This window comes from Rouxiella silvae, from assembly GCF_002093625.1.
GTDB classification, from domain to species: domain Bacteria; phylum Pseudomonadota; class Gammaproteobacteria; order Enterobacterales; family Enterobacteriaceae; genus Rouxiella; species Rouxiella silvae.
In genome coordinates this window covers 1-49581 of record NZ_MRWD01000043.1, presented here as the reverse complement: position 1 = coordinate 49581, position 49581 = coordinate 1, and the positions used below count along the sequence as shown (strand labels likewise).

Below are 49581 nucleotides of genomic sequence, written 5' to 3'. Positions count from 1 at the left end.
ACATCCTATATAATCACTCTCGCTATCATCATTATTTGTTATTTATTACCTTCATTATCCCCTGTATTTGGAAACAACAGCCGGCCTTTTGGCCGGTTTTTTTTTGCCATTTGTGCGGTAATTTCGCGACGTCACAATCCCACTATTTACGTATCTTTTCGCTTATGCACAAAATTTCTTCATTAATTATTTATTTTACCCCGCGAATTAAAATCATTATTTTGTTTATTTAGCCGATTCCTTACAGAATAAAAGCACGATATGCTCAACATTTTGTTAATAGTCGATATTTAAATCATTAAATAAAAACAAGGTTTTGGTACGCTAATGATTAATTAACACACAGGCAGGGGCGCTTATTCTGGAGACATTGAGCAGTATAGTCAGTCCGCCTTCTCCCGATGTTTTTTGTCGACAGTTAGGCAAGAAGACCTTCAGGGATTCCGTTACTATAAGAGCAATCCCGCTGTGGCGAGCCAACAGGGTCGTTACACTGGCACATTTCGACTATCGAACCGCTCAAAAGGAATCGCATGCAACAACCGGACAAGCAAGACAACATCGCCAAAGCACAGATGCTGCTGGCAACCCGCCGTTTTCTCAAACTCGACGAGTGGCTGTTGTCACAAATGCGCGGTTGGCAAAATCAGAGCGAGGCCGACAACGCCTATGGTCTGATGATGCATCCTGATACTCTGTTTTCCAAGGAAGAAACGGCAGTCCAGCGTCTCGAAATTCTTGGGGACTGGCAGCAGCAGTACCCAACCAGCTACCACGCTCACTGTATGCTGGGCATGTTCTGGCATGAACAGGCTTGGGTTATCCGCAATGAACACGGGCCAGAGCACGAAGTCGAAGATTCACAGTGGCTCGGCGCTCAGTTGTGCTGTGACTACGCCGTTATCTCCTTTTTAAATGCCATTGCCTGTCACCCGCGTCCCACACACGCTTTTCGCCACATGATGAATCTAAGCGGCGGATTTGGAGAGCCTTATTGGCTGCGTGCTCTGTTCGCGGGTAAACAGCCAAAACCACTGCATGAGCAGTTCAACATCCAGGGCAGCCAAGTATGGCAACAGGGCGTTGCCTATCTCTATCAGATTGGCGTTGCACCCGTGACCCACTGGCCGCAGCAGCTTCCTGCCGCGCTGCAAAATACCCGTCGCCATGAAGAAGATGCGCTGGATTACTGGCTGCGCATGGCAATGTCTGTACGCCACAGCGACGTAGGCAGCATGGAATCTTATCTGCTGTTTCACTCGAGCTATTGGGGGGGAAACGATGAACGGCAAAACCAGATAATCGACGGCCCGCTTTGCGCCGAATTCAGCGACGAAGAGCGCAATCAGTTTAGGGCCAATGCACTGCTTGAGGCCCTAGGCGGTGATATCGCCGACCGTGACTCTCCTCGCGCCGCGCAGCTTCAGCAGCAGTTGGCCACTCTGCTGGCACAGCCTCTTGAGCCAGCCACACGCATAGCGTTACTCAATCTCGCCGGAACCTGTATTGCCTATTGGCAGGACGACGACCACGCGGGTCTGCAGGTGTATGCCGACCTTTTTGCCGTCTCACCGCAGGCGATGCCGGGTAAATTTGCCGCCTTATTTATTTCTCGCGCCGTGCTGGCCAATGAGCAGTCCATTGATCAACAACCCGAAGCCCTGTCAGTGCTGACGTCTCTGCTGATACGCGCCATCAACCGCGCTGATGATCCCTTACTCACCGCTTTTGCCGCCGCCGCCGTGCAGTATGGTCTTTACGGCCTGCCTCATGACCCGGATTTGAGCGAAGCGCTGATGGACCGCGCAGCGTCACTCATGCAGCAGCAGCACGTCATCGAAAGCGTCGGCAAAGACTTGTTAGTTCTGGCCCACGACATGGCCATTAATGACGACATTGAGGCCACACATTACCTGATGACTGAAATGGCACGCCGAGGCAGTGCTCTGCACAGCTATGAGCTGTTCTTTTTCTATCGTAATGCTTGGCATCAGGACGTTCCCGAGGCGTTGCACAATGACAGTAACGCGCTGGACTGCGTACTCAGCGCCGCTCGTTCAGGATTAGTTCCCGCCATGTTCAGCTGCGCCAACGCGCTGCGCGAAGGATTGGGCGGCGACGTCGACTACCAGCAGGCGATGCAGTGGTATCAGCGCGCCAGTGATGCGGGTCACGCCTCTGCCGACTACTGGCGCGCAAGCTGTGCGCTGGATTTAGGCTCAGAGGCAGAGAAACGCCAAGCGGTAGACATTTCTCTGCCAGCAATATTGGCTAATGTTGAACATCCCGAACGTTTTGAGGCCGCCTATACCCTCGGCATGGCGTGGATGCAAGGCATCGGCACCAAAAAGAACAAATACATCGCCTGGCAGTTGATGAACTTTGTGCTTGAGCTTAACCCTGAATCAGAACCAGCCCGACAGGCGGTGAATGAGCTTGAAGGGTCACTGCGCGCCCGCATGGGGCTGTGGCAGGACAAACGCAAGGTTGAAGGCGCCGACTTTACCGCGGCCTACCGTCAAAGTAGTGCACCTGCGTTACCGGACGAACAACCGGTGGCAGAAATCCGAGATTAAGACGACCGGTAATAACGCTACCTTGACGTTTCTGATACAATTCGCGGCCAGTTTTCGCTAAAACTGGCTTTTTTTACGTTAGAACGGGCTTTTTATGATTGAAAGACCGCCGTTTTTCGACAAGTATTCGTTATATCCTGTAAATGGATTTCATAAAACAATAAGAAGGGATTGACGAACGCATGCCTGCAGAATCTATGCTAAACCTCTCAGTGGCTCAAACTCGGCCGGGCACCGCGCAGCAGGTTGCCACCCGCATTATCTTCCTGCTTTCCGGCTTTGCCATCTCGGCATGGGCACCGTTGGTTCCGTTTGTAAAAATTCGCCTCGATATTAGTGACGGAACGTTGGGGTTACTGCTGCTATGCATTGGCGCAGGATCGACCTTTTCCATGCCTCTAACCGGCTATCTGACCGGAAAAATGGGCTGCAAGGCGGTTATCATACTTTCCACTGTCGTGCTCTGTCTGGACCTGCCACTGCTGACCCTGATGGATTCGACGGCTGGAATGGCATGGGCACTGCTGATTTTTGGCATGGCGATTGGTATGGTTGACGTGGCGATGAACGTGCACGCCGTGGTGGTTGAAAAAGCCAGCGGGCGCGCAATGATGTCAGGTTTTCACGGATTCTTTAGCATCGGCTGTATTTTGGGTGCGCTGGCGGTCAGTGGCATGCTTTCACTGGAACTGACGCCTTTTATTGCCACTCTGGTCGTCATTGCCTTGGTGCTGGTTTTGCTCGCCGGTATCAGCAAACATTTTTGGCATGACACCAAAAGTAAAAAAGGCGAACCGATGCTGGTTATGCCAAGAGGCTGGGTGATTTTTCTCGGGCTACTGTGCTTTGTCATGTTTTTAACCGAAGGCGCCATGCTCGACTGGAGCGCGCTGTTCCTGATCACTGAGCGCGGAATGAATCCGCATAATGCCGGTTTGGGCTATATTATTTTCGCGATTGCCATGACGATTGGACGTCTGTCGGGCGATAAAATCGTCAACTATTTTGGTCGTTTTAAAGTATTACTGATTGGTAGCCTGACTGCCTGCGCAGGACTGCTTCTGTCGGTGGGCGCAGATAGTCTGTATGCTGTGGCAGTCGGATTTATCATGGTCGGTTTGGGTGCCTCAAATTTGGTTCCAATTATGTTCAGCGCAGCAGGAAACCAAAGCACGATGCCTGCCAATCTGGCTATCGCTTCAGTAACCACGCTGGGTTACGCCGGAATACTGGCCGGTCCAGCACTGGTAGGATTTATTGCACAAGTGAGTAATCTGTCGATTGCATTGAGCTGCGTTGCGGCTCTGCTGCTGCTGGTTGCTGCCAGCGCGCGTGCTGTTACCCGCTAACTTAGGAAAAGCGTCACCATCATGCCAAGTAAATACTTATCGCTGACTTCGACCAACATCACGCGATTTTTTTGGATCTTCATTCTGCTGCTCGCAGTGGGACTGGGGCTCTACGGCTACAACTACACCAATGCCTACCTCAATGACAAGCTGCGCACGCTGCAATATACTGGCGATCGTCTGCAAAAACGTATCGATCACTACCGCTTTTTGACCTATAAAATTTACGATAACTATACGGGTCAACCGCTGGCGCAAATTCCGCAGAACGTGCAGGAAGTTAAACTTCGCCAGGACATGTTCTTCATTAACAAGCCGCATAAAAAAACCGATGCACTGATTTATGGCACCCACGATGCTGCGACCTTGGATTTAACGCTAAAAATTTCGAGTTTTCTTGACGAACAGTGGGGGTCTAAAAACCTGCCCTATTCGATGTATTATCTTAACGGCCAAGACAACAGCCTGATGCTGGTGACCACCCAACCGATGCAACAGCAGGACTCTCGCCTTAAAGAGAATTATTTTTACGCCGCACTGCAGGCGCGTCGCGCAGAGATGCTGCAGCAGGCAAACACGCTGGACGAGCGAGAGAGCTACTCCAATCTGCGCAAATCACGCAGCTCCAGCGACTACTTCTTCTCGCTGCGCACCACCTTTAACAATCCTGGCAATCTGGCGACGGTAATCGCCTTTGACCTGCCGATGAGCGATTTGATCCCGTCGAGCATGGCGCGCGACAATTTCCAAATCACCAGCAACAACGATACAGTTAACGAAGGCGATGCTCCGCAGGAGCCAAACGCAGGCAGCAGCATCTCTCTTGAGGGCTGGTCGGTGTTTATTAGCGTGCCGCTAAGCAACTCGCCTCTGAATCTTATCTACCGCGTGCCGGTCGTGCCGCTGATTGTCGATTTGGCGCATAACAACTTCTGGCTGATTCTGATCAACGTTGTCCTGCTGGCGATGGCCATGGCGGGCATCTATCTGATCCGTCATAAATACATTCGACCTAGCGAAAATCTGGCGCATCAGTTGCACACTCAACAGGCACTGAACCAGGAGATCATTTCCAACCTCTCCGTTGGCCTACTGATTTACAACTTCAGCAGCCACAGCGTAGTGGTAAGCAATAAAATTGCCGAGCAGCTATTGCCTCATCTCAGCCTCGACAAAATTGCCAATATGGCCGGAGAGCACCACGGCGTTATTCAGGCTACGGTCAATAACGAAGTGTATGAAATTCGCATGGTGCGCAGCCAGATAGCACCCGAGACGTTTCTTTTCTTGATGCACGATCAGGATAAAGAGGCGATGGTTAACAAAACACTGCAACAGGCTCGCCGCGAGCACGAGAAAAATCTGCAAGCGCGTAAGCTCATGCTGCACAATTTGGGAATTGAGCTCAATCAGCCGCTGATTGAACTGCACGCGTTGGTCGAAAAACTGACCTCGATGGAGGCCGATGACGAGCGTGAAAAAACCCATAAGTCGCTGCTCACAGAGTCTACAAGCGTACTGACGCTGATTGATAACATCACCATGCTCACGCGTCTTGAAACACAGGATTGGCAACCAACCCAGCAGCACTATTCGTTGGCAGCGCTGACCGACGAGTTGTTGCTTGAAGCATTACCGAAAATCAATCAGAAAGGACTGGTGCTGCTCAACCACTTCCAACCCAACCCACTGGATAATTACATCGGCGACCCGGTGGCGGTGAAGAAGATCCTCTCACTGCTGCTTGACTACGCCATAGTCTCGACCTCCCTGGGGAAAGTGACGCTAACCAGCGAGCAGGACCCTGAACATCCCGATCAGCTGCTTTTCCACATTACCGATACCGGCAGCGGCCTGTCGAAAGAGGAAATCAGCAATCTTAATTACCCGTTCCTCAGCCAAACGCTGGTAGACCGTTTTAATCACGGCTCGGGACTGACTTTTTACCTGTGCAACCAGTTATGTAAAAAGCTGGGCGGGCAGCTGGAAATACGCAGCAAAATTGACATCGGTACGCGCTATACAGTGCGGGTCAAGCAGACGTTTGAAGCTATTGATACTGAAGCAACCGATGAAAAATTGCTGGACGATGTCACGGTGCTGCTCGACATCACGGCGGATGAAGTACGCGGTATCGTGACGCGTATCATGAGTGCCTATGGCGCAATTTGTATTGTTGCCGACGAAAGGCAGCCAACCCGTGAATACGATGTATTATTAACCGATAACGCTCAGCACAGTGACAACTACACGCTGCTGCTGACCAGCGACGAGATGGGATTCCACAAACTTGAAAAAAGCTATATTCGCGTCAATTACAATATCGGCAGTGCGCTGATAGACGCGACCCTACTGTTAATTGAGCAGCAATTGCTGGAAGAAGAGGAATTTGAAGTCGCGTCTTCGTCCCTGGAATTCAGTCATGCTGGCACAACTAACGGTAATTTAGATTCCGGTACCGGCGACGATGAAATCGAAGCCTACGTGAAGCAGCTGCTGGCGAGTGACTATTACCCGCTATTTGTCGATACAGTACCGGAAGATATCGAGAAACTGTATAATGAAAATCAACGTCGTGATTTTACATCGCTTTCCCAGACCGCACATCGGCTCAAGGGAGTGTTCGCCATGCTTAACCTGACGCCGGGTAAGCAACTGTGTGAAAAATTAGAACAACATCTCGCCGAAGGTGAAGTGTTGATGATCTCAGACAATATTAATCAGATCGATTCTTTTGTCTCCAGACTGCTGCAGCAAGGTAGCTAATCACATGAACAATATGAACGTAATTATTGCCGACGACCATCCTATCGTCTTATTTGGGATCCGTAAGTCCCTTGAACAAATTGAGTGGGTTAACGTGGTGGGTGAGTTTGAAGACTCGACTGCGCTTATCAATAGCCTCAGCAAGCTTGATGCACATGTGCTGATAACCGACCTGTCGATGCCGGGTGATAAATACGGTGACGGTATTACGCTTATCAAATACATCAAGCGCCACTACCCGCAGCTGTCGATTATTGTGCTAACCATGAACAACAACCCGGCTATCCTCAGCTCGGTGCTGGACTTGGATATCGAAGGGATTGTGCTGAAACAGGGCGCGCCAACTGACCTACCAAAAGCACTGGCCGCATTGCAAAAGGGTAAGAAGTTTACCCCTGACAGCGTAGCCAAACTGCTCGAAAAAATCAGCGCCAACGGCTACGGTGACAAGCGTTTATCACCCAAAGAGAGTGAAGTACTGCGTCTCTTCGCCGAAGGCTTCCTGGTAACCGAGATTGCCCGCAAGCTGAACCGCAGCATCAAAACCATCAGCAGCCAGAAGAAATCAGCGATGATGAAACTGGGCGTTGAAAATGATATTGCCCTGCTCAACTACCTCTCATCCATCAGCAATACGCCGATCGATAAAGACTAGTTTTAGCCGCGCTTAATTAGCGGTGAGTTAAACGCTCAGGCAATAGAAATAAAAAAGCCGATAACAATCAAATGTTATCGGCTTTTTACTGCGCGTTAGCGCTGAGTCAATAGATTAAACGGCCAGCAGCTGCTGCGCAGTTTCATCCACCAGCGTCAGCAAGACAATGATGTCTTGCAGCGTCACGGTCGGATTTAGCAGTGTCACTTTCAGACAGGTCACGCCGTTAGACTCGGTCACGCCAACGTTGGCACGTCCAGACTCCAGCAACGCATCACCAATCTTCTGGTTTAACAATGCGATAGCCGCATCATCTGCGCCAGCCAACTGCAGTGGGCGAGAACGGAACAATACGCTGGCCAACTGCGGCTGCATCACCAGTTCCATGGAAGGCTGTTCGGTCACATAATGGGCAACCTGCTGAGCCAGCGTTACGCCATGGTCGATAATCTCGGCATATTGCTTCTGTCCCAACGCTTCCAGACCCATCCACAGTTTCAATGCATCGAAACGACGCGTGGTCTGTAGAGATTTGGATACCAGGTTGGGTACGCCCTGAGCTTCGTCAAACTCGGAGTTCAGGTACGCCGCCTGATAGCGCATCAGCTCGTAGTGACGGGCCTCTTTCAACAGGAAAGCACCACAGCTGATGGTCTGGAAGAACTGCTTATGGAAGTCCAGAGTGATGGAGTCCACCAGTTCAATGCCGTCCAGATAATCGCGATACTTCTCTGAAAGCAGCAGCGCGCCGCCCCAGGCCGCATCGACGTGTACCCAGATGTTGTGCTCTGCCGCCAGCGTGGCGATAGCGCGCAGTGGATCGATAGCGCCCGCATCGGTGGTACCGGCCGTCGCGACAATCGCCAAAATCTGCTCGCCGTTGGCCTGCGACAGGGCGATTTTTTCGGCCAGGTCGTTCAGGTCCATGCGCGCAAAGCGGTCAGTTTTGACCAGCGTTACGGACTGGTAGCCGAGGCCCATCAAAGCCATGTTCTTCTGCACCGAGAAGTGGGCATTTTCAGAACAGAATACTTTGATTTTTTTCAGGTCGCCAACCAAGCCGTCCTGCTGCACTGAGTGTCCCTGACGCGCAAAGAAGGCGTCACGTGCCAGCATCAGGCCCATCAGGTTGCTCTGGGTGCCTCCACTGGTGAACACGCCAGCATCGCCAGGCTGGTAACCCACCTGAGTACGCAGCCATTCGACGAGCTTCATCTCAATGATGGTGGCTGACGGGCTTTGGTCCCAGGAGTCCATGCTCTGGTTAGTGGCGTTGATCAGCACTTCTGCAGCCTGGCTTATGACCAGACTTGGGCAGTGTAAGTGTGCGACGCACTGTGGGTGATGCACCGACAGGCTGTCTTTTAAAAAATACTCAATCGCACGTTCAATAGCGGCCTGGTTACCCAGGCCCTGAGGATTGAAGTCCAGCGTGATGCGTTCGCGCAGTTCAGCAACGGTTTTACCCTGATACATCTCGGGCTGCTGCAACCACTGCACAACGGCTTCACTACTCTGGGCGATCGCCTGCTGGTATGCCTCGGTGCTTTGCGAGGAGGCTGCCAGAATCGGGTTTAACTTGGACATCTCGGTCAATCGCTCCATTTAGACAGGTTTGACGCCGGCTGCTAACAGCGCCTGCTCAAATTTGTCCAGGAAAATACCCAACTCGTCGTTGGTAATCAGCAACGAAGGCAACAGGCGAAGAACGCAACCATTGCGTCCGCCGCGCTCAAGGATCAGCCCTGCTTCGAAACACTTCTTCTGCAGCAGTGCAGACAGTTGACCGTCGGCCGGGTAGCAACCCATGTGATCCTGCGCTTCTTCAGGTTTCACAATTTCGATGCCGATCATCAGACCCGGACCACGAATGTTACCCATCACCGGATAACGTTTCTGCAGCTCGGTCAGTTTGCCAGTCAACCACTCACCCTGAGCGGCAACTTTATCGGCAATCTTATTGTCTTTGAGGTGTTGCAGTGTCGTCAGGCCGGTTGCCATAGCCAGTTGGTTACCCCGGAAGGTACCGGTGTGATGACCTGGTTCCCAGGCGTCAAACTGCTTCTTGATACCCAGAACAGCAAGTGGCAAACCACCGCCCACGGCTTTAGACATTACGATAATGTCTGGCTCGATGCCCGCGTGTTCAAAGGCAAAGAATTTACCGGTACGGCAGAATCCAGCCTGAACTTCGTCGAGGATCAGCAGAATGCCGTGTTCCTGAGTCACTTTACGAATGCGTTGCAGCCACTCGACAGGCGCTTGGTTTACACCGCCCTCGCCCTGAACAGCTTCGAGGATCACGGCAGCAGGTTTGCGGACGCCGCTTTCAACGTCGTTGATCAGGTTTTCGAAATAGTAGGTCAATGCTTTAACGCCAGCGTCGCCGCCAATGCCCAGCGGGCAACGGTAAACGTGCGGATAAGGCATAAACTGCACTTCTGGCATCATGCCGTTCACTGCTTCTTTCGGTGACAGATTGCCTGTTACCGCCAGTGCGCCGTGCGTCATGCCATGATAGCCGCCGGAGAAGCTTATCACGCTAGAACGGCCAGTGTGTTTTTTAGCCAACTTCAGTGCAGCTTCAACTGCATCGGCGCCGGAAGGACCGGTGAACTGCAGGCAGTACTCTTTACCCTGACCTGGCAGCAAAGAAAGCAGGTAAGCTGAAAACTCATCTTTCAACGGCGTCGTCAGATCAAGCGTATGTAACGGCAAGCCGCTAGTAATGACATTTTGGATGCTTTGCAATACGTCAGGATGATTGTGCCCAAGAGCCAGCGTTCCCGCACCGGCCAGGCAATCAAGATATTGATTATTCTCAACGTCGGTGATCCAAACGCCGAGCGCTTTAGCAATGGCTAACGGCAGCTTGCGTGGATAACTCCTAACATTCGATTCAAATTCAGCTTGGCGCGCCAAATAGGTTTCATTGTTTCCATTAAATGAATTAGCACCTAAAGTATCAATACGGACTTTATCCGTCATCATATCTCTCCTACAACCGGGGTTATCGCTAACGTCCCGATTGAATCATTGAATTAAAAAAAAGGCTGTGAAAAAGCGCGGCCAATATATGGCTTTTTAGGTCCCAGCTCAATGATTAATTTTGTTTAGATATGTTTATGGTTTTCTCATACGAATCAATATGTTGTTGATTTAGTGACCGTTCATACCGCTGAGGGTTTACTGAGGGGGTATTTATAGGGCAAAAAAAATCCTCCCGCGACAGTAAGTTGCCGCAGGAAGCACCAAAATTCAGGAAATTTCACGTGCTACAGTTTCGGATTAAACTGATTTTAGTGGTGAATGATTTAGGCGTTTTCTGCGCACCTGCTGGCTGTAATAGTTCAGCGTTTTGCGCAGTTGTTCAAGCGTTACCGGCTTGGAGAGACAGTTGTCCATGCCCGCCTCAAGGCAGAGTTGCTTCTGCTCGGCCAGCGCATTGGCCGTTACACCGATAACCGGCAGCGTGTAATCGAGCTCGCGCAGTCGTTTGGTCAGGCCGTAGCCGTCGAGATTTGGCATGTTAACGTCGCTGAGAACGATATCAATCGGGTGTACTTTCATGGCTTCAAGCGCGTCGAGACCGTCATTGGCGGTGACAACCAGATAACCCATCGAACCTAATTGGTCCGCCAGCAGTCGGCGGTTGATGGGATGATCATCAACGACCAGCAGATTAATATCGCCGTTATCCTGCGACTCTCCGACTTCAGGCAGCATCGCCAAACTATTTTCGCTCACGTCGTTCAGACGATAAATGCGATTAAGTAGCAAGGTAATCTCCAGCGGCGTTGAAGTGCTGTGGATCCAGTAACCAGGGCTACTTTCCTGCGGCGGACCAATGTGGTCAATTGAGAATTCGATTTGCGCACAGAGTGCACCGCGATGAATAAGCGGCGAATCGGTAATCAATACGTCTTCAATACGGCTTTCATCTTCAGGCTTCCAGCGCTGTACGTCGGCACCGTGATGATGTAAAAGCTGCATCAAATAGTTCTCGAGATAACCGTTGCGGATATTGACCCACAGCCGTTTTCCGGCCCAAAACGCCAGTGGCGGCGGTGCCGGATGTTTTTGCCCGTATAGCGGCAGGCGCACAGTGAACGCGCTGCCCAACCCCGGTTCTGAATCAACTGAAATATCGCCATCCATCAGATTGATCAGCTTTTCGCAAATTGCCAGCCCCAAGCCTGTGCCTTGGAAATGCCGCTGCACCCCGCTCCCAACCTGGAAGAAGGGGTCAAACAGGCGAGTAATTTCCTTACCGGGAATGCCAACGCCGGTGTCACGGATCATAAATTGCAGATAATTTCCGCAGGTACGTGCGTGCAGTATGATGCAGCCGGTATCGGTAAATTTAATCGCATTATTGAGAATGTTGGACAGCACCTGCTGTAGGCGTACCGGATCGCCAACAAAAATCTCTGGCACGTTGTGTTCAATGAAGCAGTAAAGCCCAAGATGCTTTTTAACCACCAGCGGCAAATAGTTGCCGGCAACGTGGGTTATCACTTCACGACATGAGAACTCCTGCGGCTCGATTTTAAGCTGCTCGGACTCTATTTTCGAGAAGTCGAGAATATCGCTGATAATTTTGAGCAGCAACGCCGACGAGTTATTCATCGCCGTTACCAAACGATCGACACCCTGCGGCAGCCCCTGAGTCTGCAGTAAATCGAGGTTACCGATAATGCCGTACAGCGGCGTACGCAACTCGTGGCTGACCGTCGCCAGGAACATTGACTTAGATTGGCTCGCCTGCTCGGCCGCATTGGCCATTTCCTGCAAAGACTCTTCCATCTTGACGCGTGCACTGACGTCAATCAGCACGCAAATAGCTACGTCTTCGTTGCGATAGCGCGAGTGTACAAAGCTAAGCTGTATATTGTTGTTATCACGCGTAATAATATCCATAAACCGCGTTTGCTGGTCACAGATGATGCGGGTGATTCGCTGCCTGTCTTCGTGCGTCAGCATCGAAATATAATTATGCGCCAGCTCGTTACTGAGGATATTGACCCCGTCGCTGATGCGCAGAATAGAAATACCCACCGGCGCCGAGGCGACAATTTTATGGTTAAACTGCTCGTGTTCCTCGAGGCGGAAGGCATTCTCTTCAGCGGGAAGAAACATTTTTCGCTCAAACAGCCACGCCAGCACAAACAGCAGCAACGCAGAGAAAAGGTTCAGCAGTACTGCATTAAGGATTAGGATCTTAAAACGTTCAATGATGGTTTTGAACGGCAGGGAATAAACGATGCTCATCGAAGACGGCGGCAACGGCTTTTTATAAATTAAGTCATTATAACTGTTCATGTAGCCGAAATAGCTTTTACCGGCGGGATAGCGATCAAGTGTCGATATATCACGATCGCCATCGGAAAAACTCATTAACGGCATATCATCGGCATCAAGCAGCGTGACGCCTGTGTGCGAAGTGCCGGAGGCGGTTAAATCGTCGAGACGCAGGGTTTGCTGGACGCCCATCAGTGCTTCGAGCTTATTGCCAACATAAATTGGCGTAAGCACATAAAGATTGCCCTGATCTTTATTCGAGCCCGCTTCTACCCAGTACTGACTTTTGTCTTTGTCCTGACTTTTGCTGTTGCGATATTTGATAATTTTATCGTGCAGCGTCTTGAGCACGTTTTCACGCTCGATAGGCGTGGTGTTGGCAATGAGACCAAAATCGACCAGGCAAAGATTCTCACCACCGATGTAGAACACCCTCTTCAGGTCATAATCATCGGAGAAGTTATCTTTCCAATACTGGATCATATTGCCCAGCGAGGTCAAAGCATTGTGATTACTTTCAGTAATTTGTGAGCAGTCTGAGTCGCTAAAAGGTGAATGATAGGAAGGAGTGACATTTTTGGTACTCAGCACGCCGTTGATGATGTCCAGACCGTTCATCGAGTCGCCAAGGCGTTTCTCAGCCATCGCCTTTACGCTGCGCACAATATCTGCAGTATTTCTGACGTAACTTTGGGCCTGATTGTAGCTGAGGTTGTCCTCTTCGCGGATTTCAGACTCTTTATTATGGAATATATTCAGTACGTAGAAAGTCGTCAGCAAAGCGCCGAGCGACCAAAGCATGATAGCCAGTACCCTGAACAGGTAACGGGAGATTCTTAACGTTGTTCGAAACGAAGTTAAATACTTCAAGCGGCTACCATATCTATCACGTAAAAACGTATAAAAAAACAAGGGCACAATATGTCGCCATATTATGCCCTTTATTATTCAACCAATGAAATCGATTTTATTCGTCTTCGGCCGGTTGTTCGTCGTCTTCAGCGTCGACGTCTTCAGGTGCTTCACTTTCCTGCGCGGCTTCCAGTTCACCTTCAACCGTTGCTACACCGTCCAGCTCTTCATCTTCAACAGGTTCAGCGACGCGTTGCAGGCCGACAACGTGTTCGTCATCGGCAGTACGGATAAGTGTGACACCCTGGGTGTTACGGCCTACGGTACTGACTTCTGAAACACGTGTACGAACCAGCGTACCGGCATCGGTGATCATCATGATCTGGTCAGCGTCATCCACCTGGATTGCGCCGATAACCGGACCATTACGTTCACTTACCTTGATGGAGATTACGCCCTGAGTAGCGCGAGATTTCGTTGGGTATTCGCTCGACTCGGTACGTTTACCGAAACCGTTCTCGGTGACGGTAAGAATACAGCCGTCTCCGCGAGGAATAATCAACGACACTACGCTGTCGCTTTCGCCCAGGCGGATACCGCGAACACCGGTCGCCGTGCGGCCCATTGAGCGCACCGCTTCTTCAGAGAAGCGCACCACTTTACCGGCGGCGGAGAACAGCATGACTTCATCTTTACCGTCTGTCAGGTCGACACCAATCAGCTCATCACCCTCATTGAGGTTGATAGCGATGATACCGGCGCTGCGTGGGCGGCTGAAATCGGTCAGTGCGGTCTTCTTGACCGTACCGCTTGCGGTTGCCATAAATACGTGACGCCCTTCTTCGTATTCACGCACCGGAAGAATCGCGGTGATACGTTCGTTAGGCTCAAGCGGCAGCAGGTTGATAATCGGACGCCCACGGGCACCGCGACTCGCTTCCGGCAGCTGGTAGACCTTCATCCAATACAGACGTCCACGGCTGGAGAACATCAGAATGGTATCGTGCGTGTTGGCAACCAACAGACGATCGATAAAGTCTTCTTCTTTAATACGTGCCGCAGACTTGCCTTTACCACCGCGACGCTGCGCTTCGTAATCGGTCAGAGGCTGATACTTGACATAGCCCTGATGCGAAAGCGTAACAACCACGTCTTCCTGATTAATCAGGTCTTCGATGTTGATGTCGGAGGTGTTGGCCGTGATCTCGGTGCGACGTTTGTCGTTGTACTGATCGCGAATCGCTTCAAGCTCTTCACGAATAACTTCCATCAAACGGTCTGGGTTTTCGAGAATAAAGATAAGCTCGGCAATTTGCGTCAACAGCTCTTTATACTCGTCGAGCAGTTTCTCATGCTCAAGGCCGGTCAGTTTCTGCAAGCGCAGATCCAGAATCGCCTGTGCCTGCTGTTCGGTCAGGAAGTATTTGCTGTCGTGAATACCGAACTGCTTCTCGAGCCATTCAGGACGCGCGGCGTCATCACCGGCAGCGGCCAGCATGGCGGAAACGTTGCCCAGATCCCAAGAACGGGCGATCAGGCCAGCTTTCGCTTCGGCAGGCGTGGGTGCAGCACGAATAAGCTCGATGATAGGGTCGATGTTTGCCAGAGCAATCGCCAACGCTTCGAGAATGTGTGCACGGTCGCGCGCTTTACGCAGTTCGAAAATAGTACGACGCGTCACCACTTCACGGCGATGGCGCACAAACGCGGACAGGATCTCTTTCAGGCCCAGAATCTTTGGCTGACCCTGATGCAGAGCAACCATGTTGATGCCGAAAGAAGTTTGCAGCTGAGTGAGTGAATAAAGGTTATTCAACACCACTTCGCCAACAGCGTCGCGTTTAATCTCGATAACGATACGCATGCCGTCTTTATCAGACTCGTCGCGCAGCGCACTGATACCTTCTAGACGCTTCTCTTTAACCAGCTCGGCAATCTTTTCGATCAAACGTGCCTTGTTCACCTGATAAGGAATTTCGTGAACAATAATGGTTTCGCGGCCGGTTTTAGCGTCAGCCTCTACTTCGGCACGTGCGCGAATGTAGATTTTGCCGCGACCAGTACGATAGGCCTCTTCAATACCGCGACGACCATTGATAATGGCGGCCGTTGGGAAGTCAGGACCCGGAATGTGTTCCATCAGCCCTTCAATGCTGATGTTTTCGTCTTCGATATAGGCCAGACAACCGTTGATAACCTCAGTCAGGTTATGCGGCGGAATGTTAGTGGCCATACCCACCGCGATACCGGAAGAACCGTTAACCAACAAGTTGGGAATACGGGTCGGCATAACCGCAGGGATCTGCTCTGTGCCATCGTAGTTCGGCACAAAGTCGACGGTTTCTTTTTCAAGATCTGCCAACAGTTCGTGGGCAATTTTTGACATGCGTATTTCGGTATAACGCATGGCAGCAGCGGAGTCGCCGTCTACCGAACCGAAGTTACCCTGCCCGTCCACCAGCATATAGCGGAGGGAGAAGGGTTGAGCCATACGAACGATGGTGTCATATACCGCAGTGTCGCCATGCGGGTGATATTTACCGATAACGTCACCGACCACACGGGCCGATTTCTTATAGGCTTTGTTCCAGTCATTACCCAGAACGTTCATTGCGTAAAGTACGCGGCGGTGCACCGGTTTTAAACCATCGCGCACATCTGGCAGCGCACGTCCGACGATAACGGACATCGCATAATCCAAATAAGAGTTTTTAAGCTCTTCTTCGATGTTTATCGGTGTGATTTCTCTGGCAAGGTCGCTCATGGAGCTGCTATCCCTCTACTGATTATTCATGGCCGCTGCCTAGATAGGCAAAGGTGTAAAACTATACCACAAAGCTGGGATTCGTGGGAAACAACCGCACCCTTATGCACACTATTATTCCGCGTCTTTCAATCTATTGCACAAGTTGAACGATCGGCAGACGTCTTTTGTACAAATAACAACCGAAAGACAAAGCGCTGACTCTCGGTCACTGGAATATGTATAATCCGCTGTACCAGGCATAAGGAGTTTATCAGCCCAATGACAACCACATCGAACGGTCATCAACAAAATTTCATCCCGAAAAGTGGGGCAACCCAGAACGTGGATCAGTCTGAAATCGCCAAGTTTGAGGCCGTCGCCTCACGCTGGTGGGATTTGGAAGGCGAGTTTAAACCGCTGCACCGCATCAATCCGCTGCGTCTGAACTATATTCTCGAGCGTTCGAACGGGCTGTTCGAGAAAAACGTGCTCGACGTCGGCTGCGGCGGCGGTATTCTGAGCGAAAGCATGGCTGTAGCCGGTGCTACTGTGACCGGTTTGGACATGGGGGCAGAGCCGCTTGAGGTCGCCCGTCTTCACGCGCTGGAAAGCGGTGTGAAGGTAAAATACGTGCAGGAAACCGTGGAAGCGCACGCCGAGGCTCATCCACAGCGCTATGACGTCGTCACCTGCATGGAAATGCTCGAACACGTTCCTGATCCAGCTTCCGTCGTTGCCGCCTGTGCGCGACTGGTTAAGCCCGGTGGTCACGTATTTTTCTCAACCATCAACCGCAACAATAAAGCTTGGTTGATGGCAGTATTCGGCGCCGAGTACGTGCTCAAGATGGTGCCTAAAGGCACGCACGACATTAAAAAGTTTATCAAGCCTTCCGAGTTGCTTTCTTGGGTAGACCGCACGCCGCTGTTTGAACGTCACATTATAGGTCTGCACTATAACCCGCTGAGCGACAGCTTCAAGCTCGGTCCGAACGTTGATGTTAACTACATGCTGCACACTCAATCGCAGGAAGCTGCTGAAAGTTAAGTATTAGTCAACCCCTCCGCCCCCTCCTGGCCGCAACAAATGCGACCTTAACCGTATTTAGCCGGCCAGGATTTAAGATAAAAGCTTAGTTTTTAGCGCGTTGAGTGCTATCTCTGTTTAACATGATTTTTTAGAATAGTTTTCTTCTGCAATATAGCGTTTTTTTCTAACGTTTAATAAACCGGCAGTCGATCAAGTTTTCGAAAAATATAAGAAAATCGTATTACAGATATTGACAGTTCTTTAAGGCCTTCTGCGCTGGGCACTGCGGACGCGACCACAGATTTTCTCCCCAACTTATCCACAAAACAGGCCCGTTTCATCCCTTGCAAAACTGTGGGTTGAACACTATCTTGTCGTCATTAAATATCAAATCCACAATATGTAGTGTTTATATCCTGAGCAGCACACTAGGTTTGGTCTGGGCGTCTTAGCTCGGCGAAGCCTTTTTGCGCATTGTCATCAGTAACTTTATAAACCTTAAAGGTATAATCCCGAATGAATCAGAGTCTACTTGTTACTAAACGTGACGGTCGTAAAGAACGCATTGATCTTGATAAAATCCACCGAGTCATCGACTGGGCGGCGGAAGGTCTCCAAAACGTATCAGTTTCCCAAGTAGAATTGCGTTCCCACATTCAGTTTTACGACGGGATTAAAACGGCCGATATCCACGAGACTATCATCAAGGCTGCCGCAGATCTTATCTCCAAAGACGCACCGGACTACCAATACCTGGCCGCGCGCCTGGCTATTTTCCACCTGCGTAAAAAAGCTTACGACCAGTTCGAGCCGCCGCACCTGTTCAATCAGGTCAGCAAAATGGTCGAGATGGGCAAATACGACAAACATCTGCTGGAAGACTACACGCGTGAAGAGTTCGAGCAGATGAACAGTTATATCGATCACTGGCGTGACATGAATTTCTCCTACGCCGCGGTCAAGCAGCTCGAAGGTAAGTATTTGGTGCAGAACCGCGTGAGCGGCCAAATTTATGAAAGTGCGCAGTTCCTGTACATTCTGGTTGCTGCCTGCCTCTTCTCCGGCTATCCGCGTGAGACGCGCCTCAACTACATCAAGCGATTCTACGACGCCGTTTCAACCTTTAAAATCTCGCTGCCTACGCCAATCATGTCCGGCGTGCGCACCCCAACCCGTCAGTTTAGCTCCTGCGTGCTGATCGAGTGCGGCGACAGTCTGGATTCCATTAACGCCACTTCAAGCGCCATTGTGAAGTATGTTTCACAACGTGCGGGTATTGGCATCAACGCCGGCCGTATTCGTGCATTGGGTAGCCCAATTCGCGGCGGTGAAGCGTTCCATACCGGCTGCATTCCTTTCTACAAACACTTCCAGACGGCGGTTAAATCCTGCTCTCAGGGCGGCGTGCGCGGCGGTGCTGCAACCCTGTTCTACCCAATGTGGCATTTGGAAGTTGAAAGCCTGCTGGTACTGAAAAACAACCGCGGCGTTGAAGGCAACCGCGTGCGTCATATGGATTATGGCGTGCAGATCAACAAACTGATGTACCAGCGCTTGGTCAAAGGCGGCGACATCACGCTGTTTAGCCCGTCTGACGTGCCTGGACTCTACGATGCCTTCTTTGCCGATCAGGATGAGTTTGAGCGTCTCTACGTTCAGTACGAGCAGGACGACAGCATCCGCAAGCAGAAAGTGAAAGCCGTCGAACTGTTCTCCCTGATGATGCAGGAACGCGCCTCTACCGGCCGTATCTACATTCAGCACGTTGACCACTGCAACACGCACAGCCCGTTTGATCCGGCGATTGCACCGGTTCGCCAGTCCAACCTGTGTCTGGAAATTGCGTTACCAACCAAGCCGTTAAACGACGTTAACGACGAAGAGGGTGAAATCGCGCTGTGTACGCTGTCAGCCTTCAACCTTGGCGCTATCGACAGCCTCGACGATTTGGAAGAACTGGCCACGCTTGCCGTACGTGCACTTGACGCCCTGCTCGACTATCAGGATTACCCAATTCTGGCGGCTAAACGCGGTGCAATGGGTCGTCGTACTCTGGGTATCGGCGTAATAAACTATGCTTATTATCTGGCGAAACATGGCGTTCGCTACAGCGACGGCAGCGCCAATGGCCTGACTCACCGCGCGTTTGAAGCTATTCAATACTACCTGTTGAAAGCCTCCAACGAGCTGGCGCGCGAACAAGGTGCCTGCCCGTGGTTCAACGAGACGACCTATTCGCAGGGCATTCTGCCTATCGACACCTATAAAAAGGATCTCGATGCGTTATGCGACGAGCCACTGCACTACGATTGGGAAGCGCTGCGTGCCAGCATTGTAGAGCATGGTCTGCGTAACTCGACACTGTCTGCGCTGATGCCGTCTGAGACGTCTTCACAGATTTCAAACGCCACCAACGGTATCGAACCTCCGCGCGGCCACGTCAGCATCAAAGCGTCTAAAGACGGCATTTTGCGTCAAGTGGTGCCTGAGTACGAGCGTCTTAAAGACCAGTACGAGCTGCTGTGGGACATGCCGAACAACGACGGTTATCTACACCTCGTTGGCCTAATGCAGAAATTTATCGACCAGGCGATTTCGTCGAACACCAACTACGATCCCTCCCGCTTTGCCAACAGCAAAGTGCCGATGAAGCAGTTGCTCAAAGACCTGCTGACCGCCTACAAATATGGCGTGAAAACGCTGTACTACCAGAACACGCGTGACGGTGCGGATGATGTTCAGGAAGATATGAAGGCTGACGTTGACGACTGCGAAAGCGGTGCCTGCAAGATTTAATTGCTCAAATTCAAAAACCGCCCCTGATTAGGGGCGATTTTTTCAGAGGATGTTATGGCTTACACCACTTTTTCCCAAAATAAAAACAATCAGCTGCTGGAACCGATGTTCTTCGGCCAGTCGGTGAACGTTGCGCGCTTCGACCAGCAGAAATACGAAATTTTCGAAAAGCTGATTGAAAAACAATTGTCTTTCTTCTGGCGTCCGGAAGAGATTGACGTTGCACGCGATCGTATCGATTTTCAGGGTCTGCCTGAGCATGAAAAACATATCTTTCTCAGCAACCTGAAATACCAGACGCTGCTGGACTCCATTCAGGGTCGTAGCCCGAATGTTGCCCTGCTGCCGCTGATCTCTATTCCAGAATTGGAAACTTGGGTTGAAACCTGGGCGTTTTCAGAGACCATTCACTCACGTTCTTACACGCACATTATCCGTAATATCGTGAACGATCCGGGCCTGGTATTTGACGACATCGTCACTAACGAAGAGATCCTCAAGCGCGCGAAAGACATCTCTGGCTATTATGATTCGCTGATTGAGATGACCAGCTACTATCACCTTCTGGGTGTTGGCACGCATCAGGTTAACGGCAAAACCGTCGTGGTAGACCTGCACGAGCTGAAGAAAAAACTCTACATCTGCCTGATGAGTGTGAATGCGCTTGAAGCAGTGCGTTTCTACGTCAGCTTTGCCTGTTCCTTTGCCTTCGCCGAGCGCGAACTGATGGAAGGTAATGCAAAAATCATCAAGATGATCGCCCGTGACGAGGCGCTGCACCTGACCGGCACTCAGCACGCGCTGAACCTGCTGCGCAGCGGCGTTGATGATCCGGAAATGGCCGAAATCGCCAAAGAGTGCGAGAAAGAGTGCTACGACCTGTTTGTGCTGGCCGCCGAGCAAGAGAAAGACTGGGCAGAATACCTGTTCCGTGACGGCTCGATGATTGGTCTTAACAAAGATATTCTTTGCCAGTACATTGAATATATTACTAATATTCGCATGCAGGCGGTGGGATTAACGGCACCGTTCAAGACCCGTACTAATCCGATCCCTTGGATCAACGCTTGGTTAGTGTCTGACAATGTGCAGGTTGCGCCTCAGGAAGTAGAAGTCAGCTCTTATCTGGTAGGTCAGATCGATTCAGAAATGAATGCCGACGACCTGAGCGATTTCGAGTTCTAATTAATGAGTCAGCCGATTATTACGCTGCGGGATTGTGGCACAACGCTCGTCTGTGAAGGCGAGCACGCCAACCTGCTGGAAGTCTTCGAACACCATAAAGTCTTGGTTGAATACCAGTGCCGCGAAGGCTACTGCGGCTCGTGCAGAATGCGTTTGTTGAAAGGCGAAGTGACATACAGTGCCAAGCCGCTGGCATTTATTCAGGATGGTGATATTTTGCCGTGCTGCTGCCTGCCGGTCGGGGACATTGAGCTAGCGCTTTAGACATCACATCTCTACTTTTTGCTGTTTTCTCTCCCATCGAGACGCCATTTCCCCCACCCTAACCCTCCCCCAAATGAGTGAGGGGATCGATTTGTTACACCCTTACCCTCCAGAATAAATATGAGTGAGGGGACCGATTTGTTACACCCTTACCCTCCAGAATAAATATGAGTGAGGGGACCGATTTGTTACACCCTTACCCTCCAGAATAAATATGAGTGAGGGGATCGATTTAGGGGGTACTTAACACCCCTTCCCCCGCTATTTTCAGCGGGGGAAGGTTGGGATGGGGGCACACCATACTGATTGCTAGACTTTTTCCACCACTGTAAGCCACGGATAATCTGCGACAACCGGCCACTTATTCAGATAACGGCGCAGCATGTCCATAGCCACCATCGCGATTGTCTCTTGACGCAGCTCGTGACCATGACGCCCTGCGGTGTACTGAATGGTCATGCCGTGGGTCCCTGCTGGAGTATGCAATGCCAGACTTAGCCGGTTTTCCAATACCCCGCCTACTGCTAACGCCAGCTGCGTGCCGCTGCGTTCGGCCAAGGTTTGTGCGCGAGCCAATACGGCAGAAAGCGATTCTTCGGCCGTACCGGTCGGCAATAGCTCTCCACCCGCCAGCGGCACATCGGCATTCTGCATCCGCCAGTTAAGCAGCCCGCCGGTAAAGCTTTCACTGATCGCCAAGCGTAGATTCTGCTCAAGCAGCCTTTCAGCAAGACGCGCTGGCAGCCCGCCCCAGCCTTCAAAAATAGTGCTTTCGCCCGCAACTTCACGCACACGCTCCCAAATCTGCCGCATCGCCGCTTCCTGGCTGCGAGGGCCGGTAAGCTTGAGCTCGATAATTGGCGAAGAAGAACGATAACCAATCGCCACACCTTCTGGCAGCTTCAGCACGTCGAGCTCACTTGCTAAATCACTTTCTCCGCGTCCGAAGGTGGTTAAACGCAGGCACAGTGGCGCTTCAAGGGCCGGATGGTCGCGATGCAGACGCGGTACAATCTGCTGTTCGACCATGACTTTAAATTCGGAAGGAACGCCCGGCGTAAAGAACATCTGGCAGCGATTGAGCTTTAAGGTAAAGCCGCAGGCGGTGCCAACCGGGTTATCAAGGACGTCTGCGTTAGCAGGAATTTGCGCCTGCTTGCGGTTGGATGCAGCCATCGGTCTGCCGCGCTGAGAGAAAAAGGCTTCCATAGTCGCAATCCAATCGGCATCCTCAATCAACTCGACGCCGCAGGCCATTGCCGCCGCCAGAGAACTGAGATCATCACTGGTTGGCCCAAGACCGCCGTTAACAATCAATACGTCAGCGATGTGGCTGCGTTCAAGCAGAACCGCAACCAGCGCATCGAGGCTGTCGCCTACGGTTTCACGGCTCGTCATGGGCAAACCCTGTTCAAACAGGTAGCTCGCAAGCCACGCCGCGTTTGAATCGACTATCTGCCCGTGCAAAACTTCTTCGCCGGTGCTAAGCATCTCAACCCTAAGCATTGTCCTCTCCTTCCGTTACGTAGTTTTTGCTTTAAAAATTAACCGCCCCACCGATATAAGCACCGTCTGCGATAACATTGTCGCGATGACCGTCTTTGCCCTCAAGTGCCTGATAACGATAGCCTACATCAACGCTAACCAGGCTGATTGGTGTGAAGCGGATGCCGCCGTTAGCTTCTTTATAGTTATTGATGCCGCTGGAAAGTGAATCTGGCGCGTAATAACCCTCACCGTACAGGCTCACGTAGCGGCCGAGTGGCAACTGCAAACCCCCGCCCACAGGAACCGCATAGCCGTCGCTGCCGTTTTTAGGACTGGTGTAAAGAGCCTTGCCGCCAACGGTTGCCATAAACGGGCCGAGTCCAATGTTATAACCCAGGCCAAGACCTGCAACATCGCCGTCGTTGTCACTGTGTGCCCAGTTGCCGGTCAGGGCCAGACCTGAGGTCGTGGTACCCAGGCCAAAGCCCAAATTAGTGTAGTGTTGGCCGATTTCTGCATTAACGCCAATTGCGTGGGCGGAAACGGTAGCCATCATGAGCGCAGCGGCCGAACCGGCCAGTAAAGTCTTTTTCATTATTTATCCTGAAGAATCATAAAACTAGTGTTTGAAGCATCAGCAGGCAGTCTAAAGCAATTTACCGGCGGAGTAATCAGCCCAAATGCTTAAAATTTATTTCTAACTCAAGGTAAGTTACCTGATGGAAATTAAATAAATGCGACGAATTGAAGCCAAAAACGAAAAGCCCCACCTTAAGATGACCTAAGGCGGGGCTTTATAGGTTTCAGGGAAAATTCGTCCCTTAACTTGCCGTTTTAAGCATACTCTGCTGATAGGCACGTTGACGGGTTACCCACGGCAGCACCACAATCGCCAGCAGTCCACACACTGCTGAAATCGCCAACCAAACGCCGGGCATAGCTTTGTTGCCGGTCACGTGGATGAGGTAGCTGGAAATTGCCGGCGTAAATCCACCAAAAATAGCGGTTGCCAAACTATAGGCCATCGAGAAGCCGGTCGCTCGCACCTCGGGAGGCATCACCTCGGTCAGAGCCACGACCATCGCGGAGTTATAGCTGGCGTACATAAACGACAGCCATAGCTCAACCTCCAATAGGCGAGCAAAACTCGGGGCACCCACCAGCCAGTTTAGCGCCGGATAGGAGGTAAGAAAAATCAGTGCGCTAAAGGTCAACAGCAGCGGACGGCGGCCGATTTTATCAGAGAAAGCCCCCATAATCGGCAGCCAAAACAGGTTTGAGATCCCTACACACAGCGTAACGATAAAACTTTGCTGCTCACTGAGCAGCAGCACGTTTTTGCCAAAGGTCGGGGTAAACGCAGTGATCATGTAGAAAGAAACGGTCGTCGTCACCACCATCAGCATACCGACCAGCACGATTTTCCAATTGTTGCCGACCGAGCGCACAATTTCGCCCATTGAAGGATGATGCTTACGCTGCTGGAAGGCATCGGTTTCCTCCATCATGCGACGGATCCAGAACAGGAACGGCACAATCATGCAACCAATGGCGAACGGGATACGCCATCCCCATTCGTTCATCACGGTGTTGCCTAACAGATTATTCAACAACACCCCAAGCAGGGCAGCAAACACCACCGCCACCTGTTGACTGGCAGACTGCCAGCTGACGTAAAAGCCTTTTTTTCCTTTCGGCGCAATCTCTGACAGATAAACAGAAACGCCGCCCAGCTCAACGCCAGCAGAGAAACCCTGCAGCAGGCGGCCGAGCAGGATAAGGATCGGTGCGGCAACGCCAATGCTATGATAACCGGGCACGCAGGCGATGGTCAGCGTACCAAATGCCATTAGCCCCAACGTGATAAGCAGCCCCTTTCTACGGCCATGATGGTCAATATAAGCCCCCAGCACCATAGCGCCCAAAGGCCGCATCAGGAATCCCGCGCCGAAGGTCATCAGCGTGAGCATCAGCGAGGCGAAGGGATTAGAATCAGGGAAAAATGTGTGAGCAATGGCGTTAGCGTAATAGCCAAACACCATAAAATCGTACATTTCGAGGAAATTCCCGCTAGCAACGCGGAAGATATTTTTAGCTGTACCCTGCCTGTTGCCACTGGCTGCGGTGTTAATGGATGACATTGCGTTAACTCCTAGATTTTTATACCTCCAGTTAACATTTCTTTATCCTCTCTCAATGTGATGCCATTCACATTTCCATAGCCTGCTATTTAGTTATCGGTAACACAATATTAACCAAGGTTATCGATTGACGTATTTTGCCCTAACCCAGTGCAGAACGTCGCGTCGAGACACTTTTATACCGCCACGCTGTAGATCTTCAGGCAGCGTAAAAAGGGCAATTGGCCGTTGAAAACCTGCCAGTTTCACGCGCGCCCAATCCATTAATTCGGTGAGCGTGGGACCCTCCTCCCCGTCGATAACTGCCACCGGTCGCTGGCCATATTGCGTGTCGTCAACGGGGATAATAAATACCGAATTAACCCGTGGATGCTCCCGCAAAATCCGCTCTACCTCTTCCGGCTGAATACCTTCACCGCCGCTGAAAAACAGATTATCCAACCTGCCGTTAATGTTCAGCTCGCCGTTTTGCCACTCGCCGCCGTCGCGCGTGCGCAACCAACCGCCGGATTCATTCAGAGGCTGCAATCTGCCCTGTAGCCAATAGCCCAGCGCCATTGAAGTCGCGCGCAGCTGAATTTCCTGATTAACGATTCGGACCTCGCGCCCTTTTAACGGATTTCCCACACCAGGCAAATCATCGGCGCGCTTGGCGGTAACAGTGGATGCCGTTTCGGTCATGCCGTATCCGCACCAGCAGCGAATACCTACCCGCTCGGCGCGTTGAATAAGTGCAGGCGGAATATCGGCCCCGCCAAGCAGCACATCGCACAAACCTGCCGCCGAGGCGCTGCTCTCAAGCAAACGCCACAGCTGGGTCGGCACCAAGGATGCATGAGTGCTGCATTGCAACGCCTGTGCTAAAGGGCGGCCATCGCTGAGTACTAACCCCGCGCCAACCGAGAGCCAGCGCCAGACAATACCCTGCCCCGAAACGTGAAACAACGGCAGCGAGAGCAGCCAGCGGTGTTGATGCGTGAAAGACATCAGCTCAACCACGCCCTCGGCGCTGGCAATATGCGCCGCCAGTGTATGCACCGCCGCCTTGGGTAAACCGTTAGACCCCGAGGTTAGGGTCAGCGTGGCCGCTCTTGCCGGTGACCACACCGCAGCGTGCTGATGGGATAGTGTGGCCTTTTGCGCCACGACTTCGGGTCGGATAACTTCATGGGTTAAATCGATTAGGCGGGAAATACCCAAGCGTGTGAGCAATGCTGGTAACGTGCCTGCGGCAAGCTGAGGATTCAGCGGCAAACAGCACGCGGCGAGCTGTAACAGGGCAAGATAAGCCAGCAATAAGTCGAATCCGTTATTACCACGCACATCACCGATCAGTGCCACTGCCTCCCCGGCCCGAACGCCTTGAGCGCTAAATTCAGCCGACTTATGGTCGATTTCACGGGCCAATTCTGCCCACGTCAGTGTTTTGTTTGCCAGAAAAATGGCCGCCGCATTGGGTGAACGCCGCCGCCAGTGGTGCCAAGGCCAGTCGTTTATTGCTGCCATATTACCTCCAGCGCATCGGCCGTTATTAACGGCAACGTACTGCCCGGCCAAGGGCGCATCAACTGAGCTTGCATCAGATGTAGAGTATCAAGCCCCGGCGTACTGTCCGGTAACAGCCAGCGGGAGAGCCGCGCCAATTGGCTCAGCCCCAGGCTGGATTCAAGACTGGAACTGATAACCACTTGTATCCCCAAACTTTGTGCCTCGGCTATCTGCCGCCGGCAGACGTCAATACTGCCGGTGAGAGTAGGTTTGACGATAATGGCCGCCACGCCGGACTGCCTCTGCAACATAAAACCTGCTTCACGTAGGCTTTCATCCCAGGCAATTGCAATGCCGGTGGCGTCGGCAAATTCCAGCGATTGCTGTGGGGTATGGCAAGGCTCCTCAATAAAACAGATACGCCTGCGCTGCTCGGCACAAAGATAGCGCGCAAAGGCCGCGGCCCGATCGGGGCTCCAACTGCGGTTAGCATCAAGGCGCAACTTCAGATCAGGAATCGCCTCAAGCATTGAACTGACGTTTAAGCCATCACCCACCGCCTCATACAGTCCGACCTTTACCTTACCCAGCTTACCGTCTGCCAGCGCATTGAGCTGGAACAGCAATTCGTCAGGATCCCCGTGGCACATCACTGCGCGTCGCGTGTCGAACGGCGCAGGCAGCGAGCCGTCAATTTCTGCCAAGGCGCAGCTCACGCCAAAGTCCACAGACGGCAATACGCAATCAGGAAACGCCTCGCCTCGTTGCCATCGGTCGAGCAGCGGTAGAAGCGCCAGCTGCGCCTGCTCTAAAGACTCTGGGCTAAAACCGGGCAGCGGCGCTATTTCTCCCCACCCTGACCGGTGGTTATGCCAAAGCTGAACCAGCAAGCCTTCACGGGTATTAAGTCGCTGATTGCGCAGCACGACTCCGGCGTCCATGGGCAGCGAGTAGCGGTACACTTTTGCGCGGCGCATCAAGGATTACGTTTAAATCGGCTGAAATCAGGCGCGCGCTTTTCATTGAATGCGTTGCGCCCTTCCTGACCTTCATCAGTCATGTAAAACAGCATGGTCGCGTTACCCGCCAGCTCCTGAAGACCCGCCTGTCCGTCGCAGTCGGCGTTAAGGGCCGCCTTCAGACAGCGCAGCGCCATCGGGCTGTTTTGCAGGATTTCTCGACACCAGCGGACAGTTTCTTTTTCAAGCTCGGCCAGCGGCACTACGCTGTTCACTAATCCCATATCCAGCGCGGCGACCGCGTCGTACTGCCGGCAGAGAAACCAGATTTCACGGGCTTTTTTCTGCCCAACGATGCGTGCCATATACGACGCCCCCCAACCGCCGTCAAACGATCCCACTTTAGGGCCGGTTTGCCCAAACATTGCGTTGTCTGCGGCCAGCGTGATATCACACATCATATGTAAAACGTGTCCACCACCGATGGCATATCCGGCGACCATCGCCACCACCGGTTTTGGAGAAGTCCGAATTTGGCGCTGAAAATCCAGAATGTTCAGATGATGCACGCCGCTGTCATCACGATAGCCACCGTAGTCGCCGCGCACCTTTTGGTCGCCGCCCGCGCAGAAGGCTTTATCCCCCTCACCGGTTAAAATAATCACCCCGATGCTGTCATCGTAGCGGGCGTCTTCCATTGCTCGCATCATCTCTTTGACCGTCAACGGACGAAAGGCATTGCGCACCTCGGGACGATTAATCGTGATTTTAGCCATACCGTCAGCCGATTTATGATAGCGAATATCTTCAAAATCAGCCGAGCAGTCGAGCCAGCTGAGGGGCGCATAAAGGCATTTCTGGTCGATAGGAGTCATCTCGGTTCTCATTTAAACGGTTTAAGTAAATAAATTCAGTCAGACGATGGGCAAACAGTGCCGGCTGCGCCCGATGAACATTGTGACCGGCTCCCTCTATGGCAGTGATCGGCAGGTTCGAGCGACGGGCAAGCGAGAGGAATTTTTCATCTTCGCTGCCACACAGCCAAAGATAGGGAACACACAGTTTGCGGATTTGTGGACGTAAATCAGGCTGCAGCGCCAGCGAGGTCGCGGTAAATATCGCGGCGAGCCGTAGGGGATCATTGGCCAGCCGCAGCTGAATGAGCGAGGTGCGCTGTGCGGCAGACAGGTCGTGAAACACCGGCTGCCGATACCACTGCGCGAGAAAATTTTGCAGCGGCATCCGCTGAAGCTTTTCACACCAGCGACGATCGTGCTGCTGCCTTGACTGCCTTTGCGATACGGTTTCAAGCCCGGGATGCCCGCCTTCAATAACCAGCCCCTGCAGGCCAGAATGTTCCCCGTGGCAGGCGTGATAAAGGGCGACTCTACCGCCGAGAGAATAGCCGATCAGCCAATATTGACTGATTCCATGCTGCTTGAGCGTGCAACTCAAACGCTGACTCAGGTCGGCAAATCCGGCGGCGGTAACGTGTGCCGATGCGCCGTGCCCCGGAAGGTCGACCAGCAGGCAGCGCCAGTGTGCGAGATGCTTGAGTAAGGAACACCAGTCTGCGCCGTTGCCCAGAAATCCGTGCAAAAAAACCAGCCAGGGACGCGTGTCATCAAAGGTGTCGCCGTTAATACGCGCGCAGGAAAGGGTCATAATTCGCTCACCTGCTGCAACAGCTGCGTCAATGCTTCACCGCCTGCGGTGGGGGCTACCTTAAGCTCAATCAACGTAACGCCCCCGAGCTTCCAGCGCTGAGTGACGTCATGAAGCAGTGCATACCAGCTTTCGGGGCTGGCGTACTGCAAACCGAACGCGGCGGCGGCGTGGCGGAAATCAACCTGCTGTGGCATGCAGTAAAAACGCTGGCGGGTAGCCAACGGCGTTGGCAGCAGAGAGAAAATTTGCCCGCCCTGATTATTGACCAACAGGATGACCATCGGAGCAGAGCTTTGGCGTAGCAGGGCCAGAGAGTTGAGGTCGTACAAAGCGGAAAGGTCTCCCAGCAGGACAAGCGTCGGCCTACAGCAGGCGCGTTCCACACCGGCGGCAGTCGCCAGCAGGCCATCAATACCGCTGGCACCGCGATTAGCGAATACCGGATATTCAACAGGCAGTTGGGCAAAGGCGTCGACCATTCGCACCACCAAACTGTTGCCTAAAAATAGCTGTCCGTGCGGCGGCAACAGCTCGACAATTCGGCTGGCCACCTGTGCTTCACCAAACTGTGTAGCTAAACGTTGCTCAACGCAGGATTTGGCCATAGAAGAGAGACTGGCCAGTGATTCTGCCCACGGAGGGCGGGCTAATGCAGGATGCTGACTCAACCAAGGGCCAATCGGTGAAACAATACGTCGCCCACGATGATGTGCAGGATCCAAACGCCCCGCCCGGTCTTCAATCAGCCAATATTCTGTTACTTGACAGGATGACAGCCACTGCAACAAACGCTTGCTGGTCAGGCGACTGCCAAACTGAACCACCAGTTCTGCGCGCTGTAATGATGACTGCGCCTTGGGATTCGCCAACCACAAATCCGCACAGGCGAGAGGCTGTCCGCTATGCGACTGTACATCCGACAGCAGTGGCCAGCCGAGCGTTGCTGCCCATTGCGCCACCTGCTTTCCTTCATGCACACTCAAACATCCGGCAATCACTACCCCGCGCCTTTGACACCCACTCTCCCAGTCGTGTAGCAACGGCGGCTGAAAATGGACCGACTGCTGCAACCAGGGCTTACTGTTTTGCCACCAGTCACCGAGCGCGTCACTCCACGCCGCATCTTCCTCGTCCGATTCACCATAAAGCGGTTCGGCAAACGGGCAGTTAATATGGACTGCACCGTGCGTTTGACGGGCGATCAGGTCGTCGATTGCCGACACCAGCCAGCGGGCGGCAATCGTCGACGTCGGCGTGGGTAAATTTAAGGCATCGGTGACGTGAGAGGAGAAAATACCCGGCTGTGAAATGGCCTGATTAGCCCCGCAGTCGATAGACTCGAGCGGGCGATCGGCGGTCAGCATTATCAGCCTTTCACCGCTAAGACCGGCCTCAATAACGGCTGGATAAAGGTTCGCCACGGCGGTGCCCGAGGTAACAATGACTGCCACACGTTCGCCGGCGCCTTTGGCAAGCCCCAGTGCCAAGTGCCCTAATCCGCGCTCGTCGAAATGGGTATGACAAATAAAATGCGCATGAGCCGCGGCGGCCAACGTAAGAGGAGTTGAGCGTGAACCGGGAGCAATACAGACGTGGCGAACGCCGTGACGTGCCAAAGCTTCCAGAATGACGCTCGCCCAGCGATGGTTAAATGCACTCACCGACATAGCCTGCTCTCCGCTCAATTTGCTTGATAGCAGAATTATGCGCGGTTAACTGATGTCAGATGCTGTTGCAGATCAAAAGGAGGTTTTAAGAGGGAAAAAGGTTAAAAAAATAGAGACAGCCTAAGCTGTCTCATTGGTGATGCTAACTCATTAATGGGACTACGTTCATCAAAATAACGTTGACCCTTTAGCGGCGCAGCAGCAGCCCGATAACCAGGCCTACCGCGGCACCCACACCTACGCCATGCCAAGGTTTGTCATGCACGTAGGAATCGGCCTGACGGACCACGGTTTTCGCCTTAGCACAGTAAGAATCTGTCGCCGAACTCAGACGTGATTGCACGTCATTCAACGCCTGCTCGGCTCGACTCTTTATTTCGATATACTTCTCATCCGCTTTATCACCTGAAGATTTAAGCACCTCTTCCAGCGTTTCGCTAAGCATTCTGAGATCGTCATCAAGACTGGTTTGCTGTGGTTCGAATTGGTTAGCCATTCTGTTCTCCTTGTTGTGTGATTCAGCGAGTTATTGCACTCGATGTCTTTAACCCTAGCCTACTTTCGACCGAGTTGCTGCCCCGAGTGGCAACTAAATACTCCTGATTCAGCCTTTTAAGAACCTTCTGACCCTGATACTACAGAATAAGCCACCGGCGGAGTTTTGGCTTTTAATCGCGCCTCGCTAAGCGCCTGCTGCTTGTGCAATAGCCACATTCCGCTCAGTTTCATGGCGTAGGCAAATATCAACCCAAGCAGCAGCGAGACAATGACTGTCTGCCAGTTTTGAGGGCTGGCAAGTGCCGCACTGGCGCCAATAAAGGTCCCGGGGAGAAAGGCCAGCCACTGATACGTAGACTGCATGCACATGGCAAACCCAACCAGTCCAATAACTACGTAGCCTAAAATGCTCCATTCGGGGCGTAGGGCGCTGCCCGTTTTAATCATTTCGCCCCAAAACACTCCGCTACAGCAGGTCAATGCGGTGATCAAAAAACCTCTAAAACCGCTTATCGGTGAAGCAAAGCAGGCGGCATAACCCAGAAAACCTGCCCAGCCAATCAGGCCAAGCGTAATCGCAATCCAGCCCCAAATCCCTGAAAGAAGCCCTGTCGTTATGGCAATCGTAAATAAAACATTCATTGCAAAGTCCCCAGTCAATACGACCGAAAAATAAAGTGCAGATTCTACACTCGAAATTACAAAATGAAATATTTACAGGCGTTTTACTGACGAAATTAATATAAATTCATCAAAATTTAATATGCCTGCTCAAGGCAAAAAAAAACCGTACATCAAAGACGTACGGTTTTTAAGGTCACTTAACCAACGTTACATCAGAGGCTGAGCCAACTGAACCAGCGAGATAAGCGGCTGCGGATAGATACCCAGTACCAGTACCAGAATTGCGGAGATAAGGACTACGACACCGCCGGCGGTAAGCGCCCAGTTGGAAGGCGTATCGCGCACCAGTCGGTCCGGCGCACTCAGGAACAGGCTAACGGTAACGCGCAGATAGTAGTAAAGGCCAATCGCGCTGCCCACCACCACTGCACCGGTCAACCACCACAGATGCGCGGTCACGCCGGTTGCAATAACGTAGAACTTGCCGATGAAGCCCAGCGTCATTGGAATGCCCGCCAATGACAGCATCATCACCGTCATTACCGCCGAAAGAATCGGCTTGTGCCAGAACAGACCGCGGTAGGAGAACAGTGATTCTGCATCCGGACCGCTGTAAGGACTAGACATCAGGCTTACCACGCCGAAGGCACCCAGGCTGCTGAACAGGTAACCTGCCAGATAAACGCCCACGGTTTCCATCGATAGCTGATGGGTTTGTACGGCAATCAGCGCGACCAACAGGTAACCCAGATGCGCGATTGAAGAGTAACCCAGCAGACGTTTGATATTGCTTTGGCTGATGGCCATCAGGTTACCGACCAGAATCGAGCAGAAGGCGATAATGCCCAGCACGACGCGGATAGCTTCACTGTTGGCAACCGGTGCATAAAGGAACAAGCGCATCACTACGGCAAAAATCGCAATCTTGCTGGCGGTGGCCAGGAAGGTTGATACCGGTGCAGGCGCGCCCTGATAAACGTCCGGTGTCCACAGGTGGAAAGGCACCAGAGACAGCTTGAAGCCCAGACCAACGATCATCATGCCCAAGCCTGCCAACAGCAGTGGTTCGTGCATCACGGCATCGCTGAGGTTTTTACCCAGCGCCATGAACGACAAGTCACCGGACTGTGCGTACAGCAGTGCCATACCAAACAGCAGGAACGAAGACGCAGCAGCCGAAAGCAGCATGTATTTGATACTGGCTTCCAGCGAGCGTTTCTGTCGGTACGCATAGCCTATCAAACCAAATAATGGCAGGGAGATCAGTTCAATCCCCAGGAACATTGAGGCAAGATGATTAGCACAGGCCAGTAAAATACCGCCCATTGCCGCTATCAACACCAGCAGGTAAAACTCTTCACGGTTATCCGGATAACCCACCAGCCACGGGTACGCGAACGTACAGGTAGCTAGGCTCGCCAACAGCACCAATGCAATGTAGAACATTGAATAACCGTCGATGCGCAGCAGAGGAGTCACATCCTGTGGCCCCACTTGAGCAACAAAATACAGCGAAATCAGCGCGATGTTCAGGCCAATGACTGTCAGTGTGGCATTAAAGAAATGGTCGCGTCGCCACGCAATGGACAGCATCACCAATACCACCGTCAATCCGACGATCAACAGTGGTAACAGTGCGATCAGATTTTGAGGAGTAAATGTCATGGCGAATTACGGCCTTGTCGTTGAAATTGATGAAACTGATGACCCGAACCAGTGCTGAATATTACTCATCGCTGCGTGTGAGGTATCGAGGATAGGCTGCGGGTAAACCCCGAGCAGCACCAGCAACACGACCAGCAGCAGGATGATTGAGAGCTCACGCCCCGTCATACCCTGCAAGGGTTGGTCCGACTTAGGCGCGCCGTAGTATGCACGCTGCATCATAACCAGCGAATAAACCGAGGCAAATACCAGGCCGAAGGTCGAAATCACAGTGATCACCGGCACAATCGGGAAGCTGCCGAACAGGATCATGAATTCACCTACAAAGTTACCGGTACCCGGCATACCCAGCGTTGCCACCGCGAAGAACAGCGACAGTGCAGGCAGGTATTTGATGCGCCCCCACAGGCCGCCCATCAGGCGCATGTCACGAGTATGCAGGCGTTCGTAAATCTGGCCACAGATAATGAACATACCGGCTGCGGAAAGCCCGTGCGCAATCATCTGGATCACTGCGCCCTGGTAGGCCAGCTGGCTGCCGGTGTAAATGGCAATCAGAACAAAGCCCATGTGTGACACGCTGGTGTAAGCAATAAGGCGTTTGATATCAGTCTGTGCGAACGCCATCCAGGCGCCGTAGAAGATACCAATCACACCCAGCCACATCGCGATCGGGGCAAACTCGTGTGAAGCATGTGGGAACAGCGGCAGGCAGAAGCGCAACATGCCGTAGGCCGCGGTTTTCAGCAAGATACCGGCCAGGTCAACCGAACCCGCGGTAGGTGCCTGGCTATGCGCATCCGGCAACCAACCATGCAACGGCACGACCGGCATTTTCACCGCGAAAGCAATGAAGAAGCCCAGCATCAGCAGGTACTCAACGTGTTCCGACATTGGCGTTTTCAGCAGTTGCTCATAGCTGAAGGTCCACACGCCGGTCGCGTTGTAGTGCACAAACACCAGTCCCAAAATCGCAATCAACATCACCAGACCACTGGACTGGGTATAGATGAAGAATTTGGTTGCTGCGCTGATGCGCGTTTTACCGTCAGACGCTTTATGACCCCAAAGCGCAATCAGGAAGTACATCGGAACCAGCATCATCTCCCAGAAGAAGAAGAACAGGAACAGGTCGATGGACAGGAACACGCCGATCACGCCGCCAAGTATCCACAGCAGGTTCAGGTGGAAGAACCCCTGATACTTCTGGATTTCGCGCCACGAGCAGAGAATAGCCAGCAAACCGAGCAGGCCGGTCAGCACAACCATCAGCAGCGAAAGACCATCCAGAGCCAGATGGAATTCAATGCCAAAGCGCGGGATCCACGGCAGAGAAAACTCTGACTGCCATTGAGGAATACCCACAGGTGCGGTTAATGAATAACCCCCCTGCAACCAGAGTTGCAGGGAAAGTGCCAAAGTCAGCCCCATCGCGATAAGAGCTATCCAGCGCGGTACTTTGCTTCCGAAGCGCTCAGTCTGCCAAGACAGCAGTCCGCCAATAAAGGGGATAAGAATTAGCCAAGGTAATAGCATGGCGTATAGGTCCCTATGTTTTTACTATGTTAAATCGCCAGCAACAGCGCTAAAACGACGACTGCACCCAATCCCATAGACGCGACGTACCAACGCGTCTGTCCGTTTTCACTCAATGTCAGCCCGCGGTTACCCAGACGGGCAAACAGTGCAGGGAAGTTCATTAGCGAGTTCAACGGATCGCGCTGCAGGAGTTTCGCGATAGCCAAATAAGGTTTCACGAAAATCATGTCGTACAGCCAGTCAAAGCCCCAGGCATGGAACCACCAGGTCGTGAAGAAGCGTCCCGGTGCGCTTTTTGCGATGCTGTTAACCAGCGTACGCTTGCCGAGATACAACGCTGCGGCCAGCAAAATGCCGACAATAGCCACTACACCCGAAGTAATTTCAAGCGTTAATACCGTACCGTGCGGCAGCTCGGTAGTACCCGGCAACACGCCCTGCAGTGGCGGAACGATCATCGCGCCAATGAAGGTAGACAGAACCAGCAGCACCAGCAGCGGCAAGTGGTGGGTAATCCCTTTACCGGCATGGGCTTTAATCTTCTCTTCGCCGTGGAAGACGATAAAGATCATGCGGAAGGTATACAGCGAGGTCATAAACGCACCAACCAGTCCGGCAATCAGCAGATTAAGATGACCGTTTGCCAGCGCACCGGCCAGAATTTCATCCTTACTGAAGAAGCCGGCAGTGATGATTGGCAAGGCCGACAGCGCTGCGCCGCCCACCAGGAAGCAGACATAAACCAGTGGAATCGATTTGCGCAGGCCGCCCATTTTGAAGATGTTCTGCTCGTGGTGGCAGGCAAGAATTACCGAGCCGGAGGAGAGGAACAACAGCGCCTTGAAGAACGCGTGGGTCATCAGGTGGAAAATGGCGGCGTCCCACGCCTGAACGCCCAGCGCCAGGAACATGTAGCCAATCTGACTCATGGTCGAGTAGGCCAGCACGCGCTTGATATCGGTTTGCACCAGCGCCGCAAAGCCCGCCAGAACCAGCGTCACTGCGCCAATAATGCCGACCAAATGCAGAATCTCAGGCGCCATCAGGAACAGACCGTGGGTACGGGCAATCAGATAGACACCGGCGGTGACCATCGTCGCGGCATGGATCAGAGCAGAAACCGGTGTAGGACCGGCCATCGCATCCGCCAACCAAGTTTGCAGCGGCAGCTGTGCCGATTTACCTACGGCACCGCCCAACAGCATCAGAGTTGCCCAGGTAATCGCGGTATCGCCAACGGCCAGCTTCTGCGGTGCCAGAATCATCAGTTCACGAATGTTGAGCGTGCCCAATTCGCGATAAAGAATGAACAGCGCAAAGGCCAGGAACACGTCACCTACGCGGGTCACGATAAAGGCCTTCATCGCTGCCGCGCCGTTCTCAGGATTGGTGTAGTAGAAACCAATCAGCAGGTAACTGCACAGCCCTACCCCTTCCCAACCGAGATACAGCAGCAACAGGTTGTCTGCCAGTACCAGAATCACCATGCTGGCGATAAACAGGTTGGTATAAGCAAAGAAGCGTGAATAGCCCTCTTCACCGCGCATGTACCATGAAGCAAACATGTGGATGAAGAAACCTACGCCGGTCACCACAGACAGCATGGTCATCGATAGGCCGTCGAGCGTTAGCGTGGCGGAGATGTTGAAATCACCGACCTGCATCCAGTTCCACAGGGTTTGGTTAAACACCTGAACGCCGGTAGCCTTTTGACTAAGGAAATTGATGCCAACGTAAAGCGTCACCAAAGCGGCTAGGCCAATCGAGCCTACGCCAACGGTAGCTGACGTGTTTTCTGACCAACGCCCGCGAGAAAAGGCCAACAGCAGGAAGCCGATCAGCGGGAACAAAATGGTTAAATATAATAGGTTCATCCGCGCATCTCACTGACAGTGTCGATATTCAGGGTATGACGACGACGATAGAGTTGCAGCAGTAAGGCCAAGCCGATACTGGCTTCCGCTGCCGCCAGACTGATAGCCAGGATATACATCACCTGTCCGTCTGCCTGCCCCCAATAACTGCCGGCCACAATAAAGGCCAGCGCCGCCGCGTTGATCATGACTTCAAGGCTGATCAACATAAACAACAGGTTACGTCGTACCAGTAACCCGGTCAGTCCCAACACGAACAGGATTGCGGCCAAGATCAGGCCATGCTGTAGAGGGATCATGCTCTCTCCTCCGTTTTTCTTTTTGCCATCTCTTTGACCGGTGCAGCGGATGCGTTGCCGAGCACTTCGCCCGGCTTGTGTTCACGTCCGATGTGGAAGGCCACCACTAAACCGGCCAGAAGCAGCATTGACGCCAACTCCACCGCCAGTACGTAAGGGCCAAACAGCGCAATGCCCACCGCTTTCGCGTCAACCATTGTTCCTTTGATGCCCTGATCGTGCAGACCGGTGATGGAAGCAATCATCACCACCAGCAGCACCACGGCCAGAATCGAAGGCCCAATCCAGGTCGAGGGTTTCAGCCAGGCTCGCTCTTGTTCCTGCACGCTGCCTAGGTTCAGCATCATCACCACGAACACGAACAGCACCATAATGGCACCGGCGTAAACGATGATCTCCAGCGCTGCGGCGAAGTAGGCCCCGAGCGAGAAGAACACGGCGGCGATAGCCAGCAGTGAAATGATCAGGTACAGCAGCGCGTGAACCGGGTTGGTGTGCGTGATTGTTCGCAACGTCGCCAACACGGCCACCAGGGCTGCAGTGTAAAATGCAAATTCCATGCTCGCGGCTCCTTAAGGCATGAGACCTTTGACGTTGATCGGCTTGGCTTCGTTCTCGGCTTCGCCTTTCGCTTTGCCGTCAACTGCCATACCGGCCATCCGGTAAAAGTTATATTCCGGATACTTACCGGGTCCAGAGATCAACAAGTCTTCTTTCTCATACACCAGATCCTGGCGTTTGAACTCGCCCAACTCAAAGTCCGGCGTCAGCTGAATCGCCGTTGTTGGGCAGGCTTCTTCACAGAGTCCGCAGAAGATGCAGCGCGAGAAGTTGATACGGAAAAACTCCGGATACCAACGACCGTCTTTCATCTCGGCTTTCTGTAGTGAAATACAGCCTACGGGACAGGCTACCGCGCAAAGGTTACAGGCTACGCAGCGCTCGTCTCCATCAGGATCGCGCGTCAACACAATGCGGCCACGGTAACGAGGCGGCAGATAAACAGGTTCTTCCGGGTACATCAAGGTTTCGCGTTTGGCGAAGGTATGCATACCTATCAGCCACAAACTGCGAACCTGGGTGCCGAAACCAACCACTAGTTCTTTCAATGTCATGGTTCAATCACCCCTTATATTAATTTGCGTTGTACAAAATGACGGCCGCGGTGCCTAGCAGATTCAGCAAGGTCAGCGGCAGGCAAATGCGCCAGCCAAATGACATCACCTGATCGTAACGAGGACGAGGTAAAGCGGCACGTAACAAAATGAACATCACCATGAAGAAAGCGGTTTTCAACGCAAACCAGATGAACGGTGGCAGGAATGGCCCCTGCCAGCCCCCGAAGAACAGCGTAACTATCAGTGCAGATACGGTCACAATACCGATGTATTCACCGACGAAGAACAGACCAAACTTCATGCCGGAATATTCGATGTGGTAACCATCGGCCAGCTCCTGCTCGGCTTCTGGCTGGTCAAACGGATGGCGGTGACACACGGCAATACCGGCAATCGCAAAGGTCAAGAAGCCAAAGAACTGCGGAATGATATTCCACATGTGCTCTTGCGCATGAACAATGTCCTGCAGGTTAAATGACCCCGCTTGTGCAACCACCCCCATCAGTGACAGGCCGAGGAACACTTCATAGCTCAGCGTCTGTGCCGAGGCGCGCATTGCGCCCAGCAGGGAGTACTTGTTGTTGCTTGACCAACCGGCAAACAGCACGGCGTAAACCGTTAAGCCCGCCATCATAAGGAAGAACAGAATGCCGATATTGAGGTTGGCGCCGTACCAGGTCGGTGCAACCGGTACAATCGCAAACGCCATCAGCATGGAGCTAAAAGCAATCATCGGTGCCAGCGTAAAGATGGCCCGGTCAGAGAACTTTGGCGCCCAGTCTTCTTTAAAGAACATTTTGATCATGTCGGCAACCAACTGCAGCGAGCCGCCCCAGCCGACGCGGTTAGGTCCGTATCGGTTCTGGAACAGGCCCAGCAGGCGGCGTTCTGCGAAGCTCATAAAGGCTCCGCAGGTGACGACGACCAACAGGATCACCACCGCTTTAACCACGGCGATAATGGTGTCGATAACTTCTGGTGTAAACCAACTCATCGGGTTGCCTCCCGCAGATTCTCAACCGTTGCGCCGACCAGCACCGGAGAAATTCCCGGCAGGCCCAGCGGCAGGCCAACTTGTCCTTTATTGAGGGTCTCGCTCAGACGAACCGGCAGAGTCAGAGTTTGTCCACCGCAGGTGAATTCAACCTGAGTGCCCTGATTAACGCCAAGTGCAGCGGCATCGGCCGGGTTAACCATCACGTAAGGCTGTGGCATACGCTGTTGGATAACGTTCGAACGCTGAGACATCTCTTCACTACCAAACAGGTGATAGTAAGGGGCAACGCGCCAGTGATTTTCCTGTGCAGCAAAGGCCGCAGGGATTTCACTGAAGTACTCAAGAGTGCCCTCGCCTGCTTCAATCAGACGCACACCCGGATCGCCGTGACGCAGTTTACCGCCCACTTCGGCCTGGAATTTATTCCATGCCTGCGGTGAGTTCCAGCCCGGAGCCCAGGCAAACGGCACCTGTTGACGGTTCGCGTAAGGACTGTTGTTACCTTCCATCGAGAAGGCAAACATGGTGTCTTTGTCCTGCGGCTGACGCGGTTCGTGCACGTTGATGTTGGCGCGCATGGCGGTACGTCCACTTGAACGAATCGGTGAACGCGCCAGTTTCTGACCACGAATACGGAAGGAAGCATCCGGCGCAGCGTCAATCATACCTTTAAGCTGCGGAAGAGCCGCAACGCAGGCCTCAATGACGTGATCCAGCTGAGTCCAGTCAACGTGACGGCTGTTGATGGTGGAATGCAGCGAGTGCATCCAGCGCCAGCTCTCAAGCATCACGATGCTGTTGTCGTAGTACGCCGGGTCATAAACCTGGAAGAAACGCTGTGCGCGGCCTTCCTGATTGACCAACGTACCGTCGCTTTCAGCGAAACTTGCGGCCGGCAGGATAAGGCTGGCCTTATCCATAATACGGGTGCGCTGGTGGTCAACGACCAGCAGGTTTTGAACCTTCGAAAGTGCCTCGTCAACGACAGATTCAGGTGCCTGACGATACAGGTCGTTTTCCATGACGATAGCGCTGTCTGCGCCGCCGCTGGAAAGCAGGCCAAGTGCGTCGTCGAGATTGCCGCCACCAATCATCGACAGACCGATGCTGTTGGCAGAAGAGGCCACGAAGGTGATGCCGACGTCAAGACCGCGCGCTTTCAGGGCTTTCGCCACGTTGGCTGCGGCAGAAATAATCGCGTCGCTGCCTGCGTTAGTGCCGGTAATAATCAACGGTTTTCTTGCGCCAGTTAATGCCTGCGCAATCATGTCGACTTTCTTGTTGAGGCTTTCGTCGATGTCGGTGACCGCCGGAGCCGCATCGTCAATAGCGTGGGCAATGGCGAAACCGAAACGTGCCTGCTCGTCAACCGGTGCGCGGTAGTTCAGAGCGGCAATATCATCGAGACGGGTGTTATCAACGTTGGTCACAAACAGAGGATGCTTGGCGTGCTGTCCGATGGTCTGGATAGCCGCAATCTGCCAGTCGGCAACGCGTTGGGCCGCTGCCATAGCGCGGGCTTTACCCTTGACTGCCTGACGAACCGCCAACGCAATGCGTGCGCCAGTTTGCGTGAGATCTTCACCCAGGATCAGCACAGCATCGTAGGACTCAATGTCGTGCAGAGCCGGCGTGTGAACCCCGCTGTTTTTCAGGATGTTCAGCATCAGCGCCAGACGATTTTGCTCCGCCGCGTTGATACCGGTATAGAAGTTTTCAGCACCGACCAATTCCCGCAGCGCAAAGTTACTTTCGAGGCTGGCGCGTGGAGAGCCGATACCGATAGTTTTGCTCGACTGACGAAGAATGTCCGCCGCGCCCTGCATCGCCTGTTCAGCGTTGAGTGCAATCCAGTCACTGCCGCGCTGCTGCATCGGTTTGGATGGACGGTCTTTGGCGTTGACGTAGCCGTAGCCAAAACGTCCGCGGTCGCACAAGAAGTAGCGGTTCACGGTGCCGTTATAGCGGTTTTCGATGCGACGCAGTTCACCGTAGCGCTCACCCGGGCTGGTGTTACAGCCGACGCTGCACTGTTGGCAAACGCTGGGTGCAAACTGCATGTCCCATTTACGGTTATAGCGCTCTGAGTGTGTTTTGTCGGTGAATACGCCGGTCGGGCAAACTTCTACTAAGTTACCGGAAAATTCGCTTTCCAGCGGTCCGTCTTCCGGGCGACCAAAGTAGACGTTGTCGTGCGCGCCGTAAACGCCAAGATCGGTACCGTCAGCGTAGTCCTTGTAATAACGCACGCAGCGATAACAGGCGATACAGCGGTTCATCTCGTGAGAAATGAACGGGCCGAGATCCTGATTATTATGCGTACGTTTAGAGAAACGATAGCGACGCGTGGCGTGGCCGGTCATGACTGTCATATCCTGAAGGTGACAGTTACCGCCCTCCTCACACACCGGGCAGTCGTGCGGGTGGTTGGTCATCAACCATTCCACGACGCTTTCCCGGAACTGTTTGGCTTCTCCGTCATCGATGGAAATAAAGGTTCCATCAGACGCAGGCGTCATACATGACATAACCAAACGGCCGCGCGTATCTTCTGCGTTTTGGTATTGCTTAACCGCACATTGGCGGCAAGCGCCGACGCTTCCCAGCGCCGGATGCCAGCAAAAATAAGGAATATCGAGGCCAAGAGAGAGGCAAGCCTGAAGTAGGTTGTCCGCTCCGTTTACATCGTATTCTTTGCCGTCTACATGAATCGTAGCCATAGTCAGCATGCTTCCACAAGGCCCACCTTTCGGCAGGCGTTAATCAAAAATTCTGGCCGGGTTGCCCGCGTTTCTCGGGCATCGTTTTTAGCGGCTTACCAACGCTCTTTCAGCAGGTTATTTGGCTGTATGCCGCCAATTGCCCGCGCATTGTTGTAATGTTGCTTGGCGATGCCTGCTTCAAATTCTTCCCGGAAATATTTAATCGCACTCTGCAATGGCTCCACGGCACCCGGCGCGTGTGCGCAGAATGTTTTACCCGGACCAAGCTGGCGGCAAAGCTGCTCGAGAGTTTCTATGTCTCCCGGCTGGCCTTCACCGCGCTCCAGCGCACGCAGGATCTTGACGCTCCACGGCAGACCGTCACGGCATGGCGTACACCAGCCGCAGGACTCACGCGAGAAGAACTCTTCAAGGTTACGCACCAACGGAACCATGCCAATTTCATGATCGACCGCCATCGCCAGCGCGGTACCTAAACGGCTTCCGGCTTTACCAATGCTGGCAAATTCCATCGGCAGGTCGAGATGCTGGTCGGTCAGGAAGTCGGTCCCTGCCCCACCCGGCTGCCAGGCTTTAAACTTCAGACCGTCGCGCATGCCACCGGCGTACTCTTCAAGAATTTCGCGTGCGGTGGTGCCAAACGGTAGCTCCCACACGCCCGGATTTTTAACGCGACCAGAGAAGCCCATCATCTTGGTTCCGGTGTCTTCGCTGGTTGAAATGCCTTTGTACCACTCGACGCCGTTGGCCAAAATCGCCGGGACGTTAGACAGCGTTTCGACGTTGTTCACGCAGGTCGGCTTGCCCCATGCGCCCACAGACGCCGGGAATGGCGGCTTGGAGCGCGGGTTGGCGCGGCGGCCTTCCAGTGAGTTAATCAGCGCCGTTTCTTCACCGCAGATGTAACGACCTGCGCCGGTGTGGACGATCAGCTCGAAATCAAATCCGGTGCCGAGAATATTTTTGCCAATCAAACCGGCTGCTCGGGCCTCTTCGATGGCGCGACGCAGGTTCACGGCCGCTTCGATATATTCACCGCGCAGGAAGATATAGCCACGGTAGGCTTTCAGTGCGAAGGCGCTGATCAGCATGCCTTCAACCAGCTGGTGGGGCATTTGCTCCATCAACAGGCGGTCTTTATAGGTACCCGGCTCCATTTCATCCGCGTTACACAGCAGGTAACGGATGTTCATGGATTCGTCTTTCGGCATCAGGCTCCACTTCAAACCGGTAGAGAAACCTGCACCGCCGCGGCCCTTCAGGCCGGAGTCTTTCACCAATGCAACGATTTCGTCCTGCGACAAAGTTTTAAGCGCTTTCTCTGCACCGGCATAGCCGTTTTTGCTGCGGTATTCGTCAATCCATACCGGCTGCTGGTCTTCGCGCATGCGCCATGTCAGCGGATGCATTTCCGGTGTACGGATAATCTCTCTTGGCGTGTAACCGTAGACATTCATGAGTAACGCTCCAGTAACTGACCGATTTCTTCTGGTTTCAGGTAGCTGTGCGTGTCTTCATCGATCATCATAGTCGGGCTTTTATCACAGTTGCCCAGACAGCAGGTTGGCAGCAAAGTGAAGCGTCCGTCCGGCGTAGTTTCACCCGGTTTGATATTCAGCTTCTCTTCAATCGCGGCCTGAATGCCTTGATAGCCGGTGATGTGGCAGACAACGCTGTCGCAATAGCGAATGACGTGACGCCCAACCTGCTGGCGGAAGATTTGGCTGTAAAACGTCGCCACACCTTCTACATCGCTAGCCGGAATGGCAAGAATTTCTGCAATGGCATAGATTGCGCCATCCGGCACCCAGCCACGCTCTTTCTGCACAATTTTCAGTGCTTCAATTGAGACCGCGCGGGCATCTTCATAGTGATGTTTTTCGTGCTCAATCGCGTCACGTTCAGTCGCGCTCAGCTCAAACTTCTGCTTGTTCTGCGCCGCGTCAAAGGCCGCAGGTGCAGACACGTTGATATACTGAAGCTCTGAGTCTTTATTAAGATCTGTCATCGTTAGCGGTCCACATCTGACATTACAAAATCAATACTGCCCAGATAGACGATAAGGTCTGATACCAGGCTGCCACGGATAACTGACGGGATCTGCTGCAAGTGCGGGAAGCTTGGCGTACGCACGCGGGTGCGGTAGCTCATGGTGCTGCCATCGCTCGTCAGGTAGTAGCTGTTGATCCCTTTCGTTGCCTCGATCATCTGGAAGGATTCGTTGGCAGGCATTACCGGCCCCCACGAAACCTGCAGGAAGTGAGTGATCAGGGTTTCGATATGCTGCAACGTGCGTTCTTTCGGCGGCGGCGTCGTCAGTGGATGATCGGCTTTAAACGGACCTTCAGGCATGTGATCCAGGCACTGCTGCAGAATGCGCAGACTCTGGCGCATCTCTTCCATTTTCAGCATCACGCGCGAATACGAGTCGCTCACGCCATCGCCGACCGGCACTTCAAAATCGAAGTTTTCATAGCCGGAGTAAGGACGCCATTTACGCACATCAAACGCGACGCCAGTGGCGCGCAGACCTGCACCGGTGGTGCCCCAAGCCAATGCATCTTCTGCATTGTAGGCGGCAACGCCTTTGGAACGCGCAACCAGAATGCTGTTTTTCAGCGCCGTCTTCATGTAGGAATCAAGACGTTTCGGCATCCACTCCAGGAAGTCGCGCAGCAGACGTTCCCAGCCTTTTGGCAGGTCGTGCGCCACGCCGCCAATGCGGAACCACGCCGGGTGCATACGGAAACCAGTGATTGCTTCAACCACGTCATAAATTTTCTGACGGTCAGTGAAGGCAAAGAACACCGGGGTCATTGCGCCAACGTCCTGAATAAAGGTCGAGATGTAGAGCAAGTGGCTGTTGATACGGAACAGCTCGGAAAGCATGACGCGGATGGTGTTAACGCGATCGCCAACGGTGATACCGGCCAGCTTTTCAACCGCCAATACGTAAGGCATTTCGTTAACACAGCCGCCGAGGTATTCGATACGGTCGGTGTAAGGAATGTAGCTGTGCCATGACTGGCGCTCGCCCATTTTTTCGGCACCGCGGTGGTGGTAACCTATGTCCGGAACGCAATCGACAATCTCTTCGCCGTCAAGCTGCATCACAATGCGGAAAGCACCGTGCGCAGACGGGTGGTTAGGGCCGAGGTTCAAGAACATGAAATCTTCGTTTTCGGTACCGCGCTTCATACCCCAGTCTTCGGGTTTGAAGGTCAGCGCTTCCATTTCGAGATCTTCTTTCTGCTTAGTCAGTTCGAACGGATCAAACTCGGTCGCACGCGCCGGATAATCTTTGCGCAGCGGATGCCCTTCCCAGGTCTTAGGCATCATGATGCGCGTCAGATGGGGGTGACCGTCAAAGGTAATACCGAACATTTCCCAGGTTTCGCGCTCATACCAGTTGGCATTCGGGTATACCTTGGTCAGCGTTGGCAAATGCAGGTCGTTTTCAGCCAGCGCCACTTTAAGCATAATGTCGCTGTTGCGTTCGATAGAAAGCAGGTGATAGAAAACGGAAAAATCCGCAGCCGGTAAACCGTCGCGGTGGTTACGTAAACGTTCATCAACGCCGTGCAGATCATAAAGCATGACGTAAGGCTTGGGCTGTTTGCGTAAAAAGGTAATAACTTCCAGTATCTGTTCGCGTTTTACCCACACCACCGGGATACCGGTGCGGGTCGGCTGAACAGAAAAGGCCTCTGGCCCAAAACGGTTACGCAGCTCACCAATAACGGGATCATCAAGATGATCGCGCGTCTGCCATGCTGGCTGAGCGAGGTCTTGCGTCGTTAAATCTGTCATATTTTCTCACCACACTAAATGTGTCATGGTTGCCTAAGGGGAAGTGCACCTGGCTGTAACCGTCATTTTTAAATAATAATTTCCTGACGGCGTTGCCCCTCAGGTTTGACGAACAGTGTTAAACCTCGTCAGGTGTCCGCAAATTCGTCACGGCGATACGTTCGGCGCGTTTGCGCTCTTTTTCAGACTGCATATTGGCACGGTAAACACCTTGGTCACCGACTACCCAAGAGAGAGGACGACGTTCTTTTCCAATCGACTCCTGTAGCAAAAGCAGTGCCTGCATGTAAGCTTCAGGGCGCGGAGGGCAGCCAGGAATATAAACGTCTACCGGCAAGAACTTATCAACACCCTGCACCACAGAATAGATGTCGTACATGCCACCGGAGTTGGCACAGGCGCCCATCGAAATAACCCATTTAGGCTCAAGCATCTGGTCATAAAGACGCTGAATAACCGGCGCCATTTTGGTAAAGCATGTACCGGCAACCACCATAAAGTCGGCCTGACGCGGTGAGGCACGAATAACTTCCGAACCGAATCGCGCAACGTCATGCACCGCGGTAAACGAGGTCGTCATTTCCACGTAGCAGCATGAAAGACCAAAGTTAAATGGCCAAAGCGAGTTTTTACGACCCCAGTTCACCACGTCATGCAACGCGTGCTCGAGTTTCCCCATATACACGCTTTGGTTAACTTCCTGCTCAAGAGGATCGGAAACCGTCTCTTGTTTCTGCAGGGGGTAACGGTCGTTCTCACCGTTCGGGTCTAAGCGCGTGAGCGTATAGTCCATCTTGATGCCTCACTTTATTGTTGGCGATTGCCATGCGGGTGATTGCTGGTCTTAATGACTGGGCTCGGAATAACCGGGCTGGCTTTAACAGGACCTTTCGAACGGATTGGAGTCCAGTCAAGCGCACCGATGCGAACCAGATAAAACAGGCCGGCTAAAAGTACAAATATGAAAATCGCAGCTTCTACAAAGCCGGTCCATCCGCTTTCACGAATTGAGGTTGACCATGCATAAAGATACAAGGCTTCCACATCGAAAATGACGAAGAACATAGCGACTAAATAGAATTTTGCCGACAGGCGCATATGCGTCGAGCCAACGGGTGCAATACCCGACTCGAACGGGGTTTCTGTGTGGCGTCCGCGAACTTTCCCTCCCAGGAAAGCTGCGCCGAGCAACATCAGGCAACACAGGCCGACTGCGATAATAAGAAAAACTGCGAGCGCCCAGTTATGAGCGGTGACATCTGTGGCTGTTGACATACTCTATGCTTACTCATCAAAAGTGGCATCTTGCATTTGCTCTTGCCCGGCAACTTGCCTGCCACATCGATTCAAGGGAAGGATTAATAACCACCAGTCTTCACGGGACCTTCGAGACCAAAATCGCCGATTTTTGCGGCAACCTTATAGACTCTAGGGTTTTAAAAGCGATTATCCAGTGAATTACTGTGGGCTTTTTACCCTTTTCTATAACCTTTTGTCAACTTTGACAAAAGTATATCCACGTTAATTTACATCTTTAGCATTTTATTAACACAACATGCGATAGTTGGTAGCTAAATCGAGTCAGTCAAAAGAGTAAAAAAAAGGATGTAACTTATCTGGAGTCAAAGATTTAGCAACCTACCCCTACTATTGTCGCAGGATTACCCCATTCTTCCACTCACAAAACAGGGTTATTTGTTGATCTAGGACACGTTTTTGGCAAGATTGCTAAAAAATAAGACAATTTTTGAATGAATTTTGTTTAAAAATTTAAAATAAAAATACATTTCATAAAAAATTCATGGAAGTGTTTGTGGAAATGGGCGGTTAAAAAAAGAACTCATTTAGCAAAGTGATAGTTTACTGACTTGACGATATCAAGGCGGAATGGAGGAGGGTAAAACACTTAAAATAGCAGTTTCGTGAAGAAAATCTTATGAGTTGGTTATTAATTCACCTTTTGGTTTTCCCCCTTCCCTACCCCCGAAGTGGTATCCGAGTTCGGGGGGAGGAAAAAAGCCTTTTACTGCTCAGGATTTGGGTGCTTCAACAAACTCGTCGTCAGTGCTGGCACGTTGAGCATAATTGTTAAGGGAATAAGGATCACTGCCCTGTTCCACGGCGTTGAAAATTGCCATGGCGAGGTCATTATCGCAGTGCTGATTTTTATACAACACATATTGCGTGTCAGGCAGTCTCGGTAGACCATCCTGCTCGCCCAGCACGCGCAGCTCTGGACTCATCATTTCAATAGGCCTGACGGTAACGCCCAGACCGGCACGAACGGCGGCGCGGATGGCAGAGAGCGTAGAGGCAACGTAGGCAATGCGCCACGGGATGCCGGCTTTATTGAGATGTTCTATTGCCATAGAGCGATAAGGACTCGGTTCGTCCAGAAGCACTAAGGGTACGCTGTCGCCCGACGGATAGGAGAAATCGGCGGAGCAGTACCACAAGGTTGGCGACGTGCGTAACACAATGTGTGGATGATCCTTGGTAGTGATGGTGGTAATGGCTAGGTCTACCTCATCACTTTCCAACATCGGTAACATGAACGGACTGCGTTTTACCCGTACATCAATAGCCAATTTCGGGTAAATGGAGGTCACGCGGCTAAGCAGGTACGGTAAAATAGTGTCTGCGGTGTCGTCGGAAGCGCCAATAATGACACTGCCCTGTACGTCGCTGTACATTAGGGAAGTGCAGGCTTCATCATTGAAGCGTAATATTTTTCGCGCATAACCTAGCAACTGAATACCGTGTTCAGTCAATAACTTATTGCGTCCATGCCTGGCGAACAGTTCTTTACCGACGAGCTGCTCGAGACGTTGCATTTGCTGGCTCACTGCTGATTGTGTTCGACAAACTGCGGCGGCGGCAGCGGCGAAAGTATTTAAATCAGCAACGGCTACAAAGGTCCTTAGCAGGTCAAGATCTAGATTAAGAATTGGACGATTTGCATTTGTCATAGTTTTTCTTCACTTTTAAAATCTAATAACAAGCTACCCTGGATAGTGCGGAAAACTTCCCGCAAAATGCAGAATACCAGATCTGAAGGCACTCACTCATTAGATAATGAAGAAATGAGAAATATTTATGCCCATTAGGTAATTTTCAAATGATTATCCTTAACGCGCTTTTTCAAATAAGTATTAAATTCAAAGAAATATAATTCCATACTGACAAAGCATGACAAATACAATCATTACAATAGGCGCACACTAACAGCCGTCCCTGCACTTACCCTGCACGCCAAAGCAGGCGCAGCATAGCGCTAGCAATTTCCAATATAAAAAATCGTCGAAATTAAAAGGTTCAAAATCTATTTATCAGATACCCATTCGACAGATTGCTTTCACCGAAATGTTATATACATTTCGTTCATTAGGATTAATCTTAATAAAATTATACCGGTGTTAAATCGCAAAAGAGTACCAATAATGACTCTTAATTAAATTATTCTTCGCGGGCTAATCATCAGAATAACTTAACTAATTACTGAGG

At 52.4% G+C, this 49581-nt stretch carries 36 protein-coding genes; 8 read left to right on the top strand and 28 right to left on the bottom strand.

The window, feature by feature from the left end:
* The first annotated feature begins 533 nt into the window (after nt 1–533).
* From BS639_RS16940 to rcsB, 4 genes are all read left to right on the top strand, one after another.
* On the top strand, nt 534–2576 hold the full coding sequence (locus tag BS639_RS16940) for a DUF4034 domain-containing protein (protein ID WP_084983689.1): 2043 nt from the start codon (nt 534–536) through the stop codon (nt 2574–2576).
* A 182-nt stretch (nt 2577–2758) separates the two neighbouring features.
* Nucleotides 2759–3925: an MFS transporter gene (locus BS639_RS16935; protein ID WP_055779069.1), complete on the top strand. Its 1167-nt coding sequence runs from the start codon at nt 2759–2761 to the stop codon at nt 3923–3925.
* A gap of 21 nt (nt 3926–3946) precedes the next feature.
* On the top strand, nt 3947–6691 hold the full coding sequence (rcsD, locus tag BS639_RS16930; RefSeq protein ID WP_084983688.1) for a phosphotransferase RcsD: 2745 nt from the start codon (nt 3947–3949) through the stop codon (nt 6689–6691).
* A gap of 4 nt (nt 6692–6695) precedes the next feature.
* Entirely contained in the window at nt 6696–7346 is a 651-nt protein-coding gene (gene rcsB, locus BS639_RS16925; protein ID WP_055779076.1) for a response regulator transcription factor RcsB, read from the top strand.
* Nucleotides 7347–7460: 114 nt separating this feature from the next.
* Here the strand turns inward: rcsB and BS639_RS16920 are convergent, their stop codons facing one another.
* The 4 genes from BS639_RS16920 to gyrA form a co-directional block, all read right to left on the bottom strand.
* Nucleotides 7461–8933: a pyridoxal phosphate-dependent decarboxylase family protein gene (locus BS639_RS16920; protein ID WP_084983691.1), complete on the bottom strand. Its 1473-nt coding sequence runs from the start codon at nt 8931–8933 to the stop codon at nt 7461–7463.
* A gap of 18 nt (nt 8934–8951) precedes the next feature.
* Entirely contained in the window at nt 8952–10334 is a 1383-nt protein-coding gene (locus BS639_RS16915) for a diaminobutyrate--2-oxoglutarate transaminase (RefSeq protein ID WP_055779081.1), read from the bottom strand.
* 300 nt (nt 10335–10634) lie between these two features.
* A complete protein-coding gene (gene rcsC, locus BS639_RS16910) occupies nt 10635–13517 on the bottom strand; it encodes a two-component system sensor histidine kinase RcsC (RefSeq protein WP_084983690.1) in 2883 nt (960 codons plus the stop codon).
* Nucleotides 13518–13614: 97 nt separating this feature from the next.
* Entirely contained in the window at nt 13615–16263 is a 2649-nt protein-coding gene (gene gyrA / locus BS639_RS16905; protein ID WP_055779085.1) for a DNA topoisomerase (ATP-hydrolyzing) subunit A, read from the bottom strand.
* Between the two features lie 261 nt (nt 16264–16524).
* On the opposite strand from gyrA, the gene ubiG reads away from it, so the two are divergent.
* From ubiG to yfaE, 4 genes are all read left to right on the top strand, one after another.
* Nucleotides 16525–17292 (top strand): bifunctional 2-polyprenyl-6-hydroxyphenol methylase/3-demethylubiquinol 3-O-methyltransferase UbiG, encoded by a 768-nt coding sequence (gene ubiG / locus BS639_RS16900; RefSeq protein ID WP_055779089.1) that lies wholly within the window; start codon nt 16525–16527, stop codon nt 17290–17292.
* Nucleotides 17293–17790: 498 nt separating this feature from the next.
* Nucleotides 17791–20070, top strand: a complete 2280-nt coding sequence (gene nrdA, locus BS639_RS16895; protein ID WP_055779092.1) for a class 1a ribonucleoside-diphosphate reductase subunit alpha — start codon at nt 17791–17793, stop codon at nt 20068–20070.
* A gap of 54 nt (nt 20071–20124) precedes the next feature.
* The gene (nrdB, locus tag BS639_RS16890; protein WP_055779096.1) at nt 20125–21255 is read left to right on the top strand and encodes a class Ia ribonucleoside-diphosphate reductase subunit beta; all 1131 of its coding nucleotides are present in this window, start codon (nt 20125–20127) and stop codon (nt 21253–21255) included.
* A gap of 3 nt (nt 21256–21258) precedes the next feature.
* On the top strand, nt 21259–21519 hold the full coding sequence (gene yfaE, locus BS639_RS16885) for a class I ribonucleotide reductase maintenance protein YfaE (protein WP_055779100.1): 261 nt from the start codon (nt 21259–21261) through the stop codon (nt 21517–21519).
* 309 nt (nt 21520–21828) lie between these two features.
* Here the strand turns inward: yfaE and BS639_RS16880 are convergent, their stop codons facing one another.
* From BS639_RS16880 to lrhA, 24 genes are all read right to left on the bottom strand, one after another.
* The gene (locus BS639_RS16880; protein ID WP_084983687.1) at nt 21829–23025 is read right to left on the bottom strand and encodes a nicotinamide mononucleotide deamidase-related protein YfaY; all 1197 of its coding nucleotides are present in this window, start codon (nt 23023–23025) and stop codon (nt 21829–21831) included.
* Between the two features lie 31 nt (nt 23026–23056).
* Nucleotides 23057–23602, bottom strand: coding sequence for a YfaZ family outer membrane protein (locus BS639_RS16875; protein WP_055779106.1), 546 nt, complete (start codon nt 23600–23602; stop codon nt 23057–23059).
* 226 nt (nt 23603–23828) lie between these two features.
* A complete protein-coding gene (gene tcuC / locus BS639_RS16870) occupies nt 23829–25148 on the bottom strand; it encodes an MFS transporter (RefSeq protein WP_055779109.1) in 1320 nt (439 codons plus the stop codon).
* A 120-nt stretch (nt 25149–25268) separates the two neighbouring features.
* Nucleotides 25269–26654 carry an o-succinylbenzoate--CoA ligase gene (gene menE / locus BS639_RS16865; protein WP_084983686.1) on the bottom strand — a complete coding sequence of 462 codons (1386 nt, stop codon included), beginning with the start codon at nt 26652–26654 and terminating at the stop codon, nt 25269–25271.
* Entirely contained in the window at nt 26642–27613 is a 972-nt protein-coding gene (gene menC, locus BS639_RS16860; RefSeq protein ID WP_084983685.1) for an o-succinylbenzoate synthase, read from the bottom strand. Before menC ends, menE begins: the two co-directional genes overlap by 13 nt.
* The gene (gene menB / locus BS639_RS16855; RefSeq protein ID WP_084983684.1) at nt 27613–28470 is read right to left on the bottom strand and encodes a 1,4-dihydroxy-2-naphthoyl-CoA synthase; all 858 of its coding nucleotides are present in this window, start codon (nt 28468–28470) and stop codon (nt 27613–27615) included. The genes menC and menB overlap by 1 nt, the downstream gene beginning before the upstream one ends.
* Nucleotides 28409–29260 carry a 2-succinyl-6-hydroxy-2,4-cyclohexadiene-1-carboxylate synthase gene (gene menH / locus BS639_RS16850; protein ID WP_084983683.1) on the bottom strand — a complete coding sequence of 284 codons (852 nt, stop codon included), beginning with the start codon at nt 29258–29260 and terminating at the stop codon, nt 28409–28411. The genes menB and menH overlap by 62 nt, the downstream gene beginning before the upstream one ends.
* The gene (gene menD / locus BS639_RS16845; RefSeq protein WP_084983682.1) at nt 29257–30930 is read right to left on the bottom strand and encodes a 2-succinyl-5-enolpyruvyl-6-hydroxy-3-cyclohexene-1-carboxylic-acid synthase; all 1674 of its coding nucleotides are present in this window, start codon (nt 30928–30930) and stop codon (nt 29257–29259) included. Before menD ends, menH begins: the two co-directional genes overlap by 4 nt.
* A 187-nt stretch (nt 30931–31117) precedes the next feature.
* The gene (gene elaB, locus BS639_RS16840) at nt 31118–31426 is read right to left on the bottom strand and encodes a stress response protein ElaB (RefSeq protein WP_055779130.1); all 309 of its coding nucleotides are present in this window, start codon (nt 31424–31426) and stop codon (nt 31118–31120) included.
* 116 nt (nt 31427–31542) lie between these two features.
* Nucleotides 31543–32070 carry a DUF1097 domain-containing protein gene (locus tag BS639_RS16835; RefSeq protein WP_084983681.1) on the bottom strand — a complete coding sequence of 176 codons (528 nt, stop codon included), beginning with the start codon at nt 32068–32070 and terminating at the stop codon, nt 31543–31545.
* A gap of 189 nt (nt 32071–32259) precedes the next feature.
* Complete coding sequence (gene nuoN, locus BS639_RS16830) at nt 32260–33717, bottom strand: NADH-quinone oxidoreductase subunit NuoN (RefSeq protein ID WP_055779136.1); 1458 nt, start codon at nt 33715–33717, stop codon at nt 32260–32262.
* Nucleotides 33718–33723: 6 nt separating this feature from the next.
* Nucleotides 33724–35253: an NADH-quinone oxidoreductase subunit M gene (gene nuoM / locus BS639_RS16825; RefSeq protein WP_055779139.1), complete on the bottom strand. Its 1530-nt coding sequence runs from the start codon at nt 35251–35253 to the stop codon at nt 33724–33726.
* Nucleotides 35254–35282: 29 nt separating this feature from the next.
* Nucleotides 35283–37130 carry an NADH-quinone oxidoreductase subunit L gene (nuoL, locus tag BS639_RS16820; RefSeq protein WP_055779143.1) on the bottom strand — a complete coding sequence of 616 codons (1848 nt, stop codon included), beginning with the start codon at nt 37128–37130 and terminating at the stop codon, nt 35283–35285.
* Nucleotides 37127–37429 carry an NADH-quinone oxidoreductase subunit NuoK gene (gene nuoK / locus BS639_RS16815; RefSeq protein ID WP_004936014.1) on the bottom strand — a complete coding sequence of 101 codons (303 nt, stop codon included), beginning with the start codon at nt 37427–37429 and terminating at the stop codon, nt 37127–37129. Before nuoK ends, nuoL begins: the two co-directional genes overlap by 4 nt.
* Entirely contained in the window at nt 37426–37989 is a 564-nt protein-coding gene (gene nuoJ, locus BS639_RS16810) for an NADH-quinone oxidoreductase subunit J (protein ID WP_055779147.1), read from the bottom strand. The genes nuoK and nuoJ overlap by 4 nt, the downstream gene beginning before the upstream one ends.
* A gap of 12 nt (nt 37990–38001) precedes the next feature.
* The gene (gene nuoI, locus BS639_RS16805; protein WP_055779151.1) at nt 38002–38544 is read right to left on the bottom strand and encodes an NADH-quinone oxidoreductase subunit NuoI; all 543 of its coding nucleotides are present in this window, start codon (nt 38542–38544) and stop codon (nt 38002–38004) included.
* A gap of 19 nt (nt 38545–38563) precedes the next feature.
* A complete protein-coding gene (nuoH, locus tag BS639_RS16800; protein ID WP_055779154.1) occupies nt 38564–39541 on the bottom strand; it encodes an NADH-quinone oxidoreductase subunit NuoH in 978 nt (325 codons plus the stop codon).
* Nucleotides 39538–42264, bottom strand: a complete 2727-nt coding sequence (nuoG, locus tag BS639_RS16795; RefSeq protein WP_055779503.1) for an NADH-quinone oxidoreductase subunit NuoG — start codon at nt 42262–42264, stop codon at nt 39538–39540. Before nuoG ends, nuoH begins: the two co-directional genes overlap by 4 nt.
* A gap of 95 nt (nt 42265–42359) precedes the next feature.
* On the bottom strand, nt 42360–43724 hold the full coding sequence (gene nuoF / locus BS639_RS16790) for an NADH-quinone oxidoreductase subunit NuoF (RefSeq protein WP_055779159.1): 1365 nt from the start codon (nt 43722–43724) through the stop codon (nt 42360–42362).
* The gene (gene nuoE, locus BS639_RS16785; protein WP_055779162.1) at nt 43721–44275 is read right to left on the bottom strand and encodes an NADH-quinone oxidoreductase subunit NuoE; all 555 of its coding nucleotides are present in this window, start codon (nt 44273–44275) and stop codon (nt 43721–43723) included. Before nuoE ends, nuoF begins: the two co-directional genes overlap by 4 nt.
* 2 nt (nt 44276–44277) lie before the next feature.
* Nucleotides 44278–46077 (bottom strand): NADH-quinone oxidoreductase subunit C/D, encoded by a 1800-nt coding sequence (gene nuoC, locus BS639_RS16780; protein ID WP_055779165.1) that lies wholly within the window; start codon nt 46075–46077, stop codon nt 44278–44280.
* Nucleotides 46078–46195: 118 nt separating this feature from the next.
* Nucleotides 46196–46870 carry a NuoB/complex I 20 kDa subunit family protein gene (locus BS639_RS16775; RefSeq protein WP_055779168.1) on the bottom strand — a complete coding sequence of 225 codons (675 nt, stop codon included), beginning with the start codon at nt 46868–46870 and terminating at the stop codon, nt 46196–46198.
* 14 nt (nt 46871–46884) lie between these two features.
* A complete protein-coding gene (locus tag BS639_RS16770) occupies nt 46885–47352 on the bottom strand; it encodes an NADH-quinone oxidoreductase subunit A (RefSeq protein WP_055779173.1) in 468 nt (155 codons plus the stop codon).
* A gap of 755 nt (nt 47353–48107) precedes the next feature.
* Nucleotides 48108–49046 carry a transcriptional regulator LrhA gene (gene lrhA, locus BS639_RS16765; protein WP_055779175.1) on the bottom strand — a complete coding sequence of 313 codons (939 nt, stop codon included), beginning with the start codon at nt 49044–49046 and terminating at the stop codon, nt 48108–48110.
* Nucleotides 49047–49581: the final 535 nt, after the last annotated feature.

What these genes read in the sequence shown, in the direction of transcription:
- BS639_RS16835 (WP_084983681.1), bottom strand. Translation starts at nt 32,070, where the DNA reads ATGAATGTTTTATTTACGATTGCCATAACGACAGGGCTTCTTTCAGGG.
- rcsB (WP_055779076.1), top strand. Translation starts at nt 6,696, where the DNA reads ATGAACAATATGAACGTAATTATTGCCGACGACCATCCTATCGTCTTA.
- nuoE (WP_055779162.1), bottom strand. Translation starts at nt 44,275, where the DNA reads ATGACAGATCTTAATAAAGACTCAGAGCTTCAGTATATCAACGTGTCT.
- BS639_RS16915 (WP_055779081.1), bottom strand. Translation starts at nt 10,334, where the DNA reads ATGACGGATAAAGTCCGTATTGATACTTTAGGTGCTAATTCATTTAAT.
- nuoI (WP_055779151.1), bottom strand. Translation starts at nt 38,544, where the DNA reads ATGACATTGAAAGAACTAGTGGTTGGTTTCGGCACCCAGGTTCGCAGT.
- nuoJ (WP_055779147.1), bottom strand. Translation starts at nt 37,989, where the DNA reads ATGGAATTTGCATTTTACACTGCAGCCCTGGTGGCCGTGTTGGCGACG.
- nrdB (WP_055779096.1), top strand. Translation starts at nt 20,125, where the DNA reads ATGGCTTACACCACTTTTTCCCAAAATAAAAACAATCAGCTGCTGGAA.
- nuoL (WP_055779143.1), bottom strand. Translation starts at nt 37,130, where the DNA reads ATGAACCTATTATATTTAACCATTTTGTTCCCGCTGATCGGCTTCCTG.
- tcuC (WP_055779109.1), bottom strand. Translation starts at nt 25,148, where the DNA reads ATGTCATCCATTAACACCGCAGCCAGTGGCAACAGGCAGGGTACAGCT.
- menD (WP_084983682.1), bottom strand. Translation starts at nt 30,930, where the DNA reads ATGTCGGTGAGTGCATTTAACCATCGCTGGGCGAGCGTCATTCTGGAA.
- nrdA (WP_055779092.1), top strand. Translation starts at nt 17,791, where the DNA reads ATGAATCAGAGTCTACTTGTTACTAAACGTGACGGTCGTAAAGAACGC.
- menC (WP_084983685.1), bottom strand. Translation starts at nt 27,613, where the DNA reads ATGCGCCGCGCAAAAGTGTACCGCTACTCGCTGCCCATGGACGCCGGA.
- lrhA (WP_055779175.1), bottom strand. Translation starts at nt 49,046, where the DNA reads ATGACAAATGCAAATCGTCCAATTCTTAATCTAGATCTTGACCTGCTA.
- BS639_RS16880 (WP_084983687.1), bottom strand. Translation starts at nt 23,025, where the DNA reads ATGCTTAGGGTTGAGATGCTTAGCACCGGCGAAGAAGTTTTGCACGGG.
- nuoH (WP_055779154.1), bottom strand. Translation starts at nt 39,541, where the DNA reads ATGAGTTGGTTTACACCAGAAGTTATCGACACCATTATCGCCGTGGTT.
- menE (WP_084983686.1), bottom strand. Translation starts at nt 26,654, where the DNA reads ATGGCAGCAATAAACGACTGGCCTTGGCACCACTGGCGGCGGCGTTCA.
- gyrA (WP_055779085.1), bottom strand. Translation starts at nt 16,263, where the DNA reads ATGAGCGACCTTGCCAGAGAAATCACACCGATAAACATCGAAGAAGAG.
- nuoG (WP_055779503.1), bottom strand. Translation starts at nt 42,264, where the DNA reads ATGGCTACGATTCATGTAGACGGCAAAGAATACGATGTAAACGGAGCG.
- nuoF (WP_055779159.1), bottom strand. Translation starts at nt 43,724, where the DNA reads ATGAATGTCTACGGTTACACGCCAAGAGAGATTATCCGTACACCGGAA.
- BS639_RS16940 (WP_084983689.1), top strand. Translation starts at nt 534, where the DNA reads ATGCAACAACCGGACAAGCAAGACAACATCGCCAAAGCACAGATGCTG.
- BS639_RS16920 (WP_084983691.1), bottom strand. Translation starts at nt 8,933, where the DNA reads ATGTCCAAGTTAAACCCGATTCTGGCAGCCTCCTCGCAAAGCACCGAG.
- BS639_RS16875 (WP_055779106.1), bottom strand. Translation starts at nt 23,602, where the DNA reads ATGAAAAAGACTTTACTGGCCGGTTCGGCCGCTGCGCTCATGATGGCT.
- ubiG (WP_055779089.1), top strand. Translation starts at nt 16,525, where the DNA reads ATGACAACCACATCGAACGGTCATCAACAAAATTTCATCCCGAAAAGT.
- yfaE (WP_055779100.1), top strand. Translation starts at nt 21,259, where the DNA reads ATGAGTCAGCCGATTATTACGCTGCGGGATTGTGGCACAACGCTCGTC.
- BS639_RS16770 (WP_055779173.1), bottom strand. Translation starts at nt 47,352, where the DNA reads ATGTCAACAGCCACAGATGTCACCGCTCATAACTGGGCGCTCGCAGTT.
- BS639_RS16935 (WP_055779069.1), top strand. Translation starts at nt 2,759, where the DNA reads ATGCCTGCAGAATCTATGCTAAACCTCTCAGTGGCTCAAACTCGGCCG.
- BS639_RS16775 (WP_055779168.1), bottom strand. Translation starts at nt 46,870, where the DNA reads ATGGACTATACGCTCACGCGCTTAGACCCGAACGGTGAGAACGACCGT.
- menB (WP_084983684.1), bottom strand. Translation starts at nt 28,470, where the DNA reads ATGACTCCTATCGACCAGAAATGCCTTTATGCGCCCCTCAGCTGGCTC.
- rcsD (WP_084983688.1), top strand. Translation starts at nt 3,947, where the DNA reads ATGCCAAGTAAATACTTATCGCTGACTTCGACCAACATCACGCGATTT.
- nuoK (WP_004936014.1), bottom strand. Translation starts at nt 37,429, where the DNA reads ATGATCCCTCTACAGCATGGCCTGATCTTGGCCGCAATCCTGTTCGTG.
- elaB (WP_055779130.1), bottom strand. Translation starts at nt 31,426, where the DNA reads ATGGCTAACCAATTCGAACCACAGCAAACCAGTCTTGATGACGATCTC.
- menH (WP_084983683.1), bottom strand. Translation starts at nt 29,260, where the DNA reads ATGACCCTTTCCTGCGCGCGTATTAACGGCGACACCTTTGATGACACG.
- nuoM (WP_055779139.1), bottom strand. Translation starts at nt 35,253, where the DNA reads ATGCTATTACCTTGGCTAATTCTTATCCCCTTTATTGGCGGACTGCTG.
- nuoN (WP_055779136.1), bottom strand. Translation starts at nt 33,717, where the DNA reads ATGACATTTACTCCTCAAAATCTGATCGCACTGTTACCACTGTTGATC.
- nuoC (WP_055779165.1), bottom strand. Translation starts at nt 46,077, where the DNA reads ATGACAGATTTAACGACGCAAGACCTCGCTCAGCCAGCATGGCAGACG.